Source organism: Chromobacterium piscinae, assembly GCF_021129175.1.
Classification (GTDB): Bacteria; Pseudomonadota; Gammaproteobacteria; order Burkholderiales; family Chromobacteriaceae; genus Chromobacterium; species Chromobacterium piscinae.
In genome coordinates, this window is record NZ_JAJOHV010000098.1 from 1 (window position 1) to 46,045 (window position 46,045).

Here is a 46,045-nt window from a genome sequence, read left to right on the forward strand (position 1 = left end):
CGCTGGCCGCGCTGGACCCGTCGCTGGAGTTCGCCGGCCTGCCGCAAGCCGACGCGCTGCGCGAGGCGCTGCGCCAGGGCGCGCTGGTGATGGAAGAAATGAAGCGCATCAAGGCGGGGAAAGCTGGCTGAGCGTCCGCCCTCATGCCATGATGAAAGCATCTCCAAACCACCCGCCTCCATCGCCATGTACAAGCACACGCCCCAGTTGCGCATCGCCCGCCCGGTCGGCAACCTCAACCTCAGCAAGGCGATGTATTGCGAAGGCCTGAATCTGCAGCAGCTGGGCAGCTTCAAGGATCATGAAGGTTTCGACGGCGTGATGCTGGGCCTGCCCGGCGCCGGCTACCATCTGGAATTCGTCGTCAGCCATCGCCACCCGGCGCACCCCAGCCCGACAGTTGAAGACCTGCTGGTGCTCTACCTTCCCGACCACGCCGAATGGGAGGCCGCCTGCGCCTGCATGCGCGCAGCCGGCTTTGCCCAGCAGCCCTCGGCCAATCCTTACTGGAATGTCCACGGCGCCACATTCGTCGATCACGACGGCTACCGCACCGTGCTGCAAAATACCGCCAGCCCCGTTTAAGCCAGCGACGCGGTCGGCGCCGATGCGCCCCGACTGCGCCCTGCCTTATTTCTGTGCCTGAGTCTCAATTCTTTCCAACAGGCCCGCCTTGCGCATTCTCTCAATGACCTTGTTGAATTCGGCGACCCACTTGTCCGCTCCCGACGCCTTGGAAAATCCAAACGCGGCGTAGGACAGCTTGCCGATCGGCACATCGGAAACGCCTATCGTTTCAGCGACGCCCTGCTGATTGACCAGATACTTCCCGACGTTGGAGTCTATGGTGGCGAGATCGATGCGGCCTGAGTCCATCATTTTCATCAAGGTGATGGAATCCGCCGCCCGTTCGATCGGATGGGCGGACTCGAATATCGCTTCCATTTCCTTGTCGACCACCGAGCCGATTTCCATTCCCAGGTGATGATCTTTCAGCGCCTGATAATCGGTCCAATCCACACGGCCGCGGAATGCGCTTTTTTTATAAAGGAAACAGTTGTACTGCCGCATGACGGGCAGGGAAAACGCCATGAACTGCTCCCGCTCAGGCGTCTTATATAGGGGAAGAATGCCATCCACCAGGCCATCCTTGGCCGCGCTCAGGCAACGCTTCCAAGGCAGTATCTTGACCGCGACCAGGATATCGAGTTGCTTGCCGATATCCTGCAGCAGCTTCACCTTGATGCCGCCGCTGGCCGCCTCGCCAAACTCGCCTATCGCATATGGCGGATATTTGTCGTAGCACAGCGTCAGCTTGCGGCTTTCCGCGTGCGCAAACCCAGCAATCAGCATAAAAACCGATAGCAGTACGCATTTGTACGCCATACACCTCCCGCCCATTCCACTGGGATGCCGGTGGCGGCTGACTAGAAAATCGTCGCCGCCAGCAAAAGCCATCCATTACAGGCAAGCCAGCCAATGCACTCGCTCACTGGCGCGCCATCTCATCCAGGCAGATCAAGCGCCTTAGCATCAAATCCAGTTCGCGCTGAGGCGCAGGATCGCCGCGAGCCCTTACTCCGCCACCGCCTCGCTCTCCTGCTGCAACCGCCACATTTCGGCGTAGCGGCCGCCCAAGTCCAGCAGCTCGCGATGGCTGCCCTGCTCCACCACCCGGCCGGCGTCGAGCACCAGGATGCGGTCGGCGTCGACGATGGTGGACAGCCGGTGGGCGATGATCAGCGTAGTGCGGTCGGCGGAGATGGCGGTCAGTTCGCGCTGGATCGCCTTCTCGGTGCGCGAATCGAGCGCGCTGGTGGCCTCGTCGAAGATCAAGATCGGCGGGTTCTTCAAGATAGTGCGCGCGATGGCGACGCGCTGCTTCTCGCCGCCGGACAATTTCAGCCCGCGCTCGCCGACCATGGTGTCGTAGCCGTCCGGCAGACTGCTGACAAAGTCGTGGATGTGGGCGGAGCGCGCCGCCTCGATCACTTCCTCGCGGGTGGCGCCGGGTTTGCCGTAGGCGATATTGTAGTAGACGGTGTCGTTGAACAGCACCGTATCCTGCGGCACGATGCCGATATGGGCGCGCAGCGAATCCTGCGTCAGCGCGCGGATGTCCTCGCCGTTGATCCTCACCGCGCCCGACGTGGCGTCGTAGAAGCGGAACATCAGCCGCGACAGCGTGGACTTGCCGGCGCCGCTGGCGCCGACCACCGCCAGCGTCTGGCCGGCGGGGATGGCGAAGTCCACATCATGCAGGATCTGCCGCTTGGATTCGTAGGCGAAGCCGACGCGCTCGAAACGTATCGTCGCGTTGCGTGCCGCCAGCGTCTTGGCGTCCGGCGCGTCCGCCACTTCCAGATTGACGCCCAGCAGCTTGAACATCCGTTCGATATCGGCCAGCGAATGCTTGATCTCGCGGTAGACGAAACCCAGGAAGTTCAGCGGCGCGTACAGCTGGGTGATGAAGGTGGCCACCAGCACCACGTCGCCCACCGTCATCCGGTGCGCCACCACGTCGCGCGCCGCCAGCACCATCACCAGCGTGACGCCGATGGCGATGATGGCGGCCTGGCCTGCGTTCAGCAGCGACAGCGATACCTGATTCTTGATCGCCGACGCCTCCCAGGCCTCCAGATTGCGGTCATAACGCTTGGACTCGTATTCCTCGTTATTGAAGTATTTGACCGTTTCGTAATTCAGCAGCGCGTCTATCGCCTTGGAATTGGCCTTGGAATCCAGGTCATTCATCGTGCGGCGGTAGACGGTGCGCCATTCGGTCACCAACAGCGTGAATGCGATGTATAGCCCGATGGTGCCCAGCGTCACCACCGCGAACTCCCACGAGTAGCGGTGCAGCAGGATGGCCGACACCATGCCGATTTCCAGCAGCGTGGGCAGGATGTTGAACACGGTGAAATTCAGCAGAAAGCCTATGCCCTTGGTGCCGCGCTCGATGTCGCGGCTCATGCCGCCGGTGTGCCGCTCCAGGTGGAAGCGCAGCGACAGTTTGAACAGGTGGCGGAACACATTGCGCGCCACGCTGCGCACCGCTCCCTGGATCACGCGGGCGAACACGGCGTCGCGCAGCTCGCCCAGCACGCCGGACAGCAGCCGCGCCACGCCGTAGCCGGTCAGCGCCAGCACCGGGATGGCCAGCAGCGTGGCCGGCACCGACAGCTGGTCGACGATGTCCTTCAAGTACAGCGGCACCGTCACCGCCCCTACTTTGGCCAGCACCATGCAGGCCAGAGCCAGGAAAACTCGCCACTTGAACGCCCACAGATAGGGCAGCAGGGTCTGGATGGTTTGCCAATCGTTGCGGCCGGACGGCGCCGGGCCGCTATGGGTGATACGCATAAATAAGGTTTGCCTGTGACTAAGACCTATCCCAAAGTGAAATAGCACTTCACTTCATAAAGGGGCGGACATCATGTGGATTCTGTTGCTGGAAGCGCTGGGAGCCGGCGGGCTCGCCACTTTCATCGTCTGGTGGACCTGGCCGCGCGACGACAAGGACCCTTCCTGTAAAAGCGATTAGTGCAGCACCCGCGGCGCCACCAGCGTCATTTCGGGAATGGACGCCTCGAAACGCTGGCCGTCGTCCGCCATCATCTGGTAGACACCCTTCATGCTGCCGTACGGCGTGGTGATGTGGGCCGCGCTGGAGTACTCGAACACCTGGCCGGGATCGAGATGCGGCTGCTCGCCCACCACGCCCATGCCGCGCACTTCCTGCACCTGCTGGTTGGCGTCGGTGATGATCCAGTGGCGGCTGATCAGTTGCGCCGGCTCGCTGCCGGTATTGGTGATGCGGACGCGATAGGCGAACACGTAAATATCATTGGCGACGCTGGACTGGTCCGCCACGTATTGCGGCTCCGCCCGCACCTCCATCTGGTAAAGTTTGTCAGCCATTTCGGCTTCTCCTGATTGATCTTGGTTTTCATTTTATCCGGCCAAACCGCTTTTGGCGCGGTAGAATGCCGGGCATTCCTCGTTTATCGATGTCAGAGCAATCGCCATGCGCACTTTCCGTATCGCCCCCAGCATTCTGTCCGCCGATTTCGCCCGCCTGGGCCAGGAAGTCAGCGATGTCATCGCCGCCGGCGCCGACATCATCCACTTCGATGTGATGGACAACCACTACGTCCCCAATCTGACCATGGGCCCGATGTTCTGCGAGGCCATCCGCCCCCACAGCAGCGCCCCGATCGACGTCCACCTGATGGTCAAACCGGTCGACGCGCTGGCCGCCGCCTTCGCCAAGGCCGGCGCGGACATCATCACCTTCCACCCGGAAGGCTCAGAACACATCGACCGCACGCTGGGCCTGATCAAGGATGCCGGCTGTAAGGCCGGCTTGGTGTTCAACCCGGCCACGCCGCTCTCTTACCTGGACCACGTGATGGACAAGCTGGACATGATCCTGATCATGTCGGTGAACCCCGGCTTCGGCGGACAATCGTTCATTCCGCACGCACTGGAAAAGATCCGGCAGGTTCGCCTGCGCATCGACGAATACACCGCCAAGCACGGCGGCGAAATCTGGCTGGAAGTGGACGGCGGCGTCAAGGTGGACAATATCGCCCAGGTGGCGGCCGCCGGCGCAGACACCTTCGTGGCCGGCTCCGCCATCTACGGCCAAAAAGACTACAAAGCCGTCATCGACGCGATGCGCGCCGAGCTGGCCCGCGTCCAAGTATAAGAGCGCAGCCTCCACCACCACTCTCCAAAGGGTAAAGCAATGCATGCATTCATCGTCACCGGCGCCTCGCGCGGCCTGGGTTACGCCATCTGCGAAACACTGCTGAGCGACGGCTACTTTGCCGTCGGCATCGCCCGCAACGCCGGTCCTGCGCTGGAAGGGCTGGCCGCCCGCCATCCCGAGAGGCTGCTGGCCGTCAACGCCGACCTAGCCGACGCCGCGCAAGCCGCCGCCTCGATTCACACCGCCTTGCAGCAGCTGCCGCTGCCGGAATGCGCGACGATCACGCTGATCAACAACGCCGGCTTGGTCACTCCCATCGCCCAGGCCGGCCATTATCCGACCGACGAGGTGGTCAAGGCTGTCGCCGTCAACGTCACCGCGCCGCTACTCACGACCGATGCGCTGCTGTCCGCCACCGATCACCTGCCGGCGCGCCGCCGCATCCTGAACATCTCGTCCGGCGCCGCCGCCAAGGCCTATCCGGGCTGGAGCGTGTACTGCGCCACCAAGGCCAGTCTGGACCACTTCAGCCGCAGCGTGGCCGTGGAGCAGGAAGGCAAGGCCAATCCGGCGCGCATCGTCGCGCTGTACCCTGGCGTGGTGGACACCGACATGCAGAGCAATATCCGCGCCAGCGACGAGGGTCAGTTTCCGCAGAAGGCCCGCTTCGACGCGCTGAAGTCCGACGGCGCGTTGAGCAGCCCGGGCGACGCCGCGCGCAAGATCGTCGACTATCTGGTTTCGCCGGCCTTCGGCCAGTTGCAAGTCGTAGACATCCGCGAGCTCTAGGCACTCCGCATCACCCATTCCGCCGCGGCCCGCCGGCCGCGGCAGCAAAGCAGGCACATGAATCTCAAGCACATCAAAGCCGTCGCCTTCGATCTGGACGGCACTCTGGTCGACTCCATTCCCGATCTAGCCGACGCCGCCAACGCGATGCGCGAGCATCTGGGGCTGCCTCCGCTTGATCCCGAGCGGATCAAGAGCCACGTCGGCGACGGCATCGCCAGCCTGGTGCACCGCGCCATCACCGACGAGCACCACGCCGAGGCCGACGGCCCGCTGTGGGAGCGCGGCTACCGTTTCTTCGTCCAGCGCTACAGCGAGCGCCTGGCGGTCCGCACCACGGTCTATCCCGGCGTGCTAGACGGACTCGCCCTGCTGCGCGCCCTCAAGCTGCCGCTGGTCATGGTCACCAACAAATCCGAACGCCTGGCCGTGCCATTAGCCGAGCAACTGGGCCTGCGCGACCTGTTCAGCCTGATCCTCGGCGGCGACACGCTGCCGGAGAAGAAACCATCGGCGCTGCCGCTCTTGCATTGCTGCCAGGTGCTGGGGATCCAGCCGCAGGAACTGGCGATGGTGGGCGACTCCGCCAACGACGTGGCCGCCGCCCGCGCAGCCGGCAGCGCGGCCATCGCCGTCAGCTACGGCTACGCCGACGCGTCCACTCTGGGCGCGGACCTGACGGTAAACAGTGTTGCCGAGCTCTACGATTTGATGAAGAATGACTGAATCCCGTCAACCCTGAAGGAACTCAAACGCCCATGGCCTTTCTTCCCTGCCCCGCCAGCTGGCGATGGCGTCGCCCGGCCCACGCCCCGCACGACCCCGCCCAAACTGACAAGACACAGGAAGAACCGCATGCAAGCGCAAGAGTTTGACCAGCTGGCCGCTGCCGGCTACAACCGCATCCCAGTCACCCAGGAACTGCTGGCCGATCTGGACAGCCCGCTGTCCATCTACCTGAAGCTCGCCAACCAGCCGTACAGCTACCTGCTGGAATCGGTGGTGGGCGGCGAGCGCCACGGCCGCTATTCCATCATCGGCTTGCCGGCCGATACCCGCTTGCGCGTCAATGGCCAGCGGGTGCAGGTGGAGTGCGGCGACAAGGTGATAGAGCGCCACGACGGCGACCCGCTGGCCTTCATCGAAGCCTTCCAGCACCGTTTCCGCATCCCCGAGCTGCCCGGTCTGCCGCGCTATTCCGGCGGCCTGGTCGGCTACTTCGGCTACGACACCATACGCTATGTGGAGCGCCGCCTGGCCGACGTCCAGAAGCCGGACCCGGTGGGCACGCCGGACATCCTGCTGATGCTGTCGGAAGAAATCGCTGTGGTGGACAATCTGTCCGGCAAGCTCTACTTGGTGGTCTACGCCGACCCCGAAGTGCCCAACGCGCTGCAGAAAGCCAAGGCGCGGCTGGCCCAGCTGCGCGCCAAGCTGCGCGAGCCGCTGGCCATCCCGCTGTCGCTACCCCAGCCCCATGAAGGCGAGGCGGTGTCGGAATACGGCGAGGACGCGTTCAAAGAAGCCGTGGCGTCCTGTCAGCGCTATATCCACGACGGCGACATCATGCAGGTAGTGCTGGCCCAGCGCATGCAGCAGCCCTACCACGGCTCGCCGATCGCGCTGTACCGCGCGCTGCGCAACCTCAACCCGTCGCCATACATGTTCTTCTATCATTTCGACGACTTCCACGTGGTGGGCGCATCGCCGGAAATCCTGGTGCGCCGCGAAGGCGAAACCGTGACCGTGCGCCCGATCGCCGGCACCCGCCCCCGCGGCCATAGCCGCGAGCAGGACGAGGCGCTAGCCGCCGAGCTGCTGGCCGATCCCAAGGAAATCGCCGAACACGTGATGCTGATGGACCTGGGCCGCAACGACGTCGGCCGCGTCGCCGACATCGGCACCGTGAAGATCACCGACAATATGGCGATCGAGCGCTATTCCCACGTGATGCACATCGTGTCCAACGTGGAGGGCCAGGTGGACCGCAAGATCAGCAATATCGACGTGATCAAAGCCACCTTCCCGGCCGGCACGCTGTCCGGCGCGCCCAAGGTGCGGGCGATGCAGATCATCGACGAATTCGAGCCGACCAAACGCGGCGTCTACGGCGGCGCGGTGGGCTACCTGGGCTTCAACGGCGATATGGACCTGGCCATCGCCATCCGCACCGCGGTGCTGAAGAACGGCATGCTCTACGTGCAGTCCGGCGCCGGCATCGTCGCCGATTCGGTGCCGCAATCGGAATGGCAGGAAACACAGAACAAGGCGCGCGCGGTGCTGCGCGCCGCCCAGATGGTGCGGGACGGGCTGGACGCCTGACCTTTCCAACACAAAACGCCGGCTCATGCCGGCGTTTTCTTATGCATCCAGATCCCTGCCCACCCGCCAAGACAAAGGCAGCGTCAACAACAGAAAGGCCGCCAGCGCCAGCATCGCCACCGGCACGCCGGCGAGATCGCCCAGACGGCCGAACAGCACCGGCGACAATGCGCCGCCACCTATCGTGCCGGTGTAGAACAAGGCGAACGCATGTTCCCGCCCAGTGGCATCGGCCAGCTCCGGCACGGTGCCGTACAGCACCGATGAAGTGCCATTCAGCGCCAAGCCCAGCAAGGGCAGCATCGCCATGGTTCCAAACAGCGGCAGCGCCAGGCTCATCGCAATCAGCAATGCGGTCATCCCCTCGGTCAGCCATACCGTTTTGACCATGCCGACGCGCGCGCCCAGATAGCCGCAGAACAGCTTGCCGAACGCGCCGCCGACGAACAACAGCGACAGCGCCAAACCAATGCCCGCAGTACCCGCCCCCTTGCTCTGCAGCAGGAAGGGGAGAAAAGTCAGAAAGCCCATCCGCGCCGCGCTGTCTATCGCCCCGGTGGCCAGCAAGGCGCGCAAGCCGCCCCTCGAGCCCTTGCCCGCCGCCCGCGCCGCCGACTTTGCCGCGGCGCTTGGCAAACGGTCCGGAATCAGCCGCCACAGCACCCCGGCCGCCGCCAAGCCCAGCAGACCCATCAGGCTGACGCTGAGCCGCCAGCTCGCCATCGTCAGCAGCAAGCCTGTCAACGCCGGGATCAGCGTCTTGCCGATATCGCCGGCGAAATTGTATTGCGCCAACGCCTGCCGCGAGCCGCCGCCGGCCTCATGGCTATCCGCCACCAGCGAAGACGCCAGCGGATGCTGGACGCTGGCGCCCAGGCCGCCCAGCGCCAAGGCCAGCAGCAGGACCGCCAGGCCACCCGCCTGGCCGGCCAACAGATAGGCCATGCCCGCCAGCGCGGTGCCGCCAACCAGCATGCGCTTGCGCCCCCAGCGCCTGGCCAAGCGGCTGGCCAACAGCTGGAAGCCGGCCATCGCGCCGGAATACGCGCCGCGCAGCAAGCCCACCATCGCGTAGCCGATGCCGAATTGCGCCTGCCAGATGGGCAGCAGCACGTAGACCAGGTCGGTCAGGCCGTCGTGGACCGCATGGGCGCCGCTTGCGGCCAGCAGCGCGCGACGACGCGAGCGCATGTCTTCGCTTGCCGCCTCGGCGCCCAGAACGGCGGGTTTGGGATCATTCATTGAGATGACGCTTCGATTTCCATGCGGACCATTCTAGCGTCACGAAACACAAACGTCATACTCAAGAAGAACGTCGTCTGCAGATTGCCCACGCCGCCATCCACTCGCGGCTAGCCGCCCAGCATGTAGCTGGACTCGTCGAAAGCCAGGAACACCGCCGCCATGGCCAGTTCCTCCTGCTACTCCAGGCCAGCGGCGCCAGCTTGCGCATCTGCTCCTGCAGCGCCGGCAATTCGTCATCCGGCATGCCCAGCTTGCGAAAGCCGGCGTTTGGGCCAGCCCCGGCGACAAGCCATTGACGCAACCCACGCAGCCTCTTTATGGCCATTAGTATGCAATGTATAGTAGGTATTGAATTGATACCCATGATCCATCATGACTTTGAAAAATCAGCAGGAAACCGCCTCAGCCAGCACCTGTCCGATGCTGCAATTCATCGACCTGATCGCCGGAAAATGGGCGATTCCCATTCTTTACCGCCTGATCGTGATGGACCGCCCAGTACGCTTCGGCGAACTGCAGCGCGCGGTCGGCACCATCACCCAGAAGGAACTCACCCGCCAGCTGCGCGCTTTCGAACAGCGCGGCCTAGTGCGGCGCACGGTTTACGCCGAGGTTCCGCCCCGCGTCGAATACCAGATCACCACGCTGGGCAGCACGCTGCAGCAACCGCTGCAGCAACTAGCGGGGTGGATGGAGCGCTATGGCGACCAGCTGAACCGCAGCGCCTCATGAACAGGCGCGACACGACAGGGCAAAGCCGAATTCCGGGGGTGACGGCGACCGCGGACTATGGGGTATAGTGTTGGCAACCCGCAATCATGCATGCCGTCTGTCCTGCGCAGAAAAGCCGGGCAAGATATCTGGTGCCGCAGCAAAATTTAAAATTCAACAATGAATTCAAAAGGTTAATCATTCAATGCTATTGATGATCGACAATTATGATTCCTTCACCTACAACCTGGTGCAGTACTTCGGCGAGCTGGGCCAGGACGTGAAGGTGTTCCGCAACGACGAAATCACCCTGCAGCAGATCGAAGAACTGAAGCCAAAATACCTGGTGGTCTCTCCCGGCCCCTGCACGCCCAACGAAGCCGGCGTGTCGGTGCCCGCCATCCTGCACTTCGCCGGCAAGCTGCCCATCATGGGCGTGTGCCTGGGCCACCAGGGCATTGGCCAGGCTTTCGGCGGCAAGGTCGTCCACGCCAAGCAACTGATGCACGGCAAGGTGTCGCCGGTCAGCCATCTGGATAAGGGCATGTTCCATGGCCTGCCCAATCCCGTCACCTGCACCCGCTATCATTCGCTGGTGATCGAACGCGAAACGCTGCCGGACTGCCTGGAAGTCACCGCCTGGACCGACGATGGAGAAATCATGGGCGTGCGCCACAAGACGCTGCCGATCGAAGGCGTGCAGTTCCACCCGGAATCCATCCTCACCGAGCATGGCCACCGCATGCTGGACAACTTCCTGAAGGAATTCGCCTGATGCGATTGACGCCGCTGCTGTTCGGCGTCTTGCTGGCCTCCCCCGCCTGGTCCGGCGCGCTGGACGACTGCGAGCAAAGCAAGGCCGACACTCCGGCCGTCGCCGCCTGCCTGCAGCAACGCCACAGCGAGACGGGCCGCCAGCTGACCGCCCAAGAAGACAGGGCGCTGGATGCGATGCGCAAGCTTGACGCCGCCACCGACGGCCGCTTCCACGCCGCGCGCGAACTGCGCCGCGCCCGCCAGTCTTACCGCGACTACCGCCGCCAGCACTGCGACTGGGTGGAAGCCAGCTACGCCAGCGGCAACGGCGCGGCCCGCGCCCGGCTGGCCTGCGAAATCGACCTCGACACGCAAAGGCTGGCCGACCTCGCCCGCCACAGCTGATAGGAAATCCAGATGATCACCCCGCAAGCGGCGCTAAATCGCCTGATCGACGGCAACGAACTGTTCTACGAAGAAATGCTGGCGTTGATGCGCCAGATCATGCGCGGCGAACTGACGCCGGCGCAAACTTCGGCCATCCTCATCGGCCTCAGGGTCAAGGTGGAGTCCGTATCGGAAATCGCCGCGGCCGCCACCGTGATGCGCGAATTCTCCACCCACGTGCCGGTGTCCAACCGCAACCATCTGGTGGACACCTGCGGCACCGGCGGCGACAAGTCCCACACTTTCAACATCTCCACCACCGCGGCCTTCGTCGCCTCGGCCGCCGGCGCGCGCGTGGCCAAGCATGGCGGCCGTTCGGTATCGTCCAGCTCGGGCAGCGCCGACGTGCTGGAGCTGCTCGGCGTCAACCTGCAGCTGACGGCGGAACAGGTCGGACAATGCCTGGATGAAATCGGCCTGGGCTTCATGTTCGCCCCCAACCACAACAGCGCGATGAAACACGTGGCGCCGATCCGCAAGGAGCTTGGCGCGCGCACCATCTTCAACATCCTGGGGCCGCTGACCAATCCGGCCGGCGCCGACAACCAGCTGATGGGCGTGTTCCACCCCGACCTGGTGGGCATCCAGTCCCGCGTGCTCAAGCAGCTGGGCAGCAAGCACGTGATGGTCGTCCACGGCAGCGACGGCCTGGACGAATTGACACTGTCCGGTCCCAGCATGGTGGCGGAACTCAAGAATGGCGAGATACTGGAATACCAGCTGGAGCCAGGCGAGTTCGGCCTCGCCGCCTGCGAGCTGAAAGACCTGCGCGCCAACACCGCCGAACAGTCCCGCGACCGCCTGCTATCCGTATTGGACGGCCAGCCGGGACCCGCCCGCGACATCGTGCTGTTCAACGCCGGCGCGGCGATTTACACCGCCGATATCGCCCCAAGCCTGGCCGACGGTGTTAACATTGCGCGCGAAGCCTTGGACAGCGGCAAAGCCAAGCAGAAATTACAGCAGCTGGTCGCCTTGAGCCGGAAGCTCGGCGGCTGACTCCCCAGCGGGGCGGCGCACCTCCGCCCTCCAACCTCATATCGCGTCAAAGCCATCATGAACAAAATATCCAAAGATATCTTCAAAGCGTATGACATCCGCGGCATCGTCGGCAAAACCCTGACCGCCGCCGTCGCGCGGCAAATCGGCCAGGCCGTGGCTTCGGAAGCCATCGCCCGCAAGGTCAAGGCCATTGTGATCGGCCGCGACGGCCGCCTGTCCGGCCCCGAGCTGAGCGAGGCGCTGGCCGACGGCATCCGCGCCGCCGGCGTGGACGTGATCGACGTCGGCCGCGTCGCCACCCCGATGCTGTACTTCGCCGCCCACCAGCTGGGCACCCTGTCCGGCGTGATGGTGACCGGCAGCCATAACCCTCCCGACTACAACGGCTTCAAGATGATGCTGGCCGGCGATACCCTGGCCGGCGAGGACATCCAGAAACTCTACCAGCGCATCGTCGACAGCAACTTGGCCGAAGGCGAAGGCGGCTACCGCACCGAAGACATCGCGGAAGCCTATCTGGAACGCATCACCTCCGACATCAAGCTGGAACGCCCGCTGAACATTGTGGTGGACAGCGGCAACGGCGTCGCCGGCGCGTTCGGCCCGCTGCTGTACCGCCGCCTGGGCTGCAAGGTGCGCGAGCTATTCTGCGACGTGGACGGCAATTTCCCGAACCACCACCCGGACCCAGCCAAGCCGGAAAACCTGAAGGACCTGATCGAGGCGCTGCAGAAGACCGACGCCGAGATCGGCCTGGCCTTCGATGGCGACGGCGACCGCCTGGGCGTGGTCACCAAGGACGGCAACATCATCTGGCCGGACCGCCAGCTGATGCTGTACGCGGCCGACGTGCTGGACCGCAATCCCAAGGCCAAGGTGATCTTCGACGTCAAGTCCACCCGCCTGCTGAAGCCCTGGATCAAGAAAAACGGCGGCGTGCCGGTAATGGCGCGCACCGGCCACAGCTTCATCAAAGCCAAGATCAAGGAAACCGGCGCGCTGCTGGCCGGCGAGATGAGCGGCCACGTGTTCTTCAAGGAGCGCTGGTATGGCTTCGACGACGGCATCTACACCGGCGCCCGCCTGCTGGAAGTGCTGTCCCGCGTCGAAGACCCGAGCGAACTCCTGAACGCACTGCCCAATGCCGTCTCCACGCCCGAGCTGAACCTGAAAATGGCCAAGGAAGGCGAGAACCACGCGCTGATCTCCAAACTGCAGGAATCCGCCAAGTTCGACGGCGCCGAAGAGGTGAACACGCTGGACGGCCTGCGCGTCGAGTACAAGGATGGCTTCGGCCTGGCCCGCGCATCCAACACCACGCCGGTGATCGTGCTGCGCTTCGAAGCCGACACCGAAGAGGCGCTGGAGCGCATCAAGGGCGACTTCCGCCGCGTGCTGGCCACCGCCACCGACGCCAAGCTGCCGTTCTAAGCCTGCCGCGACCGCGACTGGCGGTCGTGTGGAAATAGCTGTCAGGGGACATGGTGCATCCATGTCCCCGTTGCATTGAAAGGAAATCCATGTACCAACTGGCCGCCAGCCACTTCACCACCGCGCGCGACCTGCTGCGCTTCGCCGTGTCGCGCTTCAACGAGGCCGAGCTCACCTACGGCCACGGCACCCACAACGCGCACGACGAAGCGGCCTACCTGATCCTGTCGGCGCTGCAACTGCCGATCGATACGCTGGAGCCCTATCTGGACGCCCGGCTGCTACCCGAGGAAGTGGAACGCGTGGTGGAGCTGATCCGCCGCCGTGCCGAGGACAAGGTGCCGGTCGCCTACCTGACCAACGAGGCCTGGCAGGGCGAGTTCAACTTCTATGTCGACGAGCGCGTGCTGGTGCCGCGCTCCTTCATCTACGAACTGCTGGGCGAGCCGCTGGCGCCGTGGATCGAACATCCGGAACTGGTGCACCGCGCGCTGGACCTGTGCACCGGCTCCGGCTGCCTGGCCATCCAACTGGCCAGCCACTATCCGGACGCCGAGGTCGACGCCGTCGACATCTCGCTGGACGCGCTGGAAGTGGCGGCGATCAACGTCGAGCACTACGGCCTGCAGGACCGCGTCAACCTGATCCACACCGACATGTTCGAGGGGATTGAGGAAAAGTACGATCTGATCATCTCCAACCCACCCTACGTCGACGCCGAATCGGTGGAGGAGCTGCCGGAAGAATATTTGCACGAGCCGGAAATCGCGCTCGGCTCCGGCGAGGACGGCCTGGACGCCACCCGCGAAATCCTGCGCCGCGCACCGGAATTCCTGAACGAGCGCGGCGTGCTGCTGGTGGAAATCGGCCACAACCGCGACATGCTGGAAGAGTGCTTCCCCTCCCTGCCCTTCATGTGGATGGAAACGCAGAGCGGCGATGGCTTCGTCTTCCTGCTGACGCGCGAAGACATAGTAAACGCTGCGATCTAATCAGATCGAAAAGCCGCCAATCCAAAGGGTTTGGCGGCTTTTTCACGCCCCTCCATTTCGCACCTCTTGCCAAGAGCAAAAGACCCACGAAAAAAAGCCCCACTAAGGGGCTTTTTGCTAGCAGCAATACTTAGAGCGGCTGAATGCCAGATGCTGCCGGACCCTTTTGGCCCATCGCTCTGGTGTAGCTCACTTTTTGGCCTTCATGCAGCGACTTGAATCCATCGGCGCGAATTTCAGAAAAATGAGCGAACAGATCATCACCACCATTATCAGGGGTAATGAAACCAAAACCTTTTGCGTCATTGAAGAATTTAACGGTACCAGTTTCCATAATGCACTCCTTGTGTCGGTAAGGGCATAAAATTGCCAAAGGCATGATAATCAAGGAATAGATAAGGAAACAATGAAGACCAATTGGGTGGGCAACGAGGTATCGATAGATATGACGCTTGAAAATCTTGCATCTCAATTTTGCACAGATTACTTTTCAATTGTCAACAAAATTTGTGATCTTGAAAAATGTAGGCTTACCGCACTCACGACGAATTGCATAAATAGCTTTACAATCCATTGAAACAGAGTAGGCCTATTTCCTTACCTACCAAGCTCGTACTCGAGCCTTTTTATTTATTTATGGCGTTTACCAACCCCTCCATGATGTCGCCTTGCTTATTCCATGGCCACGGATAGCGCTATGTTGGGGCAGTAGCCTCCTAGTGATGTCTACGATGGTAGATCCAAGCTAACTTGTGGTGCGTGTTGATGTGCTCAAGAAACAAGCAAGCACCTGTTGTGGAGCGGCATTTACATGCCAAAACAGTGGCATGTTTGTGGAAATAATCATAAATAGAAAAGAAAATTCATTTCTTATAAATATTTAAAAAATCAACCGCTTTTAGAAGCTACCAGCCGCTCTTACCATCCCCCCTGGGCCGATATGGATCAAAGTGCTTATCCAGATGACTGACGAAGGCCCGGACTTTCGCCGACAGGTTGTTCTTCATCGGATAGACCGCGTGAATGTCGGCTGCCGGAAACCGCCAATCACCTAGCACTTCGCGCAGCCGTCCCGAGCGAAGATAAGGCGCGACATTCCATTCCGAGCGCAGCAATATCCCCAGCCCCCGCAGCGCCCAGTTGACCGCCGCTTCTCCATCGTTGGTCGAGACCGTCCCGCGAACCTTCACATTGGCTTGCGCGGCCCCTGAATGCAGGTGCCAGGCGCCGTAGGTCTCATCACTCTCCCGGATCACGATACAGCGGTGGCGCTGCAGATCCATCGGGGAAACCGGGACGCCGAAACATTCCAGATAAGCGGGCGATGCGCATAGCAGACGGCGATTGCTGGCAATTTTCCTGGACGTGACGCGAGCGTCGGGCATTTCGCCGAAGCGGATGCAGACATCGAACCCTTCTTCGATCAGATTGGCAGGGCGGTCGGACAGGGATAACTGGACGTCGACATCCGGATAAATCTCCACGAAATCCGCGATGGCCGGGGCGATGAATTGCCGGCCAAAACCGAAAGTCGCATTGACGCGCAGCAACCCTTTCGGGATGGATTGGGCGCTGGCAAGCCTTTGCTCCAGCTCCTCCAGATCCCCCAGAATCTTTTTCCCCTCAGCCAGATACAACTCGCCTTCATACGTGATTGCCGTCCGTCTCGTCGTGCGGTTCAGCAACCGGATGCCGAGCCTCGCCTCAAGATTGGCCAAGCGCCGGCTGACGGCGGCGGTGGATACGCCAAGCTCTTGCGCCGCGCCGGACAAGGTGCCCGCCTTCACCACTTCCAGGAAAAAAGCGACGTCGGATACAGAGTTCATTTTTGCGTTTAAGTTAAAAAAAGTTTGATATTTCAATTATTGTACAGAAATTTGCAATCCACTAACTTGCCTTCCAAGGAAGCCGCCTCGCTTTCAGACTCACCGGGAGACACGCATGGCCGCATTGCAAACCCCACCCCAAACGCTTTATCAGAAGCTGGTCGAAACCCACACGGTGGCGCAGTTGGATCCGCAGAACGTGCTGCTCTACGCCGATCTGCACATCGTGAACGAATACACCAGCCCGCAAGCGTTCGCTGGCTTGACCGAGGCCGGCCGCGGCGTCTTGCGGCCCAGCCAGAACGTGGCGGTGGTCGACCACATCATTCCCACTCACCCGGTGGCGATTCGCATCATCGAGGAGCCGGACCCTGCCCTTCAGGCCTCGAATCTGAAGAAGAATTGCGACTTCCACGACATCCCGCTGTTCGATGCCAACGACCGCTTCCAGGGCATCGAGCATGTGATCGCGCCGGAACTGGGCATGATTCGCCCCGGCATGGTCGTCCTCTGCGGCGACAGCCACACGACGACCTATGGCGCGCTGGGGGCGCTGGGCTTCGGGATCGGTACCTCGGAGGTCGGGCATGTGCTGGCGACCCAGACCCTGGTGTATCGCCTCGCGCAAACCATGCGCATTCATGTAACCGGCCGCTTGCCGCCTGGGACGACCGCCAAGGATTTGATTCTGCTGATCATCAACCGGATAGGCGCCCACGGCGCGCGCGGCTACGTGGTCGAGTTCTGCGGCGAGGCCATTGAGTCGATGACAGTCGAGGCGCGGATGACGCTGTGCAATATGGCCGTCGAGGCCGGCGCGCGCGGCGCGCTGATCGCGCCGGACGAGCGCGCGCTTGAATACGTCACGAACCGTTGTCCGGATCTGGCCGGTGCGACACTGGAAGCCGCGAAGGCCGACTGGCGCGCCCTGCGCAGCGACGTCGGCGCCCCATTCGACCTTGAGCTCGAATTCCAGGCCGGCGACGTCGAGCCCTATGTGACATGGGGCACCAGCCCCGACCAATCCATTCCGATCAGCGGCCGCGTCCCCTCTGCCGCGTCGGCGCCGGAGGGGTCTGAGCGGCTCACCATGCAGCGGGCGCTGCGCTATACCGGCCTGGCCGAAGGCGCCCAACTGGAAGGCTTGCCCGTCCAGCGCGTCTTCATCGGCTCTTGCACCAATGCCCGCATCGAGGACTTGCGCGCTGTCGCGGAGATCGTGCGCGGACGCAGCGTGGCCCCTTCGGTGCGCGCCATGATCGTGCCGGGCTCAGGCGAAGTGCGCCGCCAGGCCGAACAGGAAGGGTTGGCGCAGCTCTTCATCGAGGCCGGCTTTGAATGGCGCCAACCCGGCTGCTCCCTATGCCTGGCCATGAACGACGACATCCTCAACCCCGGCGAACGCTGCGCCTCCACCACCAACCGCAATTTCGAAGGCCGCCAAGGCCGGGACGCGATCACCCACCTGATGAGTCCGGCCATGGCCGCCGCCGCCGCCGTGACCGGATACATCACCGACGTCCGCAAATTGGGAGTCCGAGCATGACCGTTCACACCCGAATCGAAGGCATAGCCGCGCCATTGCCGATTGCCAATCTGGATACCGACCAGATCATGCCCAAGCAATTCCTGCGCCGCATCGACAAGGCGGGCCTGGCCGAAGGCCTGCTATACGACATGCGCTTCGGCTCGGATGGAACTCCCCGGCCCGAGTTCGTTCTCAATCGGCCGGAATACGCCGCGGCCAGGATACTGGTCTCCGGCCCCAATTTCGGCTGCGGATCCAGCCGCGAGCACGCGGTCTGGGGCCTGCGGCAATACGGCATCCAGGCGGTGATCGCGCCAAGCTTCGGCGAGATTTTCTATTCGAACGCGATGAACAACAGCCTGATGCTGGTGGCGCTGGCCGAAGCCGATGTCGAGGCCATTCTGGCCGACGTCTCCGCGCCGGAAAACAGCCTGGTCGCGATCGATATCGCATCCATGACGGTGCGAAGCAAGAGTTTGACGGCGCCTTTCTCGCTGTCCGAGCGCCATCGCCGGATGTTCCTCGAAGGCCTGGACATGATAGGCGCGACCTTGGCCATGCAAGACCAGATCCACGCATTCGTCGCCAAGCATTGGCGACAACGGCCCTGGCTGAAAGACATCGCCTCCATGACAAAAAACCGTTTGGCGTAAGCGGGGCGCCTGCCAGGGCACCAATAACAAGCGGGCCATCCACAAGTAGGAAGCCAGCGCGCTAAGTGCCAGCCTTGATATGCCAACGGTTGAAGTACCTTTTCAGCTTGACGCCAATGAACGCCAGCAGAGAAGGCCAATTGCGCAAGAACCGTTTCGATGGACTCACTGATCACAGGGTTAGCGGATAGATAGTCGGCCAAGTCGGATTGAAAAGTCAGATCAACGATGAGCTGGCGGCACTCTATCTCAAGGGCTGCTCGAAGCGAATCGACCAGCCAAGCGGCTGCCAGCCCACGCGAAGCAAGTAGCTCAAATAACTGTTTGTCAAAATCGTTCTCAGATTGCGCCACGGCTTCACTTACGCGAATTGGGACCTGCGGCTGTCAGAGGTGGAATACACCGGCCTACATGGCCTTTCAAACAGGCCCAAACCTTGCGCCCCTCGGATGAGACGTTGAACTATAGCCCTAACTTCTGTCCTCCATACCTTCATCGATTTTTCTTGAAGTTCTGCCTTCAGCCTCATACACGTCGACAGCGGAACAGCCGCGCCCCGCACTCACGACCAGTCCGGCTTCAACACCATCAGGAAATACACAACCAGCATCGCGCAGAAGGCCGGATAGCCCAGACACTCCCAGATCCGGGCGAAACGCCAGTAGCGCGTCGGCAACGCCTGGCCGGCCTCCTCCGCGTCGCGCGCCATGCCCGCCATCCGGATCTGCAGCCACACCACCGGCAGCCAGCACGCGCCGGCGAACAGAAACAAGCCGATCGCCCAAGCCAGCCAGGACATGGATAACGGCCAGCCGGCCTGATGCGCCAGCCACAGCCCTGACAAGGACTGGAAAACCACCGCCGGCGTGGTGAGCCACCAATCGGCCCGCACCACCAGCCTCGCCACTTCGGCCTGCGCCGCCACCTTGCCGCCGCGATTGGCGAAGAACATGTAGAAAGCCGAACCAAAACCGGCGCCCACCATCAGCGTGGCGGACAGAATGTGCAGGGTCTTGACGATCAAATAGGCATTCATGATTTTTCCTCCCGATTGGTGCCCAGCCACAGCAGCATCGCCAAGATGGGCAAGTTCTTCACCAGCGGCGCGAACGGATGCAGCCAGTTCTCCGGCAAGGCCACCACCACCACCACGCTGTAAAACAGCACGACCAGGGCCTGTGACCTCCACGCCCAGATGCTGGGCCGCCAGGCTATCCATGCCGCGAACGACACGTCCAGCGCGCAGGACGCAAGAAACAGCGGTCCCAGCGCAGCCTGCGGCAGGCCCAGCCGCGCCAGCATGGCGAGCGACTCATCCCAGGCCGTCAGCGGCGGCTGCACGCCGCTCCACAGCCACAAAGCGGCCAACGACAGCTCCACCATCCGTCGCGAGACTTTCATATCGCCTCCCCGAATTGTCTGAACGACAGCGGCGAACGGCCTAGCAGCGCGGCAAAGGCGGCCGGGTCCGCGGTCGAGCCTTGGCGCAGCATGCGCAGGCTATCGCGGTCCAGCAGACTGCCCGGGATGCGGCCGCAGCAAGAGGCCAGGCCATCCGCCAACCAGCCGGGCAAGGCCTGGACCCGCTCTATCGGCCCCAGGCCCTGCAAGCTGCGCAGCCGCCGCAGATAATCGGCCAGCGTCGCCTCCTCCGCGCCGACAAAATCCACCGCGCCGCGAACCCTGCCTTCGATCAGCCGATGCAAACCGTCGACCACGTCAACCGCCGCCACCGGCTGGATCGGCTGCCGGCCGCCATCGGGCAAAAACCATAACGGCAGCCGCGCCAAGCGCATCAGCAGGCGGCTGCTGGCGCCGTCAATGCCATACACCAGCGAAGGCCGCGCGACAGCGACATCCAGTCCGCCACCCAGCAGCGCCGCATCACCCCTGCCCTTGCTGGCCAGGAACAGCGTGGCAGCATCCGGCGCGGCGCCCAAGGCCGACAATTGCACCCAACGCCGGACACCGTATTTTTTCGCCACCCCGGCCAGACACAACGGACCATGATGGTGAACAGCCTCCAATCCGCCGGACCGTCCTTGACGAAATACCCCGGCCAGATTGGCGACCGCCTCCGTCCTGTCAAGCCAGGCCGCCCAATCCTGATCCGGGCGCGCCAGGTCCAATTCGGCGCGAGACGGCGCCAACAGCTCATGTCCCGCCTCGATCAGCCTGGTCGCCAGGCTCCGGCCAATAAACCCGTTGCAGCCCAACAGCAGTATCTTCATTGCGACGCTCCGGCATGATCGGCGATAGCTGTCGGCGCCGATTCAGCAGCCTTAGGCCGGCTGAAGGCCACCTGGCGCCACACCAGCCGCACCAGCACCAATAACTGCGCCACCACGCCGATCAACGCCCACTTCAAGATTTCGCGAATATCCAGCCACAGAGACGCCGACGCCTGCTCAGGCGCCAGCAACAACACCGTCAGCAATGGCGTGGCCAATACCAGCAACAGAAAGGTCCGGCTCCAGAACGGCGCGCCCTCGCCGCTCTCGCACAGGGCTAGCGTGACCTGCCGTAAAGGATCGGCCAGCAAAAACCAGCACAACATGCTGCAAAGCGCCGGCACCAAAATCATGACGATGACGAATCCGCTCATGGCAATCTCCTTTATTTCTGAAATTTCTGTCAAAACAGAAATTAATGGTTAAAATTTTTTGCTTCTTCTACCCCAGCCGGCTGGCCATCGTTCGCATCCGAGCCGGCGCCTTCCCGGCTCGGGGACTCAATCGTCTGTTCCCGGCTTGCCTCGGCCCAGCAGCTTCTGGATACCCGCCCCCATCTTGAGCACCTTGCTCAGCGTGGAAGTGGACAGCCTCAACATCTCGCGCGTCCAGGCGGTCAAGGTATCCATGAACTGCCAGGTATTTTTGATCCGCTGCTGAGCCAGCGCGCTTTCCAGGGAAAAGTCCGGGCTATCCATGCATTCGCGCAGCACCTGCAAGGTCGGTTCGATCTCGCGCCGCTGGCGCTCGGCGACGATGATGCGGAACAATTCCCAAACATCGCCGGAGGTTTCAAAGTGGTCGCGCCGATCCCCCAACACATGGGCGTTGCGGATCAGTTTCCAGCCTTGCAGCTCCTTCAGGCTGTTGCTGACATTGGAGCGGGCGACGTTCAGCGTCTCCGCCAGCTCCTCCGCGCACATCGCGCGGCCGCTGATGTACAGCAGCGCGTGAATCTGGGCGACAGTTCGATTGACGCCCCAGCGGGTGCCCATCTCGCCCCAGTGAAGCACGAATCTTTGGCTTACAGGTGTCAGTTCCATGCCTGATAAGATATTTATTTCTGAAATTTCTGTCAATAGAGAAATTTATTGAATGTAAAAAGGCATGGCTACCGCCATGCCCTGTCCGCTAGCTGGCCAGCGCCTCCGGTTTTGACGGTGTGGCAAGTGGCTCTCTCAATAAACGCAGTTTCAGGTTGGCCAGGTAATCCGCCCTGCATTGCCGCAAGATGTAATCGCGGTAGTTTTTCTGCTTCAGATCCTCCCAGGCTTGCTGGCGCCCTTGCCGCGAACGCTCCTCCGCTTCGAGCGCCATGTTCTCGTCCACCGGCAAGTTGGCGTCCGTCAACAATGTGTAGCCGTAACGCTCCATATAGGGACGGCAGGCGGTTTCGATGATCTCGATTTCGCGCATCGACAGCTGCTGCTTGAACTTGTCGGCGTGGGCGATGATGGGCGGGAAGTGGTTGGACGACCACAGCGCCGAGCGCTGCGCGATCTGTGCCGCTTCGGCCGAGCCGCGGATGTCCAGCATCTGCGGCATGAAGGCAATGCCGAAGAAATCGCACACCTGGCGCAGCGCCATCTGCTGATCGGTCAGGAAATCCTCGTAGCGTATGGTCAATACCTTGTCCGGATGTTCGGCCAGCAGCCTGTCGGCTGCCTGGTAGGCCGCGAGCCAAGTCCGCACATTGAGAATGGTGTCGAAGTCATGGATGATGGCACGATTGATTGACGCCACCTGGGCGCGCGGATCGCGCACGACATTGAGGAAGCGCATCTGCGGCAGTAGCTCCAGCAACTCGGCGGCGTAATGGACATTGTCCAGCGACTTGTCCATCACCACGCGGGCTTGATGGCGCTCTCCCACCCGCAGCAGCAGCTCCCAGGCCACCTTGTGCACGCTGCGCGTCTGTCCGGCCAGCACTTCGAAGATCTCCACCGGATCGAACACCACGTCCGGCCACTTCACCATGCTGACCGCTTGCAGACCCACCACGTCGACCACCAACTGAAAGTAATTGCGGTCCTCGGACAAATCGCCGTACAGAGGCAGCAGCGGCATGAAATCGACGATGTGCAGCGGATAGGGCGAATAGAAATCCGAGTTGAAATTTAGCCTCAGCCTCAAGGCGTGGCTGCCGCAACGCCTCAACGGGATCATCAGCACCGGCAGCGGCCGGTCCCCGTCAGATATGATATTCATGGCTGACCTCCTCCATCGCCGCCGGGCTGCAACAGTGCAACACCATCCCGAACAATTGGCTCACGCACTCGTCGACGCTCAGCGCGCTGGTGTCCAACGCCAGCGCGGCCTGCTCCGGCGCTTCGTATGGCGCGGAGACGCCGGTGAAATGCGCGATCTGCCCGGAACGCGCCTTCGCATACAGGCCCTTGCAATCGCGCCCCTCGCACACCGCCAGCGGCGTGCTGATGTAAACCTCGGCGAAACGGCGCTCGCCGACGATGTCCCGCGCCATTTCTCGGTCGCTGCGCAGCGGAGAGATGCAGGAACAGATCACGATCAGGCCGGCGTCGTTCATCAGTCGCGCCACCTCGGCCGCCCGGCGCAGGTTTTCCCGGCGGTCCTCCTCGGTAAAACCCAGGTTGCGGTTGATGCCATGGCGCAGATTGTCCCCGTCCAGCACCACCGCGGAAAAGCCGCCGCCCACCAGCCTCGCCTCCAGGTCGTAGGCGATGGTGGATTTGCCCGCGCCGCTCAGCCCGGTCAGCCAGATAGTCATCGACGCATGGCCGAACAAGCGCTGCCGGTCCACCAGGCGGATCCGGCCGCCGGTACGAAAAACATTGGCGGGCACGCCCGCCTGAATGGAAACCTCTCCCATCTGCCGCCTCCCTCGGTGATCGCGTACGCTCCACGAGAGGACTCGATCCCACGATAATCACATATCGGATAATCTGGTCATAGCGCCTAACCGAGGTGGGAATCCAGTACAAAACACTGGCCTAGTATTTGCACGGATAATTCAGTGCATATTCAAGATCAGCCAGTCATTCCATTTAATTAGCTTGCAGATTCCTGCAGCCATCCTGCCCAATAGCCGGCTTGCCCTCTCACTGGCCAAGGCGAGGCAAAAACTGGAAACAGCTCCAGAAGCGGAATGCGCATACGGCCCCCAAACATTCTGAAGCTGTTTTCATCGCCGCCCCTCAGCGACGATTAGAATTTGATGCCCGCGCTGATCATCGCCAGGCTGCGGTCCTGCAGCGTGTTGTAATCGCCGCCCGCCGTCTTCAGATACAACAACTCGAACTGATAGCGCTTCCGGTATTCCGCCTGCACCCGCCATAGCGCGCTGCGCCTGCCTTCCATGAACTGGCCATCGTGCGAATAGCCTTTGACGTCATAGGCCAGCGCCAGCGACGGCATCAGATCCAGGCCGGGCAGCGCGCCGTAATAGCGCTCCTCCAGCTTGGCGCGCCATCCCCAGGCGTTGGCGGTAACGAAACCATCCAGCGCACAGCTTGGCGCCGTGCCGTTACAGGAAGGCGTGGCCGCGCTGGGCGCCTGGCCAAAACCCACGCGGCCATAACGCATTACATAGGCGTCCGGCAAACCGGACAGATGCTTGATGCCGGCTTCGGCCGACAATTTGGCGTCTCCGCCCAGCAACCGTCCCAGCGCTTTGGACGCGCCCAGCGTGAGCTGGCTGCTGCCGAAGGTATCGTAACCACGCGCCAGGTAGCCGGCTGGGGTGGCCGCCAGATAGCCCAGCGGCCCGCTTCCGGCCAGCACGCCATACAGGAAATCGGAACCGTTCCACGCCACCGGCTGGTTGGGACGATAAGTGAGCTCGCTGTACACCCCGGTGCCATCCGGCAAGCGGGTGCGGAAATTGACGCCGTACATGTGGATGTTGTCCGGATAGGCGCGCAGGAACTGGCCGGCGATTCCGGTGGGAACCGCCCGCCCCTGATTCGCCGCCGCCGGCAGAAAGACGCCGGGGCCGGTGCGTATCATCTGGTTGAAGCTCATCATGCTGGCCTGGTTGGAGTAGAACAGCCCCAGCAAGCCGATATTGTCGAACAGGTAGCTGAGGCTGAAACCGAACTGGCCGCCATACGGCTTGTCGTCCGGCGCCCGCTGGATATAGTCCAGCGGGTTGGCCAGCGACTGCTGGTCGCTGGTGACGACATTGCGCCGGAGCAGCTTGCTAAGCAGCGTGCCGTTCAAGGTCAGTGCATTGCAGCCCGGCTGGGCGTAATCGCTGCCGGAGTAGAAAGTGCCGCAAGCGGGATAAGCGTTGGGCTCGAACTTGAACTGGTAATAGCCATCCACGGTCAGTTTGGACGTGGCCTTCAGCTTGGCGTAAAACGCCGGCGCGGGGATGTTGACCATTTCCGGAATGGTACCGGAGCGGCCCAGTGCGTTGAAATCCATCGCATTCACCTGCTGGATGCCGCCCAGAATGGTCGTGGGCGTGATCCACGGGATCACCTGCTGTCCCAGCCTCAACAACAGGGAAGCATCGCCCAAGCGGTAATCGCCATACACGTAGGCGTCATCCAGCGCCACGCCGCTGAAGCGGCCCAGCTGGGTGAACTTGTCGTCGTTCAGCGCCGCGCCGGGCGCATAGCCGTTGGGCGAGTGCCCATGCGGCACCCCGTGGTGGATCAGGCCGTAGTCATACCAGGCCTTGGCGCTGACGAACGCTCCGCCATCGCCCTTGCGCAGATCGCCTTGGGCGTACCCCTGCCAGGATTCGGATATCAGATCGCCGCGCCGGTAGTTGAGATCGCCATCGTTCAGAGTGTCCATCGCGTTGGCGTGGTTGGTGAAAACATCGTTGGGATTCTCCGTCCGGTAGACGCTTCCTATCGCCATCGCGCCCTTGGTTTCCAGCGTCCAGCCGTCCAGATCGAAACGGTATCCCTCTCCCAAGCCTGAAGGCAGCGTGCTGACCGTGATCTCGCCAGCATGGCCAGCCCCGGCCAGCAGCATCAACAACAGCGACTCGCATCCGTGCATCCGCTTCATCTTATTGTCTCCTCGCGCTTATTGTCTCCGCGGCGTCGCCCCCCGGCGCCGCGTAGTCCCGCTAACGCAGATACGTTTCAGCAAGCCGCGCCCAGTAACTGGCGCCAAGGCTGAGAATCTCGTCGTTGAAGTCATAGCCGGGGTTGTGGATCATGCAGCCGCCCTTGCTACCCACTCCATTGCCCAGCACCACATAGCAGCCGGGCACTTTCTCCAGCATCCAGGAGAAGTCGTCTCCCCCCATCGCGCCGGCCGGCAGCGGCACGATGGCCTGCGGCCCGACCATCGCCTCCGCCACTTCGCGCGCGATGCGCGTTTCCTCCGGCGTGTTGACCAGCACCCGGGTCACCGGTGTCCACTCGATCTCGGCCGTCACGCCGAAGCTTTGCGCCTGCAGGCTGACCAGTTCCCGCAGCCGGCTTTCTATCTGCTGCTGGATGGCCGGGTTGTAAGTGCGCACCGTCAGCTCCAGCCGGGCGCAATCGGGAATCACATTGCTGGCGCTGCCGGCCTGTACCGAGCCGATGGACACCACCGCCGGCTGATCCGGCGGCAAGTTGCGGGAGACGATGGTTTGCAGCGACAAAATGATGGAGGCCATCGCCACGATGGGATCGACGCAGGTGTGGGGCATGCCGCCATGGCCGCCCTTGCCGGTCAGCTTGATGCTGACGATGTCGGCGGATGCCGCCAGAACGCCGGGCTGGACGATGAAGCTGCCCACCGGCAGCGTGGGGCCATTGTGCAATGCGAACACCGCGTCGCAGGGGAAGCGTTCGAACAAGCCTTCAGCCATCATCCGCGCCGCGCCGCCCTGCCCCTCCTCCGCCGGCTGGAAAATGAGGTTCAGCGTGCCGTCGAACTCGCGAGTATCGGCCAGATGGCGCGCCGCCGCCAGCAGGATGGCGGTATGGCCGTCGTGGCCGCAGGCATGCATCTTGCCGGGCAGCTTGCTGGCGTACGGCAGGCCGGTGTCCTCGTGTATCGGCAACGCATCCATGTCGGCACGTATGCCCAGCCGGCGCGCGCCCGCGCCGCAGCGCAGCTGGCCGACAACGCCGGTGCCGCCGATGCCGGCAGTCACCTCGTAACCCCAGGCGCGCAGCGACTCCGCCACCAGCTTGCTGGTGGCCACCTCTTCGAAACCCAGTTCCGGATGCGCGTGGATGCTGTGCCGGACGGCGATGAACTGCTCTTCGCGCTGTTTGATCGCGGGGATGACCCCTGGCAGATTGGACATGTGTCGACTCCGTTTCCTTGAGGTGGGAAAAACGGCGTCGAGCGAGGACAATCCAGGCGGGGCGCCGCTTTGACCTCAGTCTATGAAGGACGCGCCAAGGGATAAGGAGCTAGAACGGCTAATAAACAGGCGGATATCGCCAGCCCTTGAAAAGAGCCGCCTTGACGAATATCAAGGCGCCAGAAAAGCAAATCGCATAGAAATGAAAAGCATGACATGCATTTGAACTTGATTTTACGAGCCGGTTTCGCCAAGGTTAAAGCGGATATCGCCAAGGCTGACCGACATGAACGCCTGCATAGACCTGCTTTGCCTGCCGAATTGCCTCAGCGGGACGCTGTTTTCCGCCATAGACGTGCTGCATGCGGCCAATAAACTGTGGCATCTTCACCACCCCAGGCGGAAAATGCCGCCGTTCAGCTGGCGGCTGCTCGACAGCGATGGCGCGGAGCAGCCTCTGCCCGCGTGGCTGCCCGCCTCTCCCGCCCGTCCGGCCGCCGCGCGCTGCGCGCTGCTGGTGCCCGGGCTGGACATGGACAGCGTGCCGCAACTGAAGCAGCAGCTGGATCGGGCCGACAAGGCGCTGCGGCTGATCGCCCTGCGCCATGCCGCTGGCGATGTCATCGCCACCAATTACAACGGCGCCGCGCTGCTGGCCCGCGCCGGCATCCTGGACGGCCGCAACGCCACCATCACCTGGCTGATCGCCGGCTGGTTCTCCAGCAGCCACCCAAGGGTGAAGCTGCTGATGGACCGGCCGGTCACTCAGGACGGCGGCGTGTTCTGCAGCGGCGCGCCGGCCGCGGCTACCGAGCTGGTGCTGGAACTGGTCCGCCATTTTGCCGGAGACGAACTGGCGCAGCGCTGTACCAACGGACTGTTGTACCTGCCGGCACGGTTCGAGCAATCGGCGCAGACGCTGTCCGCGTTGAGCACGCCCACCCGGGACAGCGTGGTGTTCAAGGCGCGGCGCTGGCTGGAACAACACGTGGCCGAGCCCTATAGCCTGGGCAGGGTGGCCGCCGCCGCCGCGGTCAGCAGCCGCACCTTGTTGCGCCATTTCCGCGAAGTGGCCGACATGACGCCGCTGGACTACCTGCAACAACTGCGGGTGGAGCGCGCCAAGCTGCTGCTGGAAGTCACCATGCTGGATCTGCCCGGCATCGTCGAGCAATGCGGCTACGACGACCCCTGCGCTTTTCGCCGCCTGTTCCGCCGCCAGACCGGGCTGACTCCCGCCGCCTATCGCCGCGCCTACGCGCTGCGGGCCTCGCGGCGCAGATGGCGTGCCGACGACGCGATGCCGCAGCCCGAGATCGGCCAACCCAGCCAGGTCCGCGCCTGATCCATCGGAAAGCCCTGTGCCTATGGCTTCCCATGCCAGCCCATGATCAAGGCGTCACGTGCATATAGGGCGTGGTGGTCAGCGTGGCCGAAATTGCGCAGCCGCCAGCCAAGGGCGCGGCCGACAGCGAAATCGCGGTCTCGCTGCCGCTATCGCCTATCTGCCCGCCGACCAGGCTCGGACCGCACTGTCCGCCCAGGATGGGGGTGTTGACGTTGACCATCACCTGGTCGATCGTCAGTTGGTTGAACGAGGTCACCTTGCCCACCCATGGCGCGGCCGCCGTGGCGCTGGCCTTGATCATCCTGCACACCGGAATGCCCTTGAACGCGGCGCTGGTGATCAGGATGTTGCCGGCGCCGTCCACCGTGCCGCTGAACACAGCGGTGCAGTCGACATCTACGCCCGACTTGCTGACCACCGCCGGTCCCACCGCGGAAAACGGGATCGCCGCCCCTCCCGCCCCCGGCGGCGTAATGGTCGCCGCGCCGGCGGAGGAACACACGCCCAAGGCCAGCGCGCACGCGCCAGCCGCCAGAATCCTGTTATGCATCTTGCTCATCGCGTAATCCAATCTTGTTTTGGTTTAAGACGCTGCCCGCCTCTGCGAACCGCCGCAACAGAATAAAATGACAAAAGCATTACACCCATTGATCAAGATCAGCCGCGCCGCGCCTCCGCCCGCGAGCCTGGTTCTAAGAATGGAAGCGGCGAATGGCTTGACATCCGGGCTGGACAATCGCCATGCTGCAGACATGAAAACCTTCCAATGCCATCGCCACCACCACGTTCTTACCAAGAGCGCGGTGCCGGTGCGCGCAGGCCTGGAGGGAAACGGAAGCTGATCCGCTCCACCCAATCAGCCCCGCACAGACCGGCGCCGCAAGGCGCTTTTTTATTTGCCGCGCGCTCCGCGCGAATTTTGAAAGGAAAGCATCATGACCATGATCCGAGGCACCCGCATCGTCAGCGGCCGCGAGGCCACCGCTCTTCGCCAACTGGAGAGCCGTTTCCGGAGCTGGCTTCATTGACGCTGGCGCGGAAGAAACCATCCTGCCCGCCTTATGGGGGCAGGACACTTTCGTCGCCAAGGCCGGCGGCAGCGAAATACTCGGGCAGATGTGGGCTTTTCCGGACCGCAAAGGCCGCGCTTGCTGCCTGATACCGGAAGCCACCGCGCTGTTTCAGGAAAGAAACCAGATGTTTTTGAACGGCAGGCGCGAGGCCGGATTTTTCTATGCCGCGCGCTGCTATCGCTACGAGCGGCCGCAAGCCGGCCGCTATCGGGAATTCACCCAACTGGGCTATGAGTATCTGGGGCCTGATCCCGCCGCTGCGCGTGAGCGCAGCCTGGCGCTGTGCCGCGGCTTTCTGGACAGCCTGGGTCTGCGCTACGAGCTGGGCGGCATGGCCAGGCGCGGGCTCAGCTACTATCTGGGCGGGGAAGGCTTCGAGATGCGCGCGCCGGAGCTGGGCGCGCAGAAACAGCTAGCAGGCGGCGGCGCCTATCGGGAAGGTGCCGGTTTCGGCATTGGACTGGAAAGGCTGGCGCTCGCGCTGGAAGCGCAAGGCATACAGCCCTAATGGCATGAAAAAGGCCGGGCGCATGCCCGGCCTTGGCAAGCATGATCAGCCGCCGGTGCCGCCCACGGTCAGGCCGCCGTCTATGCGCAGCGTGGGTTGGCCGACGCCCACCGGCACGCTCTGGCCTTCCTTGCCGCACACGCCCACCCCCTGGTCCAGCGCCAGATCGTTGCCTATCATCGACACGTAGTTCAATACCTCGGGGCCGCTGCCGATCAGCGTGGCGCCCTTGACCGGGTAGGTCAGCTTGCCGCTCTCGATGCGCCAAGCCTCCGACGCCGAGAACACGAACTTGCCGCTGGTAATGTCCACCTGTCCGCCGCCGAAATTCACCGCGTACAGGCCATCCTTGACCGAAGCGATGATTTCCTGCGGATCGCGCTCTCCGGCCAGCATATAGGTGTTGGTCATCCGCGGCATCGGGATGCTGGCGTACGACTCGCGGCGGCCGTTGCCGGTGGGCGCCACCTGCATCAGCCGCGAGTTCATCGCATCCTGCATATAGCCCTTGAGAATGCCATCCTCGATCAGCACGGTGCGCTGAGTGGCGTTGCCCTCGTCGTCGATGGCCAGCGCGCCGCGGCGGCCGCCCATCACGCCGTCGTCCACCACCGTCACGCCCGGCGCGGCCACGCGTTCGCCCATCTTGCCGGAGAACGCCGAAGTGCCCTTGCGATTGAAATCGCCCTCCAACCCGTGGCCGATCGCCTCGTGCAGCAGCACGCCCGGCCAGCCCGGCCCCAGCACCACGGTCATCTGGCCGGCCGGCGCCGGGCGGGAATCCAGGTTCACCAGCGCCTGCTTGACCGCCTCGCGCACGTAGCGCTCCACCACGGCGTCGTCGAAATAGGCCAGATCGAAGCGTCCGCCGCCGCCGGCCGAGCCCTGCTCGCGGCGGCCGTTCTGTTCGGCGATCACCGACACCGACATCCGCACCAGCGGCCGCACGTCGGCGGCCCTCACGCCGTCATGGCGCGCGACGTAGACCACGTCGTACTCCATCGCCAGGCCGGCCATCACCTGGATCACGCGCGGGTCGATCGCCTTGGCCAGCTTTTCCACTTTTTCCAGCAGCGCCACCTTGGCGGCTGCCTCCAGGCTGTGACAGGGGTCGATGGACGGATACAGCGACTTCGGCTTGCGCTTTTCCACCGCGCCGGCGCTGCCGTCGCCGCCGGCGTTGCCGATCGCGCGCACCGCCTCGGCCGCGCGGGTGAGCGCGTCCTGGTTGATCGCGTCGGAATAGGCGAAGGCGGTCTTGTCCCCGGCGACGGCGCGCACGCCGACGCCCTGGTCGATGCTGAAGCTGCCGGACTTGACGATGCCCTCCTCCAGGTGCCAGCCCTCGTTGCGGGTGTACTGAAAGTAAAGATCGGCGTAGTCGATGGCATGGTGGCGCATGTGCGCCAGCGTGCGCTCCAGCGCGGCCTCGTCCAGGCCATAGGGTTTGAGCAGCAGTTCGTCTGCGGCGGTGAAGGCGTCTTGCATATCGTTCTTTCAGCGTATGGCCCGGTGCGCCAGAGCCGGCAGGCGGCCCCGCACCGAGTGTATCAATTCGGGATCGATCTCGGCGGTGACTACGCCCTCGCCGTCCGGCAGCTCGGCGAGGATGCGCCCCCACGGGTCGATGATCATCGAGTGGCCGTGCGTCCGCCGGCCGTTTTCATGCGTTCCGCCCTGGGCGGAGGCGATCAGGTAACACTGGTTTTCTATCGCGCGGGCCCGCAGCAGCGGCTCCCAGTGCGCTTCGCCGGTGGTGGCGGTGAACGCCGCCGGCAGGATCAGCAGGTCGAACGGCGCCAGCATCCTGAACAGCTCCGGGAAGCGCAGGTCGTAACAGATGCCGAAGGCGATGTCCGCCAGCGGCGTCTCCGCCTTGATCGGCGTCGCGCCCGGACGTATGGTGTTGGACTCGCAGTAGCTCTCGCCCTGGCCGGTGAAGCCGAACAGGTGGATCTTGTCGTAGCGCGCCGCCGCCTCTCCCTGCGGATTGTAGAGCAGGCTGCTGTTGAGCACCTTGCCCTCTTCCTCGCAAAGCAGCGGCACGGTGCCGCCCAGCAGCCACAAACCGTGGCGGCGCGCCATTTCCGACAGCGCCTGCTGGATGGGACCGTTGCCGAACGCTTCGCGCACAGCCACCTTGTCGGTTTCCTTGGCGCCCATCAGGCAAAAATACTCAGGCAGCACCGCCAGGCTGGCGCCGCGGGCGGCGGCTTCGGCCAGCAATTGGTCGGCGCGCGCCAGATTGGCTTCCAGGCCGCAGCCGGACACCATCTGCACGGCGGCGGCGACGAACTTCTGCTTCATGGTTTCTTCCCCTTGATCTGGACCGGATCGCCGACGTTCACCCGCTTCACCTGCGGATCCTTCAACGAACCGCTCACCTCGTATTCAAGCGACAGTATCTTGCCCACCGGGTCCTGCAAAACCTTCTGCGCGGCCAGGGTGGCGATGCCCACCACCGGGTTCAGCAGGGCAGCGCCGGCCGCCAGCGCCACGCTCTCGGCCACGTGCGGCACCACCTTCACTTTCAGCGCCTGCGTTTCGTTGGCCAGATCCACGCTGCCGGCGATATTGACCTCGGCCGACGGACTCTTCATCTCTACCTTGTCCGAGCGGAACACGCCGTCGCGCACGCTGGCCTTCCCTTGCAGAGTATCAAAGGCGAAGCCGTCGCTGAAGACATCGGTGAAATCCAGCCGTATCCGCCGCGGCAGCGATTGCAGGCTCAGCGCGCCCAAGAGCCGCGCCGCGCCCGGGTCCACCTTGGCGAAGCGGCCGTTCTTGAAGTCCAGCTCCATCTGTCCGGACAGGTGGGCAGCGTCCAGATCGCTCAAGCCGCCCGGCCAGCTCAGTTGCCCCGCCAGCCGGCCCTGGCCATTGCGGAACACATCGCCCTGGCCAAAGCGGGCCAGCAGCTTGCCGGCATTGCTCACATCCAGAGCAAAACGGCTGTCGACCCGCCCCGCGCCCTGCTCGTCCACCTGCATGCTACCGGTCAGCGTGCCCTCGGGAGAAACCAGCTTCAACGGGTCCATCCTCCACACGCTGCCGTCGCGGCGCGCCGTCATGTCCAACTGGCCGATGCTGCGGTTCTGCAGCAGCAGCTCCCCGATGTGCACCTTCATCGCCGGCAACTGCTGCTTCAGCGACGACGGCGCGGCCCCGCTTTCGGCGCGCAGCGGCCAATTCAACGCCAGCCGGCTCAGGTCGGCATGCAGCTGCCCGCCGCCGTCGGCCAGGTAATCCACCTCGCCCACCGCTTCGCGCGAGCGCAATTGCGCGCTCCATTGCCCGCCCTGTCCGCGATGGGACACCCGGGCGCTGACCTGATGCAAGGTGAAACCGGCGGCGGACAGCACCGGCGTGTCCACATCCACCGTCAACGGCGCGCCGGACTGCGCGCCGCCCTTGCCGCCCGCGTCCAGCTTGGCGGCCCACGGCAGCCAGTCGTCCAGATCGATGCGCGGCTGCTGCAGCCTCAGCGCCAATCCGCTGGCGGGAAACTCTCCGGGCTGGCGCCCTATGCCCAACGCGCCGGCCTGCAGCTCCCCATCCCCGCCCAGGCGCAAGCGCCCGGCCAGCAAATCAGCCAGCTGGAATTCCAGCCGCATGGCGCCGGCGAAGCGCGCCGGCGCAGGCTTCAGTTGCAGCTGCAATGGCAGCGCCGCCGCCGCCGTCTTGCCGAACGGTTTGGGCGCGTCCAGCGACAATCCCTGCAGGCTGGATGTCAATTGCAGGCTCTCCAACCCATCGCGGACCACGAACTGCCCGTCGAAGTGGGAGCGGCCGCCGGCCAGCGGCGCGAGAGACGGCAGATACTGCTGCAGCACCGCTCGATTGTCGGCGTCGCCGGCAATCTCGAAACGCATGCGCTTGTCGGCGCCGGTATGGGCCGCCAACCGGAACGGGCCGCCGAAAGCCTTCAGCTGCAATCCCTTGCTGTCCACGCCGCGCTCGGTGAAAGTCAGCCGCCCCTGCGCCGCGTCAAGCTCCGGCAGCGGCAAGCCGCCCAGCTTCAGCGAATTGCGCTGGAAATCCAGATCGCCGCGCACGCGAGTGGAGTCGCTGCCGGCCAGAGGCACATCCAGTTTCAGTCTCAGCGCCGCCGGACCGCTGGCGCGGATGCGGCCGGTAAAGCCGCCCAGCCAACTGTCCACCGGACTCTTGGTGGTGAAGGCCAGCATGCGGTCCAGCCTATCCTCAACCTTGCCGTCTATCTTCAGCCACGGCACATCCGCGCCCAGCTGGTCTATCTCCGCCGTCACCTCGCGCAGCGGCACGCCCACCGTGGTCGCCCGCTGCGCCAGCACCTGCATGCCCTCGTTGTGGAAGCGCAGCTTGGCGTCGATATCGTCTATCGCCGGCCAGCCTTGCTGGTACAGCAGTCTGGCCTTCTCGATATCCGCTTCGACCAGGAATTCTCCGCCCTTGCCGCCGGCGAAGGGAAACTTGTCCAGATCGCCAGACAGCTTCATCTTCAGATTGCGCGCCACGCCATCCTGCAGGCCTTGATGCAGCCAGCGGGTCGTATGCTCTCCGACGTGATGCGGCAGATAGGCCGCGATCCGGGCCGCCTTGACCTGTTCGATGCCGGCGCTCAGGTCCACGCTGCCCGAGCCTTCGCCCGCGTGGCGGTAGCTGCCGCTCAGTTCGCCGCTCAGATCCGCGTTGGCGAAGGCCACCTTGTGGAAATCGATGTCCAGCCGGCCTTGCTTCTGCTTCCACTCCACATCGGCGGACAGGCGGTCGAAAGGCAGAACCTGGGCGAATACCGCCGGATAATTGACTTCGGCCTTGCCGGTATTCAGCGCCAGCCGGCCGCCGGCTTCGCTGAACTCGATGCGCCCGGACACGCCGGACACGCCCGGCAGATCGGCGAACGGTTGCCAGCCCAACGCCTCGAAACGGGTCTTCACCTTGAAACTGGAAGGCGCTTCCGCCGCGCCTTGCCAGGCCAGCGTCACATCATGCAGCGCTCCGCGCGGCGAGAAGCGCGCGAACAGCGGATTGGCGTCCACGCCCAAGGCGTGGATGAGGGGCGTCAGATGGCCGACGTCGACATTGTCCAGCGTCAATTCGCCGCCGCCTTTCGCGCCAGGCTGCCACCGCCCCTTGATCGAGGACTTGTCGAAAGCGAGCCCGGTGGCGCTGGCCAGGGTCAGGTCGCTGGCGACGATCTTGTAGCTGCCGCCGGACTGTCGGTCCAGCTGCAGCTTGCCCTGCAATTGCGGCAACACCAACTCGCGCGCGCTGGGCGGCGTGTAGGCGGCATTGCGCACGCTGACGTCGGCCAGCAAGCTGCTGACGCTGCCATCGGAGAACGACATCTCCAGCGTGCCGTCGCCTTCGCCCCGGTGCAGCACGCCCAGCTCCCGCATATAGCGCGACCAGACATCGGCGCGGGCGCCGTTGAGCGCCACTTTGATCGAACCCGACCATCGATCCCAGCCATTGATATCGTCGCCGCGCCAGCTGGCGCTCAGTTGGAAGCCCTTGCCCAGCGTGGCCGCCGGCACGCCGGACAATTGCAGCCGATGCCCCAGCAAATGGCGGTCCAGCGTCAGCTGGCCGCGTTGCAGGTCCAGCCGCGGCAGGCCCAGCCTTTCATCCTGCCAGCTCAGCCGGGCGTTCAGGATTTCCAGCGATGGCTGGCGCAGCAGCCAGTTGCCCAGCGCGTTGTCGCTGGACGGGCCGCTGGTGAGATCAAAGCCATTTAGATAGATGACGCCGTCGGCGCCTCGCCGCAACTCCACCGATGGGCCGTCCACCCGCATCGCCAGCCTCGGCTCCCAGGTCCACAGCGAGGTCCAGGACGGCTGCACCGTCACGCGGCTCAGCGTCAGCGCCTGGCCGGACACCGGATTGGCGATGGACACGCCGGACAATTCGAATTGGGGAGCCACGTCCTGCCAATGGCCGCTCAAGCGGCCGATGCTGACATGGTGCCCAAGCGCGCCGGACAGGGTCTGCTCCAGCCGGGGCCGGTATTGGTCCAGATTGGGCAACAGCCAGTACGTGAAAGCCGCGAACGCGGCGGACACCAGCGCGCAGGCCGTGAACAGCGACACGGCCAGCACCAGCAGGCTGCGTTTGACGACGCGCAGGACGTGGATATGGGACAACGGCGACGAGGGCTTTTTCAACAATGGCAAACCGTTACAATGGCGTTAGGAAAAACACGGCGCGAAACCGGCCGCAGCCGCCCCCGGCGCGGTGAGCCGCGCCAAGCCGTCCGGAGCTATTATGCCAGCAAACACGAGCGCTGCCATTGCCCGCAGTTGCGAGTTTTCCCAATATTTGCACCGCCTTCTTGCCGCGCGGCCTGAGGAGCGGAGCCGACTGGAGCAATGCCTTCATCATCCCTTTGCCATTGAGGATATGCAGGCATTCGCCGACTGGCCAGCGCTGGATGCGCCCGAAGCGCTGGCGCCAGCCCTGCGCCGCCTGCGGCAAGCGGTGATGGCGCGACTGATCTGCCGCGACCTGGAAGGCCTGGCCTCGCTAGACGAAGTGGTGTCCACCGTCAGCCTGCTGGCCGAATTCGCTGTCCGCCAAGCGTTGGCCTGCGCCGCTGCGTCGCTGCCGCAATACGGCCAGCCCATCGGCGAGGACAGCGGCGAGCCGCAGCAGTTGATCGTGGTCGGCATGGGCAAATTGGGCGGCGGCGAGCTCAACGCCAGCTCCGACATCGACCTGATCTTCATCTACCCGGAAGGCGGCGAAACCGACGGCGCCCGCAAGATCAGCAACCACGAGTACTTCACCCAGGTGGGCAAGCGGCTGATCGCGCTGCTCAACGACGCCACCGCCGACGGCCAAGTATTCCGCGTCGACATGCGGCTGCGCCCCTATGGCGACTCCGGTCCGCTGGTGATGAGTTTCGCCGCGCTGGAAAACTACCTGCTCTCCCAGGGCCGCGAATGGGAGCGCTACGCCTGGATCAAGGCCAAGGCCATCACCGGCGACGCCGAAGGATTGGCGCAGCTGGTCCGCCCCTTCGTCTACCGCAAATACCTGGACTACAACGCTTACGGCGCGATGCGCGAGCTGCACGCGCAGATCCGCCGCGAAGTGGCGCGGCGCGACATGGCGGACAACATCAAGCTGGGGCCCGGCGGCATCCGCGAAGCCGAGTTCATCGCCCAGGTGTTCCAGCTGATACGCGGCGGCCGCGACCGCACGCTGCAGCTGCGCGGCACCCGCGTCACGCTGGACAGGCTGGCGGCGCTGCGGCTGCTGGAGCCGGCCGCGGTGGCAGAGCTGCAGGAAGCCTACGCCTTCCTGCGCAATCTGGAGCACCGGCTGCAATACCTGGACGACCAGCAGACCCAGACCCTGCCGGAGGCGCCGGAAACGCGCCAAAAGATCGCCGCCAGCATGGGCCACGCCGACTGGCCCGCCTTTATGGCCGCGCTGGACGAGATCAGGCGCAAGGTCAGCCGCCACTTCGAGCAGGTCTTCATCCTGCCGAGCGAAGACAGCGCCGACCATCCGCTGTCCGAACTGTGGCTGGACGTGGCCGAGCAGAATCCCGAAGCCCGGCTGGCCGGCCTCGGCTACGCCGATCCCGCATCCGCCGCCCGCCAGCTCACGGGACTGGCCCAGAGCCAGCGTTACCTGCAGATGCCGCTGGCCGGCCGCAAGAAGCTGGACGCTCTGATGCCGGCGTTGATCGAGGTGGCCGCGCGTTTTCCCAACGCCGACGACACGCTGTCGCGCATCATCGGCCTGATGGAGGCGATCAGCCGCCGCGCCTCCTATTTGGCGCTGCTGACCGAATACCCGCAGACGCTGCAGCGGCTGGCTTCGCTGTACTCGTCCAGCGCCTGGGTGTCCGCCTACCTCAGCCGCCACCCCATCCTGCTGGACGAACTGCTGGACGCGCGCGTGCTCTACGCCGCGCCGGAGTGGCCGCAGCTCTCCGCGCAACTGGAGGCGCAACTGGCCCATGCCGACGGCGATGTCGAAGCCAAGATGGACGCGCTGCGCCACTTCCAGCATGCGCAGACCTTCCGGTTGGTGGCCCAGGATCTGGCCGGCATGTGGACGCTGGAGGCGCTGTCGGACGAATTGTCGCGGCTGGCCGACCTGGTCCTCGACGCCGCCCTGCGCCACGCCTGGCGCGACATCCCCTCTCGCCACTGCGAAACGCCGCGCTTCGCGGTGATAGGCTACGGCAAGCTGGGCGGCAAGGAGCTGGGCTACGCGTCCGATCTCGACATCATCTTCCTGTACGACGACGAGCACCCCGACGCCCCCGAACTGTACTCGCGGCTGGCGCGCAAGCTGTCCACCTGGCTGACCAGCGCCACCGCCGCCGGCGTGCTGTACGACATTGATCTCAGACTACGGCCCAACGGCGCCAGCGGCCTGCTGGTCAGCTCGATCTCCGCCTTCCGCCAATACCAGGAAAACCAAGCCTGGGCGTGGGAGCACCAGGCGCTGACCCGCGCCCGCTTCGTCGCCGGCGACGCCGGCATCGGCGCGCAGTTCGAAGCCGAGCGCCACGCCATCCTCACCCTGGAACGCGACCTGGCCAAGCTGCGCGGCGAGGTGCTGGCGATGCGCCAGCGCATGCTGGACTCACACCCGGCCCACGACGGCGACGTGAAAAATGCCCGCGGCGGCATCATCGATATCGAGTTCATCGTCCAGTATCTGATCCTGGCCCACGCCAAGAGCTTGCCCGCCCTCACCGGCAACACCGGCAACATCGCGCTGCTGGCGGTGGCCGCCGACGCCGGACTGATAGACCCGCAACTAGCGGAAGACGCGCGCGCCGCCTACCGGCTGTATCGCCGGCTGCAGCACGCCGCGCGCCTCAACGACAAGAAAACAGTGGATGTCGACGAACCGCTGCGGGTGGCTTATGCGCGGGGCCGGGAGCTCTGGAGACAGGTTTTCGAGCAAGCGCTCGATTTTTCCTGATCCCGGGTTCACAAGTCCGCGGGCCGCGGTATACACTGGTCCATCAACACAGCGCGGGCGCCTTGGGGCGACCCGCCGCCACACCAAGCACAACACAGGAGAAGACTGAGATGTCGATGGCTGATCGCGACGGATATATCTGGTATGACGGCAAACTGGTGGACTGGCGCGACGCCACCACCCACGTGCTGACCCACACCCTGCACTACGGCATGGGCGTGTTCGAAGGCGTGCGCGCCTATGAAACCCCGAAAGGCCCGGCGATCTTCCGTCTGCAGGACCATACCGAACGCCTGTTCCGCTCCGCCAAGATCCTGGGCATGGCCCTGCCGTTCAGCCCGGAACAAATCAGCCAGGCCCATCTGGACGTGGTCAAGGCCAATGATCTGAAGTCCTGCTATTTCCGTCCTATGGCCTTCTACGGCTCCGGCAAGCTGGGCGTGGCGCCGATGAAGAACGACGTGCAGGTGATCGTCGCCGCCTGGCCGTGGGGCGCCTACCTGGGCGAGGAAGGCCTGGAAAAAGGCATCCGCGTGAAGACCAGCTCCTTCACTCGCCACCACGTCAACATCACCATGTGCAAAGCCAAGGCCAACGGCAACTACATGAACTCCATCCTGGCCAACAACGAAGCCACCGCCGACGGCTACGACGAGGCGCTGCTACTGGACGTTGACGGCTTCGTCGCCGAAGGCTCCGGCGAAAACATCTTCATCGTACGCAAGGGCAAGCTTTATACTCCGGACCTGACCAGCGCGCTGGAAGGCATCACCCGCGACACCGTGGTGCAGATCGCCAAGGAAATGGGCCTGGAGCTGATCGAGAAGCGCATCACCCGCGACGAAGTCTACAGCGCCGACGAAGCCTTCTTCACCGGCACCGCCGCCGAAGTGACCCCGATCCGCGAACTAGACCGCCGCCCCATCGGCGCCGGCAGCCGCGGCCCGATCACCGCCGAAATCCAGAAGCGCTACTTCAACATCGTCAAGGGCCTGGACGCCGAACACGAACACTGGCTCACATACGTGAAATAAAACGGGTAATATCCGCACTGCGCGCCAGCAGCGACCGGTCACAGCCGGCCTGCTGGCACATGCATTTCGGATACCCGCTTGCCGCAACAAGGAATGACCATGGCAGAACAGAAAGAAAATACCGAACGCTATATCGAAGTCACCCAGCACGACCTGCCGCTGCACTGCCCGATGCCGGACATGAAGGCGTGGAACTCGCATCCGCGCGTCTACCTGCCGGTGCACAAGACCGGCGAAGCCCTCTGTCCGTACTGCGGCACCAAGTACAAGCTGGTCGGCCCCGTCGGCCACCATCACTGAGCCCGCAGCTGGCCTCGATGGCAAAGGGTGTGGCCAGGGCCACACCTTTTTTGCTTGCCGCCGCCAAACCCAAGCCGCGCTGAACCGAGCAGCCGGCTTGGGTTTGGAACCGGAAATACCGCATGAAGAAGAAAATCCTGGTCATCGGCCCCTCCTGGGTCGGTGACAGCGTGATGGCCCAGCCGCTGTACCGCCGCCTGCATCAGCGCCACCCCGGGCTGGAGCTGCATGTGTTCGCGCCTGCCTGGACCCTGCCGCTGCTGGCGCGGATGCCGGAAGTGGCCCAGTCCCACCTCAACCCCTTCGGCCACGGCGCGCTGCGGCTGGTCGAACGCTGGAAGGTGGCCCGCCACTTGGCGCGCGAGCGCTTCGATCAGGTGATCGTGCTGCCCAATTCGCTGAAATCGGCGTTGATTCCGCTGTTCGCCGGCATCCCGCTGCGCACCGGCTTTCTCGGCGAGTCGCGCTACGGCCTGCTCAACGACGCCCGCGAACTGGACGAGCAAGAACTGCCGATGATGGTGGAGCGCTTCTGCGCGCTGGCCGAAGACCGCAATCAGCCGCTGCCGCGCCCCATTCCCAATCCGCAGCTGATCGCCACCCCATCCGTCCAACGCCAGGCCGCGGCCAAGCTGGGCCTGGATGTTTCGCGCCCCATCGCCGCCTTCTGTCCCGGCGCGGAATATGGCCCTGCCAAGCGTTGGCCCGCACGCCACTTCGCCGAATTGGCCAAGCGCTTCCAGGCCGCAGGCTACGCGGTGTGGCTGTTCGGCTCCGCCAAGGACAAACAGATCGGCGACGACATCGCTCGGCTGGCCGGCGACGCCGCCGTCAACCTGTGCGGCGCCACTGGCCTGGACGAAGCGATAGATCTGATGGGGCTGGCCAAGCTGGCCGTGTGCAACGACTCCGGCCTGATGCATGTGGCCGCCGCGCTGGACAAGCCACTGGTGGCGTTGTACGGCTCCTCCAGCCCCGACTTCACCCCGCCGCTGTCGCAGCGGGCGGAGATCGTGTCGCTGAATCTGGACTGTAGCCCTTGTTTCGAGCGCAGTTGCCCGTACGGCCATACCGACTGCCTGGAGAAAATGCAGCCGGAACTGGTGTGGCAGGCTGCGCAGAGACTGCTCCCTTCCCTCGCCCCCCTCGCACAGGACTGACATGAGCGCCGTGGAATCCACCCGCCCTCCCGAGGAAAACAGCCGGCGCATGGAGCTGATCCGCGCCGCCGCCATCCTGTTCCGCGACCAGGGCTACGAACGCACGACAGTGCGCGATCTGGGCAGCGCCGTCGGCATGCAGTCCGGCAGCCTGTTCTACCATTTCCGCACCAAGGAGGAGATCCTGGTGGCGGTGATGGCGCTGGGCATCGCCAGCACCACCGAACAACTGGCCGCCGCCCTCGCCGCCGCAACCGACACCCGCGACAAGCTGGCCGCGCTGTTCCGCGTCCACCTCCATTCGCTGCTGGGCGACAACCAGGCGGCGCTGGAGGTCATGCTGTACGAATGGCGCAGCGTCTCGGAATCGGCCAAGCCCGGCCTGGTGGTGTTGCGCGACCGCTACGAAGCGCTATGGCAGCAGGTGCTGGACGAAGCGGCCGACGCCGGTCTGGTCAAGCAAGACACCCGGCTGCTGCGCCGCACGCTGCTCGGCAGCCTGCACTGGACCGTTCAATGGTATAGGCGGGATGGCGAGCTGGACGTGGATGCCCTGGCCCAGCGCATGTTGCAATTGGTACTGTTCGACTAGACAGGAAAAAACCTTATCAAAATAAGAAAAATGTTCTAATATCAGCGATATAGGAACATTGGGACCCTAGCCATGGCAAATATCGCGAGCGTAGGCTACCCCGCCCCGCAAACGCTCTATGCCGGGCAAAACACCCGGCAAGTGCAGGCATCGCTGGAAAACGGCCAGGCCGCCGTTCAGAAAGCCACCAGCGAACCTCAAACCCAGACCGCGGTCCGGCAGAATCCAGACTCCGCCCGGGTTGAGCAACAACTGCAGCAGCAGCTGACCAATAGCCGAGCACAGCAGGTCGCTCAACAGGCTTCCGTTCAGCAAACGACCGCGCAAACCGCCACCGCGCCTGCGAGCAAGGCCACGCTGGCCACCGCGCCGCAACCTGCGGCCGCGGCCGCGGCTGCTCCTGCAGTAAACGGCAATCCGCCTTCCGCCGCGGCCGCAGGCGCCGGCAACAACGCCGCCGCCAATAACAACGTGACAACCCAGGCTCCGGCCGCAACGCGAAACACGGCCCAGGCATCCGCCGCGAAACAGCAAGCAACGCCCCCGGCATCGACGCCCGCCCAAACGGCGACCGAACCCGCGGCCCAAGCCACCCGCCCGGTAGAGCAGGCTCAACGGCGCAACGGCAGCGGCCAGTTGGCGGTATCGCAATACCAGACCAACCAATCCTTGCTGCAACCCAGCGTATCCAGCACCAATATCTCCACAACGGCCTGACTGCCCGCCGCCGGAAACGCAAACAGCAAAGCCCCGCGACAGCGGGGCTTTGACTTTCCAGCGGCGCCCACGCAGGAGCGGGCTGGTAACGCATCTATGCCCTTTCCGGCCTTGCTCCTAACGGATCCGCTAAATCTTCTTGTGATTGCTCAGCCGACCATTGCTCCGCAGGCGCGCCGAGCGCCATCTAGAATGAGCGGCGGTTCGCTGACACGCAGCGCGATCATCGCGCGGCCTTTGTGCGCACTCCAAATTCTGGCCGAGCTGGCGCGCGCGACCGCCGGCAAGCCGTCCCATTGTGATTCGCTTGCGCCGCCCGCCTCGGCCTGGCTCCGAGCAAAGCCTTGCCGGACATTCGTCAAGACTCGCCCCCGTCGATTCAGCGTTGGCGCCCCGCCCCGGACTTGCGCCTCATCGGTTCGCGCCCTCCCCGGCTCTTTCTCTTCTGCGCGTTCTGAGCCTGCAGCAGCGCATCGATGCGCTCGGATGTGCTCTGCATCAGCAGCTGCGCCATTTCGCCGTCCGGGAAGGTGTCCGGCATGCGGTAGCCCAGCCAGGCATAGGCGGCGTACAGTTTGCAGCTGTCTTCCAGATATTGCAGTTCGTTGCGGCCGCCCGTTCCCATCATCCGCAGCAGAGGCGCGGTCTTGCTTCGCGCGCGCTGTTCGGCCCAGTCGTGCAGCGCATTGTCCAGCATCGGAATCTTGGTCGACACCGGGCACAAGCTGAAAGTGAAGCGATCGGCCAGGCTCAGCGGCAGGCTATCCAGCCATTCCGCCTTCTCCATCTGGTCGGACAGATTGGCCGGCAGGAAGAATTCATCGTGCACATTGATGTGTTTGGCAAACAGGCCCAGCAGGGGCTTGAGCTTGGCCTCCCCGGTCGCCTGGGAAATGGCTTCCAGATATTTCAGGCTGGGCGCGACGAAGAAGCCGTTGTTCGGCAGCGGTTCCGCCTTCTGGCGCAGCAGCGCGCCTATGGTCTTATGGGTGAGCCCGTCGAAACCGGCGACATAGCCGGTTTCATGCTTGCCGAAGCGGCCGGCGCGGCCGGCGATCTGCTTGGCCAGCGGCGCGGCGACGATGCCTTCCGCGTAGCCGTCCCACTTGCTGGCGGTTGTGAAGATGATGCGCCGAGCCGGGGTATTCAGGCCCATGCCGATGGCGTCGGTGGCCACCACCACCTGGGTCTCGCCGGCGACGAAGCGCTCGGCCTGCGCCTGCCTCACCTCGGGCGACAGGTTGCCGTAAATCGCCGACACGGTCAGCCCCTGCTCGATCACCTTGTCGCGCCAGTTCAGCACCTCGCGCCGGGAAAAGGCGATCAGCACATCGCCCGGCTGCAGGTTTTTCAGCGACAGCAGCGGCGCCTTGTCCATCTGCAGCGCGGTCTTGCGCTCCAACGTCCGCACTTCCAGCGTGCCGCCGACGCGCGCCACCAGCGATTCGATCGCCTCGCGCGACTCCGGCGCGCCGACCAGATAGATGGTCTGCGCCGGCACGCCGCACACGGCGGCGGTCCAGGCCGCGCCGCGGTCCGGATCATCCAGCAGCTGGATCTCGTCGATCACCGCCACTTCCACCTGCCGCTCTGGGTTCAACATCTCCACCGTGCTGGCGACGTGCGTGGCCTCGGGGTGCAGCTTGCGCTGCTCGCCGGTGATCAGGCTGACGGCGACGCCAGCCTGCTGCAGACGGGTGTAGTTCTCCAGCGCCAAGAGACGCAAGGGCGCGAGATAAACGCCGCTCTTGGCTTTCTGCAGATGCTCCATCGCCGCGTGGGTCTTGCCGGAATTGGTCGGCCCCAGCACCGCGATGAAGTGGCGCTGCATCGCGTAGGCGGTGGCGAACGATTCCGGATAGCGCGACAGGTTGACCGCGTCGCGGGTCTTGGCGGCGGCCTTGTCGGCGCTCTGCCGGCTGCGGGCGGCGGCCACCCGGTCCAGCGCGATATTGCAGCGCACCTTGGCGCGCTCGTACTTGGCCATGAAGGCGCTGAGCGCGCGCAGCGGGTCGATGCCGTCCACCGCGAACACTTCGCGCGCGCAGGCGGCGAGCTGGCCTTCCAGCTTCAGCCGCGCGGCGTCGTTCCAGCGCTCCTTGACCAGCGCCAGCTTCGCCGCCCCGTCCAGCTTGCGCCATTTGCCGCTCTTGCCGAGAAAGCCTTCGTCCGGCACCAAGTGATACGGGACGCGATGGCCGTCCAGATCCAGTTCGCCATGCACCGATACCGCATGGCTGCCCTCGGTGGTGACGATGGTGGCGTTATGCTCGGCCAGGTAATCGTCCAGCTGGATCTCGGGCGGCAATGCTTCAAGGGTGTCGGTCATGTCGGCTTTCGTTACGGTGCTAAAGGCGGGCGATGATAAAGCAGCCGGCGGCGGCACGCCAGCATGATGCGACTCTATCAAAATCCGCCATCGCCGACGACAAGGCAAGTTACAAAACAAACGAGCCGCAGGAATGTCCTGCGGCTCGTCGGCTGGCGCGACAAGCGCTTAGATCAGCTCGACCGCCAGCGCAGTGGCCTCGCCGCCGCCAATGCACAGGCTGGCCACGCCGCGCTTGCCGCCGCGCTGCTTCAGCGCCGACAACAGCGAGATCACGATGCGGGCGCCGGACGCGCCGATCGGGTGGCCCAGCGCGCAGGCGCCGCCATGCACGTTCACCTTGTCGTGCGGCAGCTTCAGATCGTGCATCGCCGCCATCGTCACCACGGCGAAGGCTTCGTTGATTTCGTACAGATCCACTTCGCCTGCCTTCCAGCCGGTCTTGACCAACAGCTTTTCAATGGCGTGCACCGGGGCGGTGGTGAACCAGCCCGGCTCGTGGGCGTAGCTGCTGTGGCCGACGATGCGGGCGATGGGCGTGAGGCCGCGCTTGGCCGCCTCGGACGCCGTCATCAGCACCAGCGCGGCGCCGCCGTCGGAGATGGAGCTGGAGTTGGCCGGGGTGACGGTGCCGTCCTTCTTGAACGCCGGCTTCAGTGTCGGGATCTTGTCCAGATTCGCCTTCAGCGGCTGCTCGTCGGTATCCACCACCGTGTCGCCGCCTCGGCCCGGCACCGTCACCGCTGCGATTTCATCCTTGAACAAGCCGCCCTTGATCGCCTGCTGCGCGCGGGTCAGCGAGGCGATGGCGAATTCATCCTGATCCTGGCGGCTGAAACCGTATTTCTCGGCGCACTGCTCGGCGAACACACCCATCAGCGTGCCCTTCTGGTAGGCGTCTTCCAGGCCGTCGAGGAACATGTGATCCTTGATCTCGCCGTGCCCCAGGCGCAGGCCGCCGCGTGCCTTCGGCATCAGGTAGGGCGCGTTGCTCATGCTCTCCATGCCGCCGGCCACCACCACGCCGCCATTCCCGGCCAAGAGCTGGTCATGCGCCAGCATCAGCGCCTTCATGCCGGAGCCGCACATCTTGTTGATGGTGGTGCACGGCGTGGCCTGCGGCAGGCCGCCGCCCAACGCCGCCTGGCGCGCCGGCGCCTGGCCC

42 protein-coding genes are annotated in these 46,045 nt (G+C 64.0%); 21 read left to right on the plus strand and 21 right to left on the minus strand.

Annotated features, from left to right (window positions below; genetic code table 11):
* The first annotated feature begins 186 nt into the window (after window positions 1-186).
* Window positions 187-585, plus strand: a complete 399-nt coding sequence (locus tag LQR33_RS20685) for a VOC family protein (protein WP_021475406.1) — start codon at window positions 187-189, stop codon at window positions 583-585.
* A gap of 45 nt (window positions 586-630) precedes the next feature.
* Here the strand turns inward: LQR33_RS20685 and LQR33_RS20690 are convergent, their stop codons facing one another.
* From LQR33_RS20690 to apaG, 3 genes are all read right to left on the minus strand, one after another.
* Window positions 631-1,458: a substrate-binding periplasmic protein gene (locus LQR33_RS20690; RefSeq protein WP_231470270.1), complete on the minus strand. Its 828-nt coding sequence runs from the start codon at window positions 1,456-1,458 to the stop codon at window positions 631-633.
* A gap of 117 nt (window positions 1,459-1,575) precedes the next feature.
* Window positions 1,576-3,363, minus strand: coding sequence for an ABCB family ABC transporter ATP-binding protein/permease (locus LQR33_RS20695; protein ID WP_221666301.1), 1,788 nt, complete (start codon window positions 3,361-3,363; stop codon window positions 1,576-1,578).
* 177 nt (window positions 3,364-3,540) lie between these two features.
* Entirely contained in the window at window positions 3,541-3,921 is a 381-nt protein-coding gene (gene apaG, locus LQR33_RS20700; RefSeq protein WP_166441548.1) for a Co2+/Mg2+ efflux protein ApaG, read from the minus strand.
* Between the two features lie 106 nt (window positions 3,922-4,027).
* Between apaG and rpe the strand changes: the two genes are divergently transcribed.
* The 4 genes from rpe (at window position 4,028) to trpE (ending at window position 7,825) form a co-directional block, all read left to right on the plus strand.
* Window positions 4,028-4,711: a ribulose-phosphate 3-epimerase gene (gene rpe, locus LQR33_RS20705; protein ID WP_221666302.1), complete on the plus strand. Its 684-nt coding sequence runs from the start codon at window positions 4,028-4,030 to the stop codon at window positions 4,709-4,711.
* A 39-nt stretch (window positions 4,712-4,750) separates the two neighbouring features.
* Entirely contained in the window at window positions 4,751-5,503 is a 753-nt protein-coding gene (locus LQR33_RS20710; protein ID WP_221666303.1) for an SDR family oxidoreductase, read from the plus strand.
* 57 nt (window positions 5,504-5,560) lie between these two features.
* Window positions 5,561-6,229, plus strand: coding sequence for a phosphoglycolate phosphatase (locus LQR33_RS20715; protein WP_231470272.1), 669 nt, complete (start codon window positions 5,561-5,563; stop codon window positions 6,227-6,229).
* Window positions 6,230-6,358: 129 nt separating this feature from the next.
* Window positions 6,359-7,825, plus strand: a complete 1,467-nt coding sequence (gene trpE, locus LQR33_RS20720; RefSeq protein WP_166441552.1) for an anthranilate synthase component I — start codon at window positions 6,359-6,361, stop codon at window positions 7,823-7,825.
* 39 nt (window positions 7,826-7,864) lie between these two features.
* Here trpE and LQR33_RS20725 read toward each other — a convergent pair whose 3' ends face one another.
* Window positions 7,865-9,067 (minus strand): MFS transporter, encoded by a 1,203-nt coding sequence (locus LQR33_RS20725; protein ID WP_221667231.1) that lies wholly within the window; start codon window positions 9,065-9,067, stop codon window positions 7,865-7,867.
* Window positions 9,068-9,442: 375 nt separating this feature from the next.
* On the opposite strand from LQR33_RS20725, the gene LQR33_RS20730 reads away from it, so the two are divergent.
* The 6 genes from LQR33_RS20730 (at window position 9,443) to prmB (ending at window position 14,409) form a co-directional block, all read left to right on the plus strand.
* Window positions 9,443-9,802, plus strand: a complete 360-nt coding sequence (locus tag LQR33_RS20730; RefSeq protein ID WP_221667230.1) for a winged helix-turn-helix transcriptional regulator — start codon at window positions 9,443-9,445, stop codon at window positions 9,800-9,802.
* A gap of 184 nt (window positions 9,803-9,986) precedes the next feature.
* Window positions 9,987-10,556, plus strand: coding sequence for an aminodeoxychorismate/anthranilate synthase component II (locus LQR33_RS20735; RefSeq protein WP_166441555.1), 570 nt, complete (start codon window positions 9,987-9,989; stop codon window positions 10,554-10,556).
* Complete coding sequence (locus LQR33_RS20740) at window positions 10,556-10,942, plus strand: lysozyme inhibitor LprI family protein (protein WP_166441556.1); 387 nt, start codon at window positions 10,556-10,558, stop codon at window positions 10,940-10,942. Before LQR33_RS20735 ends, LQR33_RS20740 begins: the two co-directional genes overlap by 1 nt.
* Window positions 10,943-10,954: 12 nt before the next feature.
* The gene (trpD, locus tag LQR33_RS20745; RefSeq protein ID WP_231470273.1) at window positions 10,955-11,983 is read left to right on the plus strand and encodes an anthranilate phosphoribosyltransferase; all 1,029 of its coding nucleotides are present in this window, start codon (window positions 10,955-10,957) and stop codon (window positions 11,981-11,983) included.
* A gap of 57 nt (window positions 11,984-12,040) precedes the next feature.
* Complete coding sequence (locus tag LQR33_RS20750; protein ID WP_166441558.1) at window positions 12,041-13,417, plus strand: phosphomannomutase/phosphoglucomutase; 1,377 nt, start codon at window positions 12,041-12,043, stop codon at window positions 13,415-13,417.
* An 89-nt stretch (window positions 13,418-13,506) separates the two neighbouring features.
* On the plus strand, window positions 13,507-14,409 hold the full coding sequence (prmB, locus tag LQR33_RS20755) for a 50S ribosomal protein L3 N(5)-glutamine methyltransferase (RefSeq protein ID WP_166441559.1): 903 nt from the start codon (window positions 13,507-13,509) through the stop codon (window positions 14,407-14,409).
* Window positions 14,410-14,539: 130 nt separating this feature from the next.
* Here the strand turns inward: prmB and LQR33_RS20760 are convergent, their stop codons facing one another.
* A complete protein-coding gene (locus tag LQR33_RS20760; RefSeq protein ID WP_021476955.1) occupies window positions 14,540-14,743 on the minus strand; it encodes a cold-shock protein in 204 nt (67 codons plus the stop codon).
* Window positions 14,744-15,314: 571 nt separating this feature from the next.
* A complete protein-coding gene (locus LQR33_RS20765; RefSeq protein ID WP_231470274.1) occupies window positions 15,315-16,271 on the minus strand; it encodes a LysR family transcriptional regulator in 957 nt (318 codons plus the stop codon).
* Window positions 16,272-16,350: 79 nt separating this feature from the next.
* Between LQR33_RS20765 and leuC the strand changes: the two genes are divergently transcribed.
* Window positions 16,351-17,781 (plus strand): 3-isopropylmalate dehydratase large subunit, encoded by a 1,431-nt coding sequence (gene leuC / locus LQR33_RS20770; protein ID WP_231470276.1) that lies wholly within the window; start codon window positions 16,351-16,353, stop codon window positions 17,779-17,781.
* Window positions 17,778-18,416 (plus strand): 3-isopropylmalate dehydratase small subunit, encoded by a 639-nt coding sequence (gene leuD / locus LQR33_RS20775; protein WP_231470278.1) that lies wholly within the window; start codon window positions 17,778-17,780, stop codon window positions 18,414-18,416. Before leuC ends, leuD begins: the two co-directional genes overlap by 4 nt.
* Window positions 18,417-18,978: 562 nt before the next feature.
* On the opposite strand, the gene LQR33_RS20780 is transcribed toward leuD, so the two are convergent.
* From LQR33_RS20780 to LQR33_RS20820, 9 genes are all read right to left on the minus strand, one after another.
* Window positions 18,979-19,452 carry a DUF2269 family protein gene (locus LQR33_RS20780; protein WP_231470279.1) on the minus strand — a complete coding sequence of 158 codons (474 nt, stop codon included), beginning with the start codon at window positions 19,450-19,452 and terminating at the stop codon, window positions 18,979-18,981.
* On the minus strand, window positions 19,449-19,817 hold the full coding sequence (locus tag LQR33_RS20785) for a DoxX-like family protein (RefSeq protein WP_231470280.1): 369 nt from the start codon (window positions 19,815-19,817) through the stop codon (window positions 19,449-19,451). The genes LQR33_RS20780 and LQR33_RS20785 overlap by 4 nt, the downstream gene beginning before the upstream one ends.
* The gene (locus LQR33_RS20790) at window positions 19,814-20,647 is read right to left on the minus strand and encodes an NAD-dependent epimerase/dehydratase family protein (RefSeq protein WP_166441564.1); all 834 of its coding nucleotides are present in this window, start codon (window positions 20,645-20,647) and stop codon (window positions 19,814-19,816) included. Before LQR33_RS20790 ends, LQR33_RS20785 begins: the two co-directional genes overlap by 4 nt.
* The gene (locus tag LQR33_RS20795; protein ID WP_221666314.1) at window positions 20,644-21,021 is read right to left on the minus strand and encodes a hypothetical protein; all 378 of its coding nucleotides are present in this window, start codon (window positions 21,019-21,021) and stop codon (window positions 20,644-20,646) included. The genes LQR33_RS20790 and LQR33_RS20795 overlap by 4 nt, the downstream gene beginning before the upstream one ends.
* Before the next feature lie 126 nt (window positions 21,022-21,147).
* Window positions 21,148-21,690, minus strand: a complete 543-nt coding sequence (locus LQR33_RS20800; protein WP_231470281.1) for a GbsR/MarR family transcriptional regulator — start codon at window positions 21,688-21,690, stop codon at window positions 21,148-21,150.
* 88 nt (window positions 21,691-21,778) lie between these two features.
* Window positions 21,779-22,855 carry a sulfotransferase family protein gene (locus LQR33_RS20805; protein ID WP_221666315.1) on the minus strand — a complete coding sequence of 359 codons (1,077 nt, stop codon included), beginning with the start codon at window positions 22,853-22,855 and terminating at the stop codon, window positions 21,779-21,781.
* Window positions 22,839-23,495, minus strand: a complete 657-nt coding sequence (gene cysC, locus LQR33_RS20810) for an adenylyl-sulfate kinase (protein ID WP_221668761.1) — start codon at window positions 23,493-23,495, stop codon at window positions 22,839-22,841. Before cysC ends, LQR33_RS20805 begins: the two co-directional genes overlap by 17 nt.
* A 335-nt stretch (window positions 23,496-23,830) precedes the next feature.
* Entirely contained in the window at window positions 23,831-25,648 is a 1,818-nt protein-coding gene (locus LQR33_RS20815; protein ID WP_231470282.1) for a DUF1302 domain-containing protein, read from the minus strand.
* 61 nt (window positions 25,649-25,709) lie between these two features.
* Entirely contained in the window at window positions 25,710-26,888 is a 1,179-nt protein-coding gene (locus tag LQR33_RS20820) for a M20 aminoacylase family protein (RefSeq protein ID WP_231470283.1), read from the minus strand.
* Window positions 26,889-27,174: 286 nt separating this feature from the next.
* Between LQR33_RS20820 and LQR33_RS20825 the strand changes: the two genes are divergently transcribed.
* The gene (locus LQR33_RS20825) at window positions 27,175-28,233 is read left to right on the plus strand and encodes a GlxA family transcriptional regulator (RefSeq protein ID WP_231470284.1); all 1,059 of its coding nucleotides are present in this window, start codon (window positions 27,175-27,177) and stop codon (window positions 28,231-28,233) included.
* A 46-nt stretch (window positions 28,234-28,279) separates the two neighbouring features.
* Here the strand turns inward: LQR33_RS20825 and LQR33_RS20830 are convergent, their stop codons facing one another.
* On the minus strand, window positions 28,280-28,795 hold the full coding sequence (locus LQR33_RS20830) for a hypothetical protein (protein WP_104947049.1): 516 nt from the start codon (window positions 28,793-28,795) through the stop codon (window positions 28,280-28,282).
* A gap of 491 nt (window positions 28,796-29,286) precedes the next feature.
* On the opposite strand from LQR33_RS20830, the gene LQR33_RS20835 reads away from it, so the two are divergent.
* Window positions 29,287-29,817 carry an ATP phosphoribosyltransferase regulatory subunit gene (locus LQR33_RS20835; protein WP_231470290.1) on the plus strand — a complete coding sequence of 177 codons (531 nt, stop codon included), beginning with the start codon at window positions 29,287-29,289 and terminating at the stop codon, window positions 29,815-29,817.
* Between the two features lie 45 nt (window positions 29,818-29,862).
* Here the strand turns inward: LQR33_RS20835 and tldD are convergent, their stop codons facing one another.
* The 3 genes from tldD to LQR33_RS20850 are packed head-to-tail and all read right to left on the minus strand — an operon-like array spanning window position 29,863 to window position 35,963.
* Complete coding sequence (gene tldD / locus LQR33_RS20840; protein ID WP_166440749.1) at window positions 29,863-31,305, minus strand: metalloprotease TldD; 1,443 nt, start codon at window positions 31,303-31,305, stop codon at window positions 29,863-29,865.
* Window positions 31,306-31,314: 9 nt separating this feature from the next.
* Entirely contained in the window at window positions 31,315-32,124 is an 810-nt protein-coding gene (locus LQR33_RS20845) for a carbon-nitrogen hydrolase family protein (protein WP_231470285.1), read from the minus strand.
* On the minus strand, window positions 32,121-35,963 hold the full coding sequence (locus tag LQR33_RS20850) for a YhdP family protein (RefSeq protein WP_231470286.1): 3,843 nt from the start codon (window positions 35,961-35,963) through the stop codon (window positions 32,121-32,123). The genes LQR33_RS20845 and LQR33_RS20850 overlap by 4 nt, the downstream gene beginning before the upstream one ends.
* Before the next feature lie 100 nt (window positions 35,964-36,063).
* Here LQR33_RS20850 and glnE point away from each other — a divergent pair, with 100 nt between their 5' ends.
* The 6 genes from glnE (at window position 36,064) to LQR33_RS20880 (ending at window position 42,551) form a co-directional block, all read left to right on the plus strand.
* Entirely contained in the window at window positions 36,064-38,748 is a 2,685-nt protein-coding gene (gene glnE / locus LQR33_RS20855) for a bifunctional [glutamate--ammonia ligase]-adenylyl-L-tyrosine phosphorylase/[glutamate--ammonia-ligase] adenylyltransferase (protein ID WP_221666324.1), read from the plus strand.
* A gap of 110 nt (window positions 38,749-38,858) precedes the next feature.
* Window positions 38,859-39,782, plus strand: coding sequence for a branched-chain amino acid transaminase (locus tag LQR33_RS20860; protein ID WP_046155762.1), 924 nt, complete (start codon window positions 38,859-38,861; stop codon window positions 39,780-39,782).
* A gap of 99 nt (window positions 39,783-39,881) precedes the next feature.
* Window positions 39,882-40,082: a zinc-finger domain-containing protein gene (locus LQR33_RS20865; protein ID WP_021475366.1), complete on the plus strand. Its 201-nt coding sequence runs from the start codon at window positions 39,882-39,884 to the stop codon at window positions 40,080-40,082.
* A 122-nt stretch (window positions 40,083-40,204) separates the two neighbouring features.
* Window positions 40,205-41,242 (plus strand): lipopolysaccharide heptosyltransferase II, encoded by a 1,038-nt coding sequence (waaF, locus tag LQR33_RS20870; RefSeq protein ID WP_221668767.1) that lies wholly within the window; start codon window positions 40,205-40,207, stop codon window positions 41,240-41,242.
* Between the two features lies 1 nt (window position 41,243).
* Window positions 41,244-41,834, plus strand: coding sequence for a TetR/AcrR family transcriptional regulator (locus LQR33_RS20875; RefSeq protein WP_104947042.1), 591 nt, complete (start codon window positions 41,244-41,246; stop codon window positions 41,832-41,834).
* Window positions 41,835-41,906: 72 nt separating this feature from the next.
* Window positions 41,907-42,551: a hypothetical protein gene (locus LQR33_RS20880; protein ID WP_166440756.1), complete on the plus strand. Its 645-nt coding sequence runs from the start codon at window positions 41,907-41,909 to the stop codon at window positions 42,549-42,551.
* A gap of 379 nt (window positions 42,552-42,930) precedes the next feature.
* On the opposite strand, the gene LQR33_RS20885 is transcribed toward LQR33_RS20880, so the two are convergent.
* Window positions 42,931-44,880, minus strand: coding sequence for a helicase-related protein (locus LQR33_RS20885; RefSeq protein ID WP_021475361.1), 1,950 nt, complete (start codon window positions 44,878-44,880; stop codon window positions 42,931-42,933).
* Window positions 44,881-45,048: 168 nt separating this feature from the next.
* A partial coding sequence (locus tag LQR33_RS20890; RefSeq protein WP_231470288.1) for an acetyl-CoA C-acyltransferase occupies window positions 45,049-46,045 on the minus strand: 997 nt, incomplete at its 5' end.

Excerpts from the sequence above, each read along its gene's own strand:
- LQR33_RS20820 (WP_231470283.1), bottom strand. The coding sequence starts at position 26,888 with ATGTCCAATCTGCCAGGGGTCATCCCCGCGATCAAACAGCGCGAAGAG.
- glnE (WP_221666324.1), top strand. The coding sequence starts at position 36,064 with ATGCCAGCAAACACGAGCGCTGCCATTGCCCGCAGTTGCGAGTTTTCC.
- LQR33_RS20685 (WP_021475406.1), top strand. The coding sequence starts at position 187 with ATGTACAAGCACACGCCCCAGTTGCGCATCGCCCGCCCGGTCGGCAAC.
- LQR33_RS20830 (WP_104947049.1), bottom strand. The coding sequence starts at position 28,795 with ATGAGCAAGATGCATAACAGGATTCTGGCGGCTGGCGCGTGCGCGCTG.
- LQR33_RS20690 (WP_231470270.1), bottom strand. The coding sequence starts at position 1,458 with ATGGCTTTTGCTGGCGGCGACGATTTTCTAGTCAGCCGCCACCGGCAT.
- LQR33_RS20735 (WP_166441555.1), top strand. The coding sequence starts at position 9,987 with ATGCTATTGATGATCGACAATTATGATTCCTTCACCTACAACCTGGTG.
- LQR33_RS20695 (WP_221666301.1), bottom strand. The coding sequence starts at position 3,363 with ATGCGTATCACCCATAGCGGCCCGGCGCCGTCCGGCCGCAACGATTGG.
- LQR33_RS20715 (WP_231470272.1), top strand. The coding sequence starts at position 5,561 with ATGAATCTCAAGCACATCAAAGCCGTCGCCTTCGATCTGGACGGCACT.
- LQR33_RS20825 (WP_231470284.1), top strand. The coding sequence starts at position 27,175 with ATGAACGCCTGCATAGACCTGCTTTGCCTGCCGAATTGCCTCAGCGGG.
- LQR33_RS20860 (WP_046155762.1), top strand. The coding sequence starts at position 38,859 with ATGTCGATGGCTGATCGCGACGGATATATCTGGTATGACGGCAAACTG.
- LQR33_RS20880 (WP_166440756.1), top strand. The coding sequence starts at position 41,907 with ATGGCAAATATCGCGAGCGTAGGCTACCCCGCCCCGCAAACGCTCTAT.
- LQR33_RS20865 (WP_021475366.1), top strand. The coding sequence starts at position 39,882 with ATGGCAGAACAGAAAGAAAATACCGAACGCTATATCGAAGTCACCCAG.
- LQR33_RS20785 (WP_231470280.1), bottom strand. The coding sequence starts at position 19,817 with ATGAAAGTCTCGCGACGGATGGTGGAGCTGTCGTTGGCCGCTTTGTGG.
- LQR33_RS20710 (WP_221666303.1), top strand. The coding sequence starts at position 4,751 with ATGCATGCATTCATCGTCACCGGCGCCTCGCGCGGCCTGGGTTACGCC.
- LQR33_RS20790 (WP_166441564.1), bottom strand. The coding sequence starts at position 20,647 with ATGAAGATACTGCTGTTGGGCTGCAACGGGTTTATTGGCCGGAGCCTG.
- cysC (WP_221668761.1), bottom strand. The coding sequence starts at position 23,495 with ATGGGAGAGGTTTCCATTCAGGCGGGCGTGCCCGCCAATGTTTTTCGT.
- LQR33_RS20845 (WP_231470285.1), bottom strand. The coding sequence starts at position 32,124 with ATGAAGCAGAAGTTCGTCGCCGCCGCCGTGCAGATGGTGTCCGGCTGC.
- leuC (WP_231470276.1), top strand. The coding sequence starts at position 16,351 with ATGGCCGCATTGCAAACCCCACCCCAAACGCTTTATCAGAAGCTGGTC.
- LQR33_RS20805 (WP_221666315.1), bottom strand. The coding sequence starts at position 22,855 with ATGAATATCATATCTGACGGGGACCGGCCGCTGCCGGTGCTGATGATC.
- prmB (WP_166441559.1), top strand. The coding sequence starts at position 13,507 with ATGTACCAACTGGCCGCCAGCCACTTCACCACCGCGCGCGACCTGCTG.
- LQR33_RS20815 (WP_231470282.1), bottom strand. The coding sequence starts at position 25,648 with ATGAAGCGGATGCACGGATGCGAGTCGCTGTTGTTGATGCTGCTGGCC.
- leuD (WP_231470278.1), top strand. The coding sequence starts at position 17,778 with ATGACCGTTCACACCCGAATCGAAGGCATAGCCGCGCCATTGCCGATT.
- LQR33_RS20800 (WP_231470281.1), bottom strand. The coding sequence starts at position 21,690 with ATGGAACTGACACCTGTAAGCCAAAGATTCGTGCTTCACTGGGGCGAG.
- LQR33_RS20740 (WP_166441556.1), top strand. The coding sequence starts at position 10,556 with ATGCGATTGACGCCGCTGCTGTTCGGCGTCTTGCTGGCCTCCCCCGCC.
- LQR33_RS20885 (WP_021475361.1), bottom strand. The coding sequence starts at position 44,880 with ATGACCGACACCCTTGAAGCATTGCCGCCCGAGATCCAGCTGGACGAT.
- LQR33_RS20760 (WP_021476955.1), bottom strand. The coding sequence starts at position 14,743 with ATGGAAACTGGTACCGTTAAATTCTTCAATGACGCAAAAGGTTTTGGT.
- apaG (WP_166441548.1), bottom strand. The coding sequence starts at position 3,921 with ATGGCTGACAAACTTTACCAGATGGAGGTGCGGGCGGAGCCGCAATAC.
- LQR33_RS20725 (WP_221667231.1), bottom strand. The coding sequence starts at position 9,067 with ATGAATGATCCCAAACCCGCCGTTCTGGGCGCCGAGGCGGCAAGCGAA.
- waaF (WP_221668767.1), top strand. The coding sequence starts at position 40,205 with ATGAAGAAGAAAATCCTGGTCATCGGCCCCTCCTGGGTCGGTGACAGC.
- LQR33_RS20875 (WP_104947042.1), top strand. The coding sequence starts at position 41,244 with ATGAGCGCCGTGGAATCCACCCGCCCTCCCGAGGAAAACAGCCGGCGC.
- tldD (WP_166440749.1), bottom strand. The coding sequence starts at position 31,305 with ATGCAAGACGCCTTCACCGCCGCAGACGAACTGCTGCTCAAACCCTAT.
- trpE (WP_166441552.1), top strand. The coding sequence starts at position 6,359 with ATGCAAGCGCAAGAGTTTGACCAGCTGGCCGCTGCCGGCTACAACCGC.
- LQR33_RS20730 (WP_221667230.1), top strand. The coding sequence starts at position 9,443 with ATGACTTTGAAAAATCAGCAGGAAACCGCCTCAGCCAGCACCTGTCCG.
- LQR33_RS20780 (WP_231470279.1), bottom strand. The coding sequence starts at position 19,452 with ATGAATGCCTATTTGATCGTCAAGACCCTGCACATTCTGTCCGCCACG.
- trpD (WP_231470273.1), top strand. The coding sequence starts at position 10,955 with ATGATCACCCCGCAAGCGGCGCTAAATCGCCTGATCGACGGCAACGAA.
- LQR33_RS20750 (WP_166441558.1), top strand. The coding sequence starts at position 12,041 with ATGAACAAAATATCCAAAGATATCTTCAAAGCGTATGACATCCGCGGC.
- LQR33_RS20795 (WP_221666314.1), bottom strand. The coding sequence starts at position 21,021 with ATGAGCGGATTCGTCATCGTCATGATTTTGGTGCCGGCGCTTTGCAGC.
- rpe (WP_221666302.1), top strand. The coding sequence starts at position 4,028 with ATGCGCACTTTCCGTATCGCCCCCAGCATTCTGTCCGCCGATTTCGCC.